Below are 56,252 nucleotides of genomic sequence, written 5' to 3' on the forward strand. Positions count from 1 at the left end.
GGCTACGGCAACCTCGACAGCTTCCCCGGTTATCCCTATCTCGCAGCAATGGCGCAGAAGCCAGAGTATCGCAAGATGGTCGGCACCATCGCCGAAGAGATGACACGCAAGTGGATCAAGCTCAAGACGGTGGGAGATGACGACAAATCAGAGCGCGTTAAACAACTGGTTGATGCGCTGGAGCGCTATCAGGTGCGCGAGAAGTTTCGCGAAGCAGCGGAGCACGATGGTTACTTCGGCGGCGGACAGATTTATATCGATGTCCTGTCGCCTAAAAATGTATCGGCCTGGACTGATGATGCTGAGCTGCAAAGCAAGCTGTTCATCAGCGACAAGAAGATAACCAAAGGCAGCCTGAAGGGTTTGCAGGTCATCGAGCCTGTCTGGACATACCCCGGCGTTTACAACGCTAGCAACCCGCTAAGCCCTGATTTCTACAAGCCGACAGAATGGTTTGTGATGGGTAAAACGGTTCACGCCAGCCGAATGATTGATTTCGTATCGCGTCAGGTTCCAGACCTGCTGAAGTCCTCGTATAACTTCCGTGGGCTGTCACTGGTGCAAATGGCAGAGCCTTACGTGAACAACTGGCTGCGCACGCGTGACAGCGTCAGCGACATGATTCACTCCTTCAGCATTCCTGTGCTCGGTACCGACATGAGTCAGGTGCTGATGGGAAATGGCGCGGATGAGCTGCTTAGCCGCATGGAGCTGTTTAACCGCTGCCGTGATAACCGTGGTGTGTTTGCCAAGAACAATATCGGCGAGAGCGAAGAAACGGTTGAGTTCGTGAACGCTCCGCTGTCCGGACTTGATGTGCTGCAGGCGCAGTCTCAGGAGCACATGGCGGCAGTTTCAAGTATCCCGCTGGTCAAGTTGCTGGGCATCACACCAAATGGCCTGAATGCTTCGTCAGACGGCGAGATTCGCGTTTTCTACGACTACATCCATTCACTACAGCAGGCAATGTTCAGTGCCCCGCTGAAGCGCGTGATGGACGTGATTCAGCTTTCAGAGTTTGGCGAAATCGACCCGGATATCTTCTTTGAATTCGAACCGCTGTTTGAGATGAGCGCGAAAGAGAAGGCTGACATCCGCAAGGTTGATGCTGACACTGACGCGGTTTATCAGGGCATTGGTGCGCTATCGAATAACGAGATACGCGAGAAGATTGCTGACGACCCCGAAAGCCCTTACCACTCACTGGACTTAAGCGATGACATCGAAATCGAAGAAGGTGACCTCGACGAAAACGAGGAAACCGAGTCCGAAGACGATCCGCCCGACAAGGCCTAACGCCGGTGTCGAAGCCTGGTATCGCAAGCAGCTGGATAAACTCATCACCGAAATGAACGACTCGGTGGTGTACTGGCTGAAAGCGAATTACCGGGCATCCGGCGCAATGGCAATGGACGCATCGCCAGCGGTTTTTATGCGTGACGCGATGAAGAAGCTGGCTAAGCGCTGGCAGAAGCGTTTCGATGATGTGGCCGCAAAGCTTGCTGACCGGTTCGCAGGTCAGGCGCAGAAGAACTCTGACGTGTCGCTGTATAACGCGCTGGAGACAGCCGGCATGACGGTTCAGTTCAAAATGACGCCAGCGATGAATAACGCATTGCAGGCGACCATCACAGAAAACGTGAACCTGATTACCAGCATTCCCGAGCAATATCTCACGCAAGTGGAAACGCTGGTTATGCAGTCGGTAAGTCGTGGGCGAGACCTTTCGACACTGACTGATGAGCTGCAGCATCGATACGGCGTCACGCGCAGGCGGGCAGCGCTCATTGCACGCGACCAGAACAACAAAGCCACCGCAGTTATGCAGACGGCAAGGCAGCAGTCACTCGGCATCACTGAGGGCATCTGGCGCCACTCTCACGCAGGAAAAGAGCCACGACAATCACACGTGAAGGCTGATGGTAAGAAGTTCGACCTGTCGAAAGGGCTGTATCTGGATGGTAAGTGGACTCTTCCCGGCGAAGAGATTAATTGCCGCTGCACATGGTCGCCGGTTATTCCTGGCTTACATTAAAACCAATTGTTATAATCGGATGAGTGAGAGTATCCGTGATGCCTTCAGGCGTGAAGGCTATGGATTAAGTGGCCAGCGATGCAACTGGTTGCGGGTGGGTTCGATTCCTGCCTCGGGTACTCTCACCCCTTCAATGAATTTCATCAAGGTCGCTTAGGCGGCCTTTTTTATTGCCTGCAATCCGAGAAAATACATGACTATCGAACGGTTAGCGTTTGACCGCGCATCCGTGCGCAAACTCGATCATGTCGGCAGGCTTCAGGTTTCAGTCAGCAACATCAGCAAAGCGAATGTCTGCCCCTATTACGGGCGAGAGATTCCCGGTCATGAAGAGTTGGGCCTTGACCCTGACAAAATCTACCGGCTGTACCGCGACCCTGAAGAACTTAAGAAAGCCGCGCCGACATTCAACAACATTCCGATCCTCTGCATTCATACCCCTGACTTCCCCGGCGACCCGCCGCGCGAATATCGGGTTGGCTCTACCCACTCAAGCGCTTCCTTCGATGGCACGTATTTAGCTAATGGCCTGTCCATCTGGGACAACTCGGCTATCGCAGGCATTGAGACTGAAGAGCAAAAAGAACTGTCGTCCTCGTACCAGTACAGGGCTGACATGACTCCCGGCGAAGCACCAGATGGCGAAGCATTTGACGGCGTCATGCGTGACATCGTCGGGAACCACGTTGCACTGGTCGAAACCGGCCGCGCAGGAGCTGACGTAGTAGTCGGCGATTCTCTCCCACAGGAGTTCAAACAAATGAAGTTAGACCGCAAAGGCGTTGCCATCCGTGCAGCGCTGGGAGCGTACCTTAAGCCGCGACTGGCTCAGGACGCCGCCCCGAAAGACCTGACGGCCATCCTGAATGCCCACAAAACACCGAAGGCAATTGCACAGGCCATCTCCAGCAAATACAAACCGACACTGGCCGCCGACATGGAGCTTGAGCCGGAAGAGTTGGTTGAAATCATCGAGGCTTCTGCTGAAGGCGTTGAGCCGGAAGAAGAAGTGAAGGTTGCAGGTGATGACGATAACGAATCGATTATTTCTCTGCTGCGCGAAGCTGGCGTATCGGAAGAGTTGATCGCCAAAATCTCCGCCGCTCTGTCACCTGCAGTTGCTCAGGATGCCGACAAAGACGACGACAAAGACGAAAAGGACGAGAAAGTGGATAAGCCCGCTATGGATGCTGCCATTCGCCACGCTACTGACAACGCCACTAAGAAAGCTGCTGAAAACTTCCGCTTAGTGCGCCAAGCCGAGCAGGACGTTAAGCCGCTTGTAGGTGATCTGGTTGCGATGGACTCAGCTGACGATGTTTACCGCACCGCACTGGAACAGCATGGCGTAGACGTATCCGGCGTTCACCCTTCAGCGTTCCGCGCGATGGTAGCTCAGGCTATCAGCCACAAAGAAAATTCACGCCCTGTAACTATTGCGCAGGACGCCGCTTCCATCAGCGACTTCGAGAAAGAGTTCCCGACCGCTGGCAAACTGAAACGAGGTTACTGAGATGGCAGGTTTTCAGAGTGTAATTAACCAATACCCGGCTCCGGGTGTTGAAGGTGGCTTCGCAAGCACCAACGAACATGCCACCTATCTGGCTGGTGAAGCAGCGCTGGTTGCAGGCACCGACGGCCTGACTATTGGCCGCTTTGCATGGGACGTTAACGGCGTGGCATCTAATGCCGGCACCGGCGTTCCTTCTGGCTTCGTGCATCGCGATGGTCAGGCCGTAATCACCACATGGCTGGGCGCATCATCAAACGTTATCCAGTCCGGTCGCGAAGTGACCCTGATGGTTGCTGGTGACTTCTGGGCGCGTACTTCTACTGCTGCTACGCGCGGACAGAAAATCTTTGCGTCGCTGACCACTGGTCAGGTTCAGACGGGTGCGGCTGGCGCCACGATCGCCGGTTATGTCGAAACCCCATTTAAAGCCGGTAGCGTCGCAGCAGCAAACGAACTGGTTAAAATCAGCACCTGGAGCAACTAATGAATAAGTTTCAACAGCACTACGCCGCAGCGAGCGGCAAGTACGGCATCGTGCTGCCGGGCGCGAAAGACTACCTGAAGCCGGAGTTTGCAGAAAACTTCTCTCTGGCGATGGATGCCCAGCCAACAATGGTTACCACTGGTAGCTCAGGTATTCCGGCATTCTTCACCAACTACGTTGATCCGGAACTCATCCGCGTACTTGTCACCCCGATGAAGGCTGCAGAAATCATCGGTGAAGTGAAAAAAGGCGACTGGACCACTCTTACCGCGCAGTTCCCGATCGTGGAATCAGCGGGTGAAACCAGCTCTTACGGTGACTACAACCACAACGGCATGACCGCAGCGAACGTTAACTGGGTGCCGCGTCAGTCCTACCATTACCAGACTCATACCCGCTGGGGTGAGCGCGAACTGGAAATGTACGGTGCTGCGCGTATCGGTTACGCCGCTGAACTGAACGTGGCTTCTGCTCTGGTGCTGAATAAGTTCCAGAACAAATCCTACTTCTACGGCATCGCTGGCCTGCAGAACTACGGCCTGCTGAACGACCCATCGCTGCCAGCGTCAATCACGCCAAACGCAACCGGCACCGGTAGCGGTGTTACATGGTCTACCAAAGATGGTCAGGCTGTGTATGACGATATCCTGAAGCTGTTCGGTCAACTGGTATCGCAGACCAAAGGCCTGCTGGACATGAGCACGCCGATGACGCTTGCTATGTCACCGGCTATGTCTGTGAACCTGGCTAAGACGAACATGTATAACGTGAACGTCTCCGACCTGCTGAAGAAGAACTTCCCGAACCTGAAGATTGAGACGGCTATCGAGTACTCAACTACAGCCGGTGAAATTGTTCAGCTGATCGCCGATCGCTTAGGTGAGCAGGACACCGCTTACGCCGCCTTCACCGAGAAGATGCGTGCGCATGCAGTGGTAACTGAAGAGTCATCATGGAAGCAGAAAAAATCTGGCGGCACCTGGGGTGCAATCATCCGTCAACCGCTGGCAATCGCCACCATGCTGGGAGTGTAAGAAATGGCTGAAGTCGTAACTGTAGGATGCAAACTGCCGAATGGTCTGGTGCTGGATGTTGAAGGCTCTCAGCCGATCGTACTGAATGGCGCAAATTCAGCCACCGTAATTGGTGGCTACGGCCTGACAGAGAACGTCGATAAGGCAGTTTTCGATAAGTGGCTGGAGCAGCATAAAGACCAGCCCTATGTGAAAAACGAGCTGGTATTTGCTCAGGCGAAAACCAACAGCGCCGAATCTAAGGCCAAAGAGAATGCTGACGTGAAGTCAGGCCTCGAAGGTCTGCCGCAGGATAACCCGGCGCCCGGCGTAACCAAATCAGACGGTAAGTAATTATGGCGATCGTTGTGTTTGATGTCGCGGCATTCCGCGAAAGTTACCCGGAATTCGAAACCGTAAGTGACACGCTGCTGAATGCTAACTTCGTTAAAGCAACGGTCTACCTGAATAACACCGACACAAGCCCGGTCACTGATGTGAATCAGCGAGCGGTGTTCCTGAATATGCTGGTAGCTCACATCACCTCCCTCACTAGTGGGGTAGGCGGGCAGGCGGCGTCAGGGTTGGTTGGGCGGGTAACGAGCGCATCTGAAGGTTCTGTGTCGGTGTCAGTGGATGCTGGCCCCTCCAGCTCCGCTTCATGGTGGTATCTCCAGACACCTTACGGCGCACAGTACTGGCAGGCCACGCTGCCATACAGGACGATTCGTTACCTGCCCGGTGGCTCACCATCGATGTATCCGTATCACTACAATCGCCGCGGCACCTTTCGGAGGTAATGATGACTAGCTTTTCAGGTGGTGAAGGCATCGAGAAAGCGCTGTCGGAGATTGCGGAGAAATTGGGTAACGGATCTACGTTGCGGGTTGGGTTTCTTGAGGGAGCAACTTACCCTGACGGCGAATCGGTGCCTATGGTTGCTGCAGCAAATGAGTTTGGCGATCCGGGCATGAACCGTCCGGCCCGCCCATTCTTTCGACGCATGATTGCGGTCAAATCACCCGAGTGGGGAAATGACATTTCGAGAATTGCGATCGCCACCAGTTACGACCCGCGTGCATTTCTTCCATTAATGGGCGAGCACATCAAGTCGCAGCTGCAGGAGTCAATTCGTGAATTCACAGACCCACCATTATCTCCCTACACCATTAAGCGGAAAGGGTTTGCTAAGCCGCTGATTGAAACCTCTCACATGCTGAGCTCGGTCGATTATGACGTTAAGGACGGCGTATGAACCTACATGGCATTGTGCGCCGCGCTATCACCACAGTTAATGCGGATGTGCCGGGCGTGATGATGGTTAGCCTTGGCACATACACAACTGACGCCGCCGGCCATCGCGTTCCTGCTTACAGTGAACAGGACGTGACCGTGCAGCTTCAGCCATTGACCTACACCGACCTGATGAAGCTCGACGGGTTAAACCTGCAGGGCATCAAAAAGAAAGCGTATGTGAACGGTAACTTTGAAGGCGTCAACCGACCGAAACAAAAGGGCGGAGACAAGCTCATCGTTAACGGCGAGACGTGGCTGATTACTCAACCTCTGGAAGAGTGGCCTGACTGGTGCGCCTTCGCTGTAACGCTGCAGGTGAGCACATGAGTGCAACGATAAGCATAAAACAGGATGACCTTACGACCGCCTTGCGCGGTTTTTTATTGTCTCTCGTCGACGTAGAGGTGTTTCTGGCGCAGGAAAACCTTGTGCCGATGCCGAATGAAGACTTCGTCACCATGACGCCGATGTTCATTACCGGCCTGTCAACCAACCGCGTTGCTTATAACGATCCTGGTGTGGGTGCTGGAAGTGAGATGACGCAGCGAAGCAATCAGTGGCGATGCCAGCTCGATTTCTACGGCAACACGGCCGCAGAAATGGCTGCGATCGTCGGCACGATGATTCGTTCTGAATACGCCGCGAACTGGTTCAAACAAAACAATATGCCGGTGACGCCGCTCTATGCCGGTGAACCGCATCAGACAACGATGATTAACGCTGAGCAGCAGTATGAAAGCCGCTGGACGCTTGATTTCATCGCGCAATTTAACGCCGTGATAGCCACAACTCTGGATTTCATGGACAGCATACAAGTCGGCGTAGTCGCCGCAGATTTGAAATTCCCACCGGAGAATTCATAAATGGCAATTCCGTTAACAAAAGATGTCCAGATTAACCCTGGCGTGCTCGCTGCTGGCGGTAACGCGGTTGATCTGAATGGTCTTATCCTCACCCAAAGCACGTATGCGCCGGTGGGTAATGTCGTTTCATTCTCCACTAAAGAGGATGTGGCAAAATATTTTGGTAGCTCATCGGATGAATATTCGATGGCGGCCATCTACTTCACCGGGTATGACAATTCAACCAAGAAGCCGGGCAACCTGCTCTTCGGTCAATACAATACCGCCCCGGTTTCTGCCTGGCTGCGTTCTGCTTCGATGGCATCGGTTACGCTCGATGAGCTGAAACTGATGAGTGGCGTCATGACCATCACTGTCGATGGAACACTGAAAACGTCGACCAATATTGACCTGAGTGGCGCAACAAGCTTTGCGGCGGCTGCAGACCTGATTGAGTCGGCGATCGGAAACTCCGTGGTGGTGGCTTATGACACTACACAGAAAGCCTTCACGATCGCATCCGACACTACCGGCTCGGGAAGCTCAATCTCATATGCCGGAGGCGAAATCGCGACAAAACTTAAGCTAACCGCTGCTGCAGGTGCTGTTATCTCACAAGGCGCTGATGCTCAGAACCCAACCGACTTTTTCATCGCTCTGCTGGATAAGAGTCAGGATTGGGCCATCTTCACCACGTCATTCGATGCAACCGAAGCTCAGCACCTGGCATTCTCTTCATGGGTAAGTGCGCAGAATTTCCGATTCGGTTATGTGGCCCACACGACCGCTGGTGACGCTCTTGTTGCAGGCAGCACAGAAACGCTGTCCTACAAAATCATCACTGTTAATGACTACGGAAGCGTGGTACCAGCATTTGCTACCAACGTGCAGGCTGCATCCCTGCTTGGATATGCCGCCGCCCTCGACTTTGATCGTCAGGAAGGCCGCGTTCCTGCCAAGTTCCGCTCTGTAACCGGGCTGCCTGCAAGCGTAACCTCTTCGAGTGACTACGACGCGCTGATCGCCAACGGTTACAACTTCTACGGCAGCTACGCAGCTAATAACTACTCAACCAATTATTGGGCTGATGGCACGATCACTGGAGACTTCAAGTGGTTTGATAGCTTCTGCTTCCAGATTTGGCTAAACGCCAACCTGATGCAGGATGCAATCATCACTCTTCAGTCGAACCGCTCTATCCCGTACAACGCGCGCGGCAAGGCAATTATCGAAGCCGGATTTGCTGACACCATCAATCAGGGTGTTCTGTTTGGCGGCATCCGCACAGGCGTATCACTGTCGAGCGCTCAGCAGTCAGAAATCATGAACGCAGTGGGAACAGACATCAGTGCCTCCCTGCTGGCGAAAGGCTGGTATCTCTATATCGCCGACCCAACAGCAGCGCAGCGAGCAGATCGCACCAGCCCTCGCATGACGCTTTGGTACTGTGACGGCGGCGCGGTACAGAAAATCACTCTCGCCTCAATTGAAGTTCAGTAAGGAGCCGAATAAATGGCCGGAAATAACACGATCACCAGTGCTGACGCTATTTTTTCGCTCACTGTGACAAACCTGTACCCATCTGCGCAGGTGCTTGAGGGTTACGCCGCTGACGCGATGTTTGCGATGGGCGACACCGAAATGGCGGTCGCTGTCCGTGGCGCCGACGGCAAGCTATCAGGTGGCTTCGTCTTCGGTGAATACCTGCAGACGATCACCATCATGCCTGATAGCCCAAGCTGGCCCATCTTCGAAACGTGGGTGCTCACCTCAGTAACGGCAAAAGCAATCTTCCGATGCAACGCGACGATCATCATCCCTGCAACCGGCAAAAAGTACACGCTGACCAACGGCATCCTGCAGCGCACCAAGGCGATGCCTGATGCACAACGCGTACTGGCGGCGGGTACTTTCCAGATTAACTGGGAAAACGTCACCCCTGAAGCTTACAACCCATAAGGCAACACATGGCACGTAAAGAGATTTTCTACACCGTAGACACCAAAGGGCGCGACCTCGGCAAGGTGTTCTTCATCCGCGAGATGTCAGCAACACAGGCTGAATGGTGGGCAATTCGCGCCGGGATGGCGATGGCACGTAGCGGCGTTGAGTTACCTGATAACTTCGCTGACATGGGAATTGCCGCGATGGCAAGTACCGGCCTGAAAATGGTTTCACAAATCCCTGCCGCAGAAGCCAAACCGCTGCTGGATGAGCTCATGGAGTGTGTGCAATGCGTTCCAGATGCCAGCAATCAGAGCATCAAGCGCAAGCTCATCGATGATGACATTGAGGAGATCGCCACGCGCCTCAAACTTCGCATGGAAGTGTTCAAGCTTCACGTAGATTTTTTCACCGCCGCCGCCAGTTAGACATCCCACCAATGATGAGCGAGACCATCATAGGCCTTGCTGATTATGTCAACGTGCCTAAAACCATAGCTACCGTGCTTTCGTCAGGGAAGTGCTCTCTGACGGAGCTCAGCACGACGCTGGGCGTTGAGGACTTATGGTGGTGGCTGGAGATTATTACCGTGGATAACTACAACCGGATGGTGGCTAATAAGCAGGGTGATTAACAATGCCAACAATTATCGACTCTCTGGTTGTAACGCTTGGTCTCGATCCGTCAGGGTTCAAGAAAGGCCAGAAGGATGTGAAGGGTGGTTTAGATGACACCCGCAAGCAGGCAGAGCAGACAGCGAAGGACATGGAGGCCGCAGGTAAAAGAGCGGCCTCTTTCTTTGGCTCAATCCGCACTGAGCTGCTGGCACTGGTAGGCGTTACCTTGTCAGTACAGGGCTTTAAATCGTTCGTGGCCGGCATGACAAACGACCTGATGCGCCTTGGCATTCAGTCGCAGTCTCTGGATATTTCTGCAAAAGCTCTGGATGGCTGGGAGCGTGCGGCAAGCGCTGCTGGCTCAAGCGCTGAGAAGATGACCGGCACACTGAGCAACTTTCAGGATGTGCTGACGCAAATCAGAACGGGCGGCGGGCAGGACAATCCACTGTTCGCGGCGCTTTCATCGTTCGCCGGCGCCACCGGTGCAAACTTCGATTATCAGAACGATAACTCCGAATCGATCATGCGCAAGATTGCTACGAACTGGACCAAGCTGAATAAAGACGCTCAGCGCCGTTTGGGCAGCATGTTCGGTTTCGACAATGCAACACAGCAAGGGCTATCTAACGGCTCTCTGGTGCGCGATGCAGACCGCTTTGCGCAGATATCCAAAGCAACGGACGGGGCAACCAAGAAGGCGCTGCAATTTAACCGCCGCCTGGAAGAGATGAAGCAGAACTTCTCCGCAGCTGCGCAGGTGCTTTATGAAGCGCTCATTCCCTACGTAGAAAAGCTCATCCCGATAATTGAGAAGATCGGCATCTGGATAGCCGAACATGGACCAGAGATCGAAAAGTTCTTCACTGATTCTGCCGCCGAAGTAAACAAGGTGGTTGATGCTGTCGGTGGATGGCAGAACGCACTGGAAATACTGGCTGCGTTTGTCGTTGGAAGTTGGGCGCTGAAGATGCTTTCAGGCATTGCAAGAGTTCGCGGCGGCTTTGCTCCGTTGCTTGCTGCAATCGCAGCTGTAAGTGCGTGGGATAAGCTCGGCTCGAGCGATGAAGAAGCCAAAAAGGAAGGTAAAACCACCGGTCAGTACCTGATTGACAAGATGAACAACAATACCGGCAGCACCGGCGGCATTATGGGCAAGGCTGATGAATGGCTCAAAAAGTCATATGCATGGTGGGATTCAATCAGCAAGACCGGCGATGCAGATAACAAATATGACGCATACGGCACTAAGCCACGCGGAATTCGCAACAACAACCCTGGCAATCTGAATTTTGCAGGTCAGGCTGGCGCCACGAAAGAGGGCGGAGAAAACGGTAGATTCGCCGTCTTTAGCAGTATGCAGGAGGGCATTGCAGCACTTCACAGACAGCTCAAGCTCTATTTCAGTCGCGGCGTAGATACTGTCGAGAAAATAGTTAATAAGTATGCGCCAGCCAGCGATGACAACAACGTATCCGCCTACATCAAGCAACTTGTCGGGGCCACCGGAAAGCAGGCGGATGAAAAGCTTGATAGTGGCGATCAGGAAACAGTGTTCAAGCTGATTCGCGGCATTGTTAACCATGAGAATGGCAAAGGCTACGTAAGCGATCGGGACATCCTTAGCGGCATTCAGCTCGGTTCGGCGGCATCGGTGACCCGTGACACAGCCATGCAGCCACAGTCTGGACCGAAGACGGACATTCACATCGGTGAAATGAAAGTGCAGAGCAATGCATCAAGCATCGATGCGCTGGCTCAGGACGCGCAACGCAGCATAAGCCGCAACAGCCTTCTTGTGCCATCTATGTCAGGTCAGGGTGGATAATGAACTTTTCTCTGAACGAAACAACACTACTGAATGCCGTGCAGGGTGGCGGCATTTTCTCAGTCATCAACAGCATTATCAGCCCAAGCTTCGGCATTTACTTCAATGATGGAACCGGTAAGGCCATAAACCCTACATCGTTTCTTGGCATAGAGTATGGCGCTGACGCATCAGTTGTGTCTGCGCCTATCGAAAGTGGCTCTTATAGCTCGTACAACAAAGTGAAGCGTCCGCCGGTTATTCGCGTGCTGTTTGTCCTTGAAGGCTGGTCTGCGTTATCTGGCTCCCTACCAAATCTGACCAATTTCTCGCTAACGAGCCGTTCCGACATGCTTGCTGCGTTGGACGAAATGGTCGGGGCGGCAAAAACGTATGATATCGAAACCCCCGATACCACCTACGAAAAGTACGACCTTGTGCGATACAACTACCGATGGTCTGATCGCGATGTGACGCTATTGACCGTCGAGGCAATTTTCCAGTCCGTTCTGGAAGAGGCGGAGGTGACGCTAACCAGCACCACCGCACAGAGCAAAACCACCTCGAACGCTACCAGCCAGGCATCCAGCGCGGTGACTGAGAAAGTGAATTCCTCTACCTCAGAAGCCACGCAAAGCAACGTTTCATCGGCGCTAACCGGCCTGAAAAACTCTGTTTCCAGTGCCTCCACTACGGTGGCAAACAAGGTATCTTCGGTAGCCAGCAACATCACGCAGACGACTACGGCATCCATCAACGGTGCCGCAACCTCAGCTATCAACAAGCTTTCATCATCCGTCACTGAACTGGTTAAGGTAATCACCTGATGCAGACAATCACATTGCAGGCCATTAAGGCGCAGGAGATGACCGTCAGACTTGGCGATCAGTCAGTAACCCTTCGCATCTACCAGCGGACTACCGGACTATATATCGACATCGGCATTGATGATTTGTGGATAGCGCAGGGTGTTATCTGCATCAACGGTAACAAGTTGGTCCGATATTCCCACCTTGGGTTCCGGGGTGAGTTGTTCTTCGCTGACACGAAGGGAAGTGATGACCCGACTTACGATGGCTTGGGTGATCGCTTCCAGCTCTTTTACGCCACTGCTGAAGAAATGAGCGCAGCCGCATGACTTACAAAAAACGCAGCCTGAAGTTTGAGTTCAAACTCAAGGAAGGGAAGTTTGATGATAAAGGAAACGACACCTTAACCATCGACAATGTTAAAGCTGAAATGGAAATTGGAGCTTATGGTGGCGTGTCTGGTTCAACATTAGATTGCCGGCTATTCGGATTGAGCCTGGAGTTAATGGCGAAGCTTAGTTACAAGGGGATTCAACTTGATGGCGCAAAGCAAAACATGCTCAAAATATGGGCTGATGGAAAAGTTGTTTTCTTTGGATCTATCACAAATTGCTTTGCAGACTTTAATCAAATGCCTGACGCTCCATTAATCATCAGCGGCAATGCTACAGGCTACGAGCAATCAATCCCAGCCTCGCCATTTAGCGCAAGTGGGAGTGTCGATGTTGCTGATGTAATTACGACCATTGCAAAAAGCATAGGGTATACCGTTGTAAACAGTGGTGTGAGTTACAAGATTTCAAATCCTTACTTCGATGGAAACCCAATAGAACAAATAAGGAAGGCATGTAAGGCTGCTGGAATTAATTATGATCCAAGATTGGGCGTCATTTTTATTTGGCCCCAAACGGGCGCTGTAGATGATGTGAAGCCTTTAATATCACCCTCTACCGGCCTTCTCGGTTACCCTGTTTTCAGTAATTACGGAGTTACTTTCCAATGTACTTATAGTGATTTGATTGTGATTGGACGCAGGTGCCAGCTTGAAACTTCCCTACCCAATGCGAGCGGTATTTATACGATACATGCTGCAACACATCACCTCACATCCTGGACGGAAGGCGGACCGTGGACGACTATATGCCGAGGTTCTATTGCTCAGCTAACCGATATAAGGCAATGACATGCAAAACGCATTCACAACGACCCCACAGGATACATCCACAGAGGCAAATGTTCAGGAATTCATCTTTCAAAGAATGTTGATGAGCAATGCATTTATAACTCTTGCAGTTGTTTCTGAAGTTTCTAATGAAGGCGAAGTTGTAACGGTCAGGCCTCTTGTTGAAGGCTTTACTGGTAATGGCGACAGAATACCCAAGACAGAGATTTATGGAGTTCCAGTGTGGAGGCTTCAGCGCGGAGCAAGTGCTGTGATTATGCCCCCTGTTGTTGGTGATATTGGAATTATCGCCATATGTGACCGTGACATAAGTGGGATAAAGGCAACCAAAGAATCATCACTACCCGGCTCCAATCGTACACACAATTACGCTGATGCAATTTATTTAGGCGGGGTGCTTAACTCTGAGCCGAGCCAATATGTGAAATTCTCGAATGATGGTATAGATATAGTTTCACCCCTAACTATAAATATTAACAGCAATGTGGTTTCCATCAATGCTGAGAGCAGGGCGGAGATTAACTCCCCCCAAATTCTGCTTAATGGGAATGTTGGTCAGGGGGAAGGGAGTTATGCGGGTGAGGCTCATTTCAAAAATAAAGTCACCTCTGACGTAGATTTTCAGGCTGGTGATATTTCTCTTATTGGCCATAGAACGGATGGGGTGCAGCCGGGTAGTGGCAAATCAGGATTGCCTACCGCATAGACCGTCCGTATCCCCAATACATAGCCCCTGCTACTGCTTTGTACTGGAATGGGTCAGTAAAATTATCCTGAATGCTATATAGGTGACGATCAATTATTGATTGTGGCTGGCCTGATAATCCTGCTTCATATCCTGAGACGCAAGCCTGAGCAGCCATTGCGGCCCACTGCTCCGGTGTCTCTGATACTGATGAAGGGTTAGTTCCATAGTATTTCATAGCCATCTGATAATAAGATTTAGAACTGGTCAAAGCGTAATCACTACATCCAGTATCTTTCGCGGTCTGATTGGCTTTTTCATTTGCTAACTTCTGCTGAGATGCCATTTTTTTTTCAATTGCTACTGTCCTTTCGCGATCGGATGCATATTGCTTTTTTTGAGTCGAATTGATTACGGTTGAATTGGATGAGCACGCAGAAATGGATGATAGGGCTAAGGCTATAATCAGATTTCGTTTCATAAGTCACCTATAAATTATGTTAACTAATATGCTAGCCGTTTGGCTGCGCAATTACATGCAATTTTATTGAAACCCGCTTCGGCGGGTTTTTTATTGCCGGAGAAAGCATGCTAACCAAATCACTTCAGCTAAACACCGAAGCATGGGACATCACTCTGGATGGCGCAGGCAACCTCGCATCGACTGCAAATCCCTACGCGGTGGCACAGGACGTTGCGTGCGCCTGCAAGACGTTCTTGGGTGAAGCCTGGTATGACACCACGCTCGGCATTCCTTACTACCAGCGCATCCTCGGACATTGGCCAGGCACGCAGCTAATCAACACCAAGATGCAGTCAGAGGCGTTGAAACTGGATTACGTCCAGACCGCAACCTGCACGACCGTCATTGGCAAGCAGAACCGCGTAGCTTCCGGCGTTATGACCATAACCGACACGAACTATAACCAGAGCACCATCAATTTCTGAGGCCAACATGGTAGATGAAGTAATTGTCACAACCTCAGTGCCGGCGGCAACGTTCTCTGACATTGGCCTCTCCGTTCCTGATGAGAAAGATATTCTCGACGGGCGACTGAGCGATCTGGATGACGCGCTTGGCGGCGGGATGAGCAAAAGCCTGACGACGCCGCAGGGTCAGATTGCCATGAGTGACACGGCAATTATTGCGGAAAACAATGACCAGAAGCTGGCGATCGTAAATGGCATCAACCCCGATTATGCATCCGGACGATTTCAGGATGCTATCGGCCGCATTTACTTCATTGACCGCATAGCGGCGCAGGGGACCACTGTAACTGCCACGGCAACCGGATTGGTTGGCACATTAATTCCTGCTGGTAGCGCTGCGCAGGATGACGCGGGTTACATCTACTTCTCGCTTGTTGACGCCACTATCCCTGCATCGGGCGCAGTCGATATCGTGTTCCAGAATCAGACAACTGGCGCTATTGCCTGCCCGATTGGCTCACTGAACACGATTTATCGAGCGGTTAACGGCTGGTCAGGCATCACAAATGCCGCCGCCGGTGTGCCTGGTAATGCGGTAGAGACTCGCTCCAACTTCGAATACCGACGTAAGCAGTCGGTAGCGTTAAACGCAAAGGGTACTCCCGAGTCAATTTATGCTGCAGTGCTCGATGTGGATGGTGTTGTGGATGCATATGTCTGGTCGAATCACTCTGGCGAGACGGTAAATATCGGCTCCACAAATTACCCGGTACCAGCGCACAGCGTTTATATCGCCGTTTATGGCGGTGAAGCCGATGATATTGCGCAGGCCATCTACGTGAAGAATCAGGCTGGTTGCGGCATGGTTGGCAACACATCAGCGGTGGTTACTGATACATCACGTGGCACCAATATTTCGCCGAAATATACGATGACATGGAACACGCCATCGCAGACGCGAACCTACTTCAAGGTGCAGCTGGAGAACACTTCATCACTTCCTTCTGACATCGTCAGTCAGGCGCAGGAGGCGATTATCAGTGCGTTCAATGGCAACAGCGAGTTAGTTCCAAAGGCACGTATCGCATCGAAGGTTTTCGCCGGAGGTTATTACTCAGTGCTGAACAACATCGACACTGCATCCGTAAACGTCCTGTCAGTGACCATCAGCATCGACGGCACGAATTACAGTCCATCCGTTGAATACGGCGTTGACCAGATACCTTCCCTCGATGCCAATGACATAAGCGTAACCCTCGTATGAAGAATGTGAGAGACACAATCCTCACACAATACGCCGCAAGCCCTAACCTCCGAAGCCTGATTGAATCATTCAATACCACGATGGATATGACGGAATTCACCGAAGAATTCCTCTCAACCATCTGGGATATCTCTACGGCTGAAGATTACGGGCTGGACGTGTGGGGCAAGATAGTCGGCGTGTCCAGGCTGCTTAACGTGCCGCAGCAAACAACCAATTTCGGGTTCGACGAAGCGTTCATAAGTGCGAACGACGACTCTCCAAAGCCGTTCGATGAAGCTCCTTTTTATGAGGGGCTTCAGCTAACCACAACGGTCAGGTTGGCTAATGATGGCTACAGAAAACTCATTCTTGCCAAAGCAATGGCGAACATAACTGATTGCTCAATTCCTTCGCTAAATAACGCACTTAACTACCTATTCGAAGGTGAGGGTGATGCTTTCGTAGCAATCACCGGCGTTATGTCGATGAGCTATGTATTCAGCTTCAACCTTTCCCCGGTTGAATGGGCTATTTTGCTCAACTCCAATGCGATCGCCAAACCTGCAGGTGTGAGCGTCAGCATTATGTCACTCGATTTTAATAACACATTTGGCTTCGCCGAGGCTGACCTTCAGCCATTCGAAAGCGGAACATTCTTCCCTGATTCAGGAATTCAAAATGCAAACCAGCTCACAGCCTAAATTACTTCCCATCCCGTTCGCTGATGCGGGTTCAAAGCAGGACATTCCCAACGACTCTCAAATTGGCATTGTTGCTGGTCGAGCGTCTTATAATGATGGGTTCCCTCCGCTTACGAGGACACCTCTTGCTGGCGGAGGCGTGCCGCCGTTTGGCACCGACTTTAACGGCGTGTTCAACGACATCACCGCTGCAATTCGCTGGTCACAGGCGGGCGCCGGTTACCCATTCAATGCGGCATTTAATACTGCCGTAGCTGGCTATCCTAAAGGCGCCAGAATTCCAAACTCAACACTGGATGGCTTCTGGCTAAACACCACAGATGGAAACAGTACGAATCCTGAAAATACCACGGCCGCATTAACTGGATGGGTTCCATCTGACAATTATGGAACCACTGCTATCACTGGTCTTTCTGGATCTAGCGTCACCCTTACAACGCTTCAGGCGTCAAAGAGCAGAATTACCCTTACAGGAACATTGACTGCCAACATCAACATTATTGTGCCTGCATGGAGAAAAAACTGGACTGTTGTTAATGGCGCTACGGGAGCATTCTCTGTCACTTTTAAAACCCCTTCTGGCACGGGCGTGTCCATTCCTTCAGGTTCTACTTCATATCTTGTGGGTGATGGAACGAATATTACAACAGATCTAGGCACGGCCGCTTTTAGAAGTGTGGGTGTAGGAATTAACCAAATACCCGATATGAGTTATTTTGTATCTTCTCTGGTTGCAGGCGGGGGTTACCAGAAACTTCCTGGCGGTTTGATTATTCAGTGGGGTAATGGATTATTCACCAATCAAACAACAACCACCGTGACATTACCCATAGCATTTCCGAATGCTGGTTTTACTGCGGTTGCTTGTAAAGGTGCTTCAATTACTCTTTCTGGAGAATATGGGGTGGGCGCGCAAATAAAAAGCAACTCAACCATGGATATAAGCAATAGCGGCGGCACTACAGGTGCTAATAAAGGTATTTGGTGGATAGCTTTAGGATATTAAAATGAAGAAATTTTCTGCTTTAGAAAACGCTTTTTATGACACAGATATTAACACTGAAATTCCGAATGATGCCATTGATATCAGTGAGGATTTATGGAGATCAATGTTAAACGGCCAAGCTGAAGGGAAGGTTATAACTAGCACCAAAAAAGGGGAACCCTTACTCATCGAACGAATATTGAGCGACGATGATAAAGAAGCAATTCAAATGAAAGCAGTTGAATCTAACATTGCTCTTAAGAAATCGCTATTGGACGAAGCAACTCAGTATCGTGATATTTTACAGGACGCAGTAGATGAAGGTATTGCAACTGATGAAGAGAAGGCCGCCCTGTCAGTCTGGAAGAAATATAGAGTTACTTTAAGCCGCATTGATGCAAACACTGCAGATGTGATTGATTGGCCGGAAATCCCGGCCAATACAAACTGATGTTAAGCCTCTTTAGTACAGGTTGCCTCGAATTTTGATGCAACCTTTTTACCATATAAAATAAATGGCTTTTCAAAGTGCTTATAACTCATTAGGGATATAAAGCATATTGCGTACCACACGAAAGTCTGAATTGCATAATATGCAACATCATTATTCTGTATCCCATAGTGAAATGATGCTTTATTCATAATAAACCATGCAATTCCATGCAGCAGATAGATGCTATAACTGGCATCACCCAACACCACAAACCCTCGCGTCGAAAGCATGCCAAAGAGGTTCCCACCTTTAGCAACCAGTAAGAAAAACACCCCAATCAGAACAAATGAAGTCAAGTTATAGGCTGAGTGAATATTTGATACAAACAGGCAGTAAATGAGTATCAATGAAGCAAGTGTGCTTTTTATTATAGAATTTGATGAAGAAATTATTTTCAGGTTCTTGATGAGCACTCCAGCCGCAAAGAACAAAAGTAATGAAGCGTGATGTATAGGTATATTAAAAAATTCAGCCGTGTGGGCAAGAATAGATATTGCAGCAATGCAAATACCTACTGTGTAGGTCTTATTAAATGCAAAAGAAAGTAATGGTAGTGAGAAGTAAAAAATCCACTCCCAGTAGAGTGTCCACATTACGGCAGCGCCAATGAATTGCGCATCCTTATAGCCATAAATAGGTGGTTTAACGCCTGACAGGCCACCATCGAACCAATATATAACATTGCTAAAATCGGCATTGTTGCCAAGCTTGATGCCAACATACGTTGCTATTGATATACAGATTATCGCAGAAATGTAAGTCAGAGGTACAACTCTAAAAAATCTTTTTATAAAAAAAGATATCCAGTTAGTATCTTTCTTTATGTCGCCGAAAAGATAACCAGTTATCATGAAAAATACAGCAACACCAAATTGTCCCATGTAACCTAAAATAGGGTCATTAAGCGCCCATTTGCCAGTTTCAAAGTACGCTTTAGATATATCATTGTGGTGAAAAACAACGAATGCAGCTAAGAGATATCTCAACCCGTCTATGTTTAATTCTCTGTTTGGTTCGATTTTATATTTTTTTGAACCAAATATAAAAGAAGCAGAAATTATACAAAAAAATACCCATACCAAATGAAAGTTCATTTCTTATAACTCATCCTATGTGAATAAGTAAAAATATTAGACTAATCAAATATTTCTCTAGCTTACCGACACTCATTATATAAGGCAATGAGTACCTGATCACAAAAAAGCCCCGGCGACGGGGCAGGTTAAGACCGCGTCCATCTTCATGCAGGCTGCGGGGTGTGTGGTTAAAGCTTAGTCACCCACTCCGCATCCGCCCATCTAAATTCCCTTCCTCGCCAATCCCTTTGCAAAAACCCCCATCAATCGACTTGATCGATCCTGCCGATCGATATTACTGTATTTATATACAGTACCTATCAGGGAGGGAGATGACCATGCCCCGCGACTACGAAATCAAAGACGCCTTCAGGTTCGCTATCAAACGCGATGCTGCTGGCCGCTACACCGTAAGCACACTCGACTTTGTCAGTGAACTTGAGCGCCTTAACTGGCATTACACGCCACGGCAGGCGAATAACTGGATCGAGGCTCACAAGTCTGTCTTCCGGGATATTTCGACATCGGAAGGTGAGGAGCGCGTGTTTCAGGTGTTCAATCCAAACGGCGGCATGTGATGTTTGCGCTCGTTGACGTGAACTCGTTTTACGCCAGCTGCGAGACGGTGTTCAGGCCTGATTTGCGCGGTAAGCCGGTTCTGGTGCTCAGCAACAACGACGGTTGCGTAATCGCCCGCAGCGCGGAAGTTAAAGAGCTGAAAATCCCTATGGGTGCGCCTTACTTCAAGCTGAAGGACGAAATCCGCCGGCACAAGATTCACGTATTCAGCAGCAACTATGCGCTGTACGCCGACATGAGCAACCGGGTGATGACGACGCTGGAGCAGATGGCGCCATCGGTTGAGGTGTACTCCATCGACGAAGCATTTCTCGACCTGACGGGCGTTCGAAATTGTCGTGTACTGGAAGACTTCGGCCGCGAGGTGCGGGAGCGAATCAAGCGAGATACGCATCTGACCGTCGGTGTTGGCATTGCCCAGACCAAGACGCTGGCCAAGCTTGCCAATCACGCAGCCAAGAAGTGGAAGCAGACCGGCGGCGTCGTTGACCTGTCGAATGTTGATCGGCAGAAAAAGCTGATGGCGCTGGTACCGGTAGAGGATGTTTGGGGCGTCGGCCGGCGAATCAGCAAGAAGCTGAACGCGATGGGCATCATCACCGCCAAAGACCTGTCGGAGCAGAGCACATACATCATCCGAAAGCACTTCAATGTTGTGCTGGAGAGAACGGTGCGTGAGTTGCGCGGCGAGCCATGTCTTGAGCTGGAAGAGTTCGCGCCGACGAAGCAGCAGATTGTCTGCTCCCGTTCATTTGGCTCACGCATCACCGAGTACATGGATATGCGCCAGGCGGTTTGCTCATACGCAGAACGCGCGGCGGAGAAGCTGAGGCGTGAGCGCCAGTATTGCCGACAGATAGCGGTGTTCGTCCGTACCAGCCCGCACGCAGAAGGCGAAGTGTTCTACGGCAATCAGGCAATGGGCAGGCTGCTAACGCCGTCCAACGACACACGCGACATCATCCGTGTTGCTATGCAGGGTCTCGACCACATTTGGCGAGACGGGTGCCGGTATATGAAAGCAGGCGTGATGCTGGGTGACTTTTACAGCCAAGGCGTCTCGCAGCTCAATCTCTTTGATGAATTCAAGCCACAGGCCAACAGCGAATCGCTGATGCGTGTCGTTGACGGTCTCAACCAGAGCGGGAAGGGGAAATTATGGTTTGCAGGACAGGGTATCCAGAAATCCTGGGAGATGAAGCGAGAAATGTTGTCGCCGGCATACACCACCAGACTGTCGGACCTGCCAGTGGCGAAGTGACGTTTCTGCTTCAGCCGCTGCAGCACATCCTGTCTACGCGTGAGACTTCCAGCATAGTGGAGCTGAATGGCCGCAGGTGCATAATCGATAAGCAGCGTTACCCGGTAAACGGTGACACTGTGCTGATTGATATGTCAGGTATGTATGAGTGGGCGATGATCATGATTCATCCTCGACGACTCATTACCGATGATGGCGCATTCCTGATGGACGACCTGCTGGAAGATATTGCGGTGGTGGGAGTGGTGACGCATGAAATCACTACCATGCATGAGGATGACAGGCCGACAATTTAGAGTTAGGGCATATACAGGGCAAAAAATTACCGCAAAGCAACTCAAAGCCACGCGCGGCAAAGAATCAGTTTGCGGTAATGCATTGCTAAACCTTAGGGCACCGTATAGCAACTTACTGTATTAACTACACCAACTGGTTTCATGAGCATGCAGGTTTAGTTTCTTTCGGGTATTTCTTTCGGGTATAGTCCAGCGCGGTAATGGTGTTATATCAGGCGGGAAGGTTGCTGCATCACAGTGAGTACACCGCCAAACGCGCTGCCTTATTTTGAGAAGAGGATTCTCACGTGAAGAAAACCCTGCTGTTTTTAATCGCTATTGTCCTGCTCACGGGATGTGACAAGGATGACGCGACTTACTACCCGCAAATGAAAAATTTTGCCTATCTGTATCAATTCGAAGCGCTGCCCGGCAAAGTCAAAACGACCCATCAAACGCTGTTTACCGCCGACGGCCAGCAGATCTTCGAAGTGAATGTCGATTTCGACCGCAACGGCTGTCCGACGCACGTGAAATCGGTGCGCAAACAGGGCGAAGTGATTGATGTCACGCGCGATGGCGACCAATTAAAAGGCAGTGAAAACGGTCAGGACGTGGTGGTGACGCTGGATAAGAACTGCGCCATGGTGAAGAAAGTCACGCCGACCATGACCGTGGATATTGCCTATAACAAACAGGGTTTGGTTGAGCAGATCTCATCGCCCGCCTCCGATGCCGCGTTTCACCTCGCTTATAACAGCGCCGGTGAAATGGCGGTATTGAGTATTACCCAGGCCGGAACGGAAGTGTCGCGTGCTACAGCGGTGCGAGCAGAAGATAAGAGAAAGATCTCTGACGTGGTCACCACGGTGAAGCGAAATGACCAAATTAAAACCGTCAGCAATGTCTGCAAATACAAACACGACGTTCCCTATTATTGCGACATTATTAGCGTTGACGCGGCAGGCAACGTGATTGATAAGCAGTATGGCAATATTGAAGTAACGTATTACTGATTGGTGGGGTCGCCATGCATGGCGACCAACACTATTTAATCTCAGGCCACGCCACAGCCGGGAATCCATTCAGCAGCGGATAAGCAAACAGGAAACCCTGGAACTGGCTAATGCCTGCGGCTTCCAGCCACATCCACTCTTCAGCTTGCTCGACACCTTCGGCAATCACCGTAATCTCCAGCGATGCGCAGCACTTAATGATGGCGTGCATGATCGCCTGCTTCGGTCCGCTTTTGTGCACATCGCGGATCAGCTCGCGATCGATTTTGATTTTGTCCGGCTGAAATTTTGATAACAGCGACAAGCCAGCAAAACCGGCACCAAAATCGTCCAGCGCCAGGCTGATACCTGCCGCTTTCAACTTTCTCACTTCGGCAGCAAACTCATCCGAGCGCGAAATGATCTCATTTTCGGTCACTTCGACGATCACCTGTTGCGGCACCAGCCCGCTGGCGTTGATCTCGGTAAGCAGGAATTCCACCGCGTTTGGCACCGTCACCAGTGACATCGGCAGCAGATTGATCGACAGACGATGCTCGCCAATCCCCAGTTTGCTCGCCACGCGAAAGGCCAGACGTTTCGATTTGATATCCGCGTGATAAATCGCTTCGCCGCCAAACGCGGAGAAATACTCATCGGGTGAGCCACCGTTTGGCGTGCGGATCAGCGCTTCAAACGAAGTGACGCGGCGCGCGAAGGGATCGATGATGGGTTGAAAAGCAAAGCGGCAATCCTGCAGGCTCTGATCGATACCCTCCAGATCGTTCTGCCATTCAATATCCGGAACAAATTCCCATGTATTAGCTGGCGGGATCTCGAAGTAGTTCTCTTTGTCGCGCGCCACCACGAAGGTACGCAAAAACTGCAGCGCGCGATCTTTGTAGGTAAGCTGATAACGCGAGGTGCCTTTATCCAGCACGGCTTGCAGCACTGTGTCTTTGTCATGCTCGCGCAGATCGAACAGCTCCATGCCGACTTTGCCAAAACGGCGTTCAGGCGCGAAGTCGTGCATTAACTCCACCAGATTATGGTGGCGTGCGTCCTGACAAATACGCTTGTATATGCCCTGAACGGACTCGCGCGGTCCTTCCAGCAGCTGGAAGAAGTGCAGGCCGTCGAACAGCAGGATGCCAGTAACGTCGAAGTTTTTGTTTTTGCTATTGGCTTTAGCAACCATATCTTCGAGCGTTTTGATTGGCACGTGATCGTGCAGATGGCTGCGGTAAATAATTGTGGTGAGCATCGAGATTGTCCGGATAATTTATTATTTTGCGGCTAGATTAGCAGCCTTACCGCGGGGTCTGTCCATAGCTTCCCGCGATCAGGCTAAACTTTTTTTATTATAACAGCTTAAGCGAAGCGGCTAGCCGCTTCGGTAACGTCGCAATTCCATCAGCGTGCCGATAATTTCTAGCGCCGAATCCGCCGAATGCAGCTGCGGAAAATCATCATTCAGCGCGCGCAATGTGAAGATCTGCTCATCCTGCTGTTGCGTTTGCAGGCGATAAATCCGCACTCGTGCCACGCCATCCACCAGCGCCAGCACCACATCGCCCGGCTGCGGCTGAACGTCAGGATCAAAGATCACTTTGTCACCGGGCCGGTAATCGGGCTGCATCGCCTGATCGTCTATCGTGACCGCCAGCGCGCCATCGCTCAACTGACTCTCGCTGTAGAGAAAGTGCGCAGCCTGCTGTTTGAGCAACAACCGTTCTTCGCTCAACCACGCTGACGCTTGCGCCAGGCTAATCAATGGCACCGCCGCAACCGGTGCGGCTTTGGCGTGGGTGGCAAATACTTCGCCATCCCCGTCGATAATCCATGCCGCCGTGCATTGCAGCCACTGCGCGAGCCGCAGCAAATTCTCGCCACGCGGTACGGTTTCCTCTTTTTCCCACTGCGATACAGCCACATGCGACACCCCAATGATTTTGGCCAGCGCCTGCTGCGTCAACTGTAGTGCTTTACGTCGTGCCCGGATGCGCTCACCGGAAGATTCTTTTTTCATCATCTTGACATCTCCTGAAGGAACGACTTAAGTATACTTAAATTCATAAGTTAAAGTAAACTTAAATTCAGGCGTTGACCGCGAAGCTGGCAAGGGTGGTCAGCGTGCTTATGGGGCACATCCCTTGCCAGGGGTGAGAGGTGAAGCATGGAAAGTAGTTTAGTCACCAGCGTAGGTGCGTTGCTTCTCGGCGGCGGCGCAGCAGCTGTGTTCTGGAAACCGTTAATGGCGGGTATCGCCGCGATCGTCACCAGCAATCGTGCCGGTGGGGAGATCATCACCAGTTACAAAGAACAGGTGATGCTGCTCAAAGAAGGTCACGCCTTGATGCGCCAGGAAAACGATGAATTGCGCATCCGACATGACAAAAACCTGCGGCGTATCTCTTCGCTGGAAACCGATCTGCGGCTGATAAAAAACGCCCTGAGCATTTTGCTGGCCACCACGGAAGCCGAGCACAGCGATAAGTTTCGCAGCCAGGTTAACCAACTGATTACCACTCTGGAGGAGAGTCGTGATGATGCAGATAAACAGTGAGTACGTAGTGAAAAACCATCGGCGCCAACTGTTCTTCGGCGGCTTTTTGCTGATGTTGTCGTTGATGTGCGTGGCGATGACGGTGCTATTCCTGTTCGTCAGTAACAGCGCCAATCAGCGTGTTGAAGAGATTCGACAGCAATATCGAACCATATCGGAACGACGTGAAGCGCGCGTGGCGGAGCTTACCAGCCAGCTGGTGGCGCTGCAGAACAAGCTCGATGGCACCATGAAGCACCCGGTCAGCAATCCGGCTGACAAAGGGAAACCGGCAGAAGGAGAGAAGTCGTCACCTCAACCCAAGCGTTAAGGAGGGCATCATGCGAATTACCCCATGGATTGCAGCCCGTCTTGCCCGACTGCGATCTTTATTCAGTAAGAAGGAGAGCATTATGAGCGATCAAACTGTCATCAATCCAACCAGCACCATCGCATCGTCACCAGCGGAAGATTTTGCCAACGAAGTCGCCACGCCCGTTGCTGCACCGACGGCGACCGCAGCACCTGAAGCGACGCCTGCTGTAATAGCAGAAGCACCACCTGAAGTTGCGCCGGCAGCGGCACCGGCACCGGCTACGGCACCCGAGGCGATAACCGCTGCACCCGCGGAGGTGGCGGCCACTGCCGCGCCTGAGGCGGTAACGCCTGCGCCAGCCGAGGTTGCGCCGCCCAGCGAACCGGAAGTCGCTGCTCCCGCTGCAGCCGATGCGCCGCCAGCCGCCGCAACGGCGCAGAGCCACGACGGGACTCAGGCGTTCTCAGAAGGCGTGAAGGATTTTGTCAGAGCGTTTAGCTTTGTCGAGCAGGGCGTAATCAAGCTGGGCGATGCCGCGAAGGATGAGCTGATTGATCTGGCGAGGAAGTATCTGTAATGCCTGACGACTCAGCATCGGGGACCGGGATGTCCCCTGTTTACTAACAGGTTTTAGTCACTTCCGATTATTCCTAAGGCAGCTTCGATATTTTGCACTACCTTTAATCATTCAAGCGTTATTTAAATCGTCTTATTAAGCGAAAAGGAAGATAGCATGAGTGATACAGAAACTGTAAAAACCAAAACTGAATACTTGCGTGATGTCACCTCCCAGCTTAAAGAGATGCGCCACTACGCGCAGACCAACACTGAGACGCTGTCTGCCCACTGGCTGGCGTTTGATGCGGGTGAGTACAAAGACACCGAATACGCGGGACGCTTCGACACCTTGCTGAACAAACAGGGTAAGCTGCTGGATGACATTGATGAGGCGATTCAGGATCTCGAAATCGCCATCAACCATGCCGAGCAGGAAAGCTAAGCGCCTAGCGTACTGGTGGCCTAATCGGCCACCAGCCACATTTCTGCCTCATCGAACATCTCTTCAACAATCCGCGCAACTGTCGCTTTATCGTTCTTACTCATATCAGTATCTATCGCGTTACGCTCCATCGGTTTGACGCGCACCTCAATATCGGGAAAGACGCGCTGTACACGCTTTTCCAACTCCTGCAAAATCATCTCGCGTGCACCCGGTAATCCGGCCACGTTACGCTTATCGTAAATCAACTCCACAAACATCAGGGTCGTTCCATTTATTGGATCGGGTGCGATATAGTACTGTAAATAAAAACAGGGGTAAATATGCGCCAACTGGTTATCGATATCTTATTGAAAATGGCAAAAATGGATGTGGAAGCAAAAGAGCTGGTGGCGCAGGTTGAGGCGCAGTCGTTATTGATTGCCGCGCTGCTGATTCAGGCGAAAGAGAATAACTCGTTGACTATTTCCGATACGGTGCAGGAGGCGATTGTTACCGCTTCGCGCGCATCGCAGGAATTTTTACAGTCCGATGTTGATCTGCTGCTGACCCACGTCAATCGTCTGCTGGCGGTGGCAAGTTATATCGAAGTAAAAGGGATTGAGCGGGAAGGGTAAGAAAAAATATTACCTCTGGAAGTGGAAATCCAGCAACACTTCCAGAGGCGGTGCAACAGCACCATTCGTTCAAGGACAATCTACGACTGACGTCGTGATGAGTAAGTTATACAAGTTTTCTCAACTTGTACAACTTTTTCCTGAACATTTTGTGTGGTTGGCGATGTATCTTTGATGCCGTTACAGTACGTGGCCGATTACAACTCGTTTTTGATGCAGAACTCTTCCCACGTCATGCCTAAGGCTTCTGCGTGAGATTTCAGATACTTTTCAATGGCATCCGCGGCAACGGCTTTATCGGGCTCCGCCAGCTGAATGGAAAACAACATGCCATCCAGCTTCTTCTGACGCAAAAATGCGGCATAAATACGTTCTGCATGCCAGTCGCGTAACTGCGCTAATGACAGGTTTGCCTGGCGGGCATCGCTTTCGGTGAGTTCATCCAGTGCAGACTGGAAATCGGGGTGAGCGGCGAAAAACATCGTGCGCGCCTGAGCGTAATACTCTTCTGGGGTTTTCATTCGGTGTTCCTGCGTATCAACTTGCGCGCTAGTGTAACGCGCGCATGTGGCCTTGTCAGTTTCCGATCTTACACAACATGGGCGTCGTAGCGGCGCAATTTATTGCGCGATAAAGCGCGCTGCTACGGTATGTGCAACTTGTGATCACAGCCTATCAATGCATCTGCTGATAAATCCGCGTCACATCTTGTTGGTTCTTCGCCAGCGTTTCATCCAGCGTCAGTTTACCGCTCAGCATATCCGCCAGATTCTGCCCGACGGCGTTACCCATCTGATCAAATCCGGGAATACTCACGTACTGCACACCCTGATAAGGCACCGGATTGAGCGTCGGCTGCTCGACGGTGGCCGAATCAATCGCCGCACGCACCTGCGCGGCATACGGCGCCAGGCGCTGATAGCTCGCCTGCTGATACGTCGAGTTGCGGCTACCCGGCGGCACCGCGCCCCAGCCGACGGTATCGGCCACTTGCTGGATATACTGTTTTGACGTCGCCCAGCTAATAAAGGCAATCGCCGCCTCGCGATTCGGCGTATTCGCCGGTACCGCCAGCGCCCACGACCATAACCAATTGGAGCCGTTACGCGTAATACCGCCCGGCGCAGGCGCAAAGGCCAGCTTATCGGCGACTAAAGAGATCTGCGGATTTACCAGCAAACCGGCTGCCACCGTACTGTCGATCCACATGGCACATTTGCCTTGCGCAGTCAGGCGCAGAATCTGGCCGAAACTGTTTTTCACCGTATCCGCGGGTCCATTCTGCTTCACCACCTGCAAATAATCACCCAGCGCCTCGCGCCACTCCGGCGAGTTGAGCGTCGGCTGCCAGTTTTCATCGAACCACTGCGCGCCATAGGCATTCGCCATGGTGGTCATGAACGCCACGTTATCGCCCCAGCCAGGCTGGCCGCGCAGGCACAAACCGTAAATGCCTTTCTGCGGGTCAGTGAGTTTGGCGGCGAAGTTTTTGATATCGGTCCAGTCGGGATTATCGGGCATGGTTAACCCTTTCTGCGCAAACAGGTCTTTGCGGTAGTAGGTCATGCTGCTTTCACCGTAGAACGGCAGGGCGTAGAGCGTTTGCTGGAACGACAGCGCTTTGCGCACTGGCGCGATGAGATCATCGCTGTCGTAATCGGCGGGCAGCTTATTGAGCGGCGCCAGCCAGCCTTTTTCACCCCACAGCGGCGCTTCATAGGTGCCAACGGTGATGACATCGAACTGTGCCTGGCCGCTGTTCATCGCCGACAACACCGCCTGACGCAGCGCGCCATCGTCCATCACATGCCATTGCAGTTTGACGTCAGGATGCTCCTGTTCGTAGCGCGTGGCGAGCTGCTGCATGATGGTCATATCGCCGTTGGCGATGGTGGCGATATTCAGCGTGGTCGCGGCGTGGCTCAGCAGCGGCGTGGCCAGCAACATAGCGAGAAGTTTACGCATCATCCCGCTCCTTAGCGCTGCTGCAGGCGGAAGAAGGCCATCTTCTCCACCAGCAATCCGGCATGTTCGCTAACGGTCTGGCTGGCGGCGCTGGCTTCCTGCACCAGCGAGGCGTTCTGCTGCGTCGCGCCATCCATCTGAATTACTGCGGTGTTGACCTGCTCAATACCGCTGGATTGCTGGCGGCTGGCCACGGCAATTTCACCGACAATGTCCACCACGCGCGCCACGCCCTGATTGATGTCATTGAGCATTGCGCCGGAACGCTGCACCAGCGCACTGCCGGCTTCCACTTTACCCACGCTGGCATCGATTAACGCTTTGATCTCGTGGGCGGCCCCGGCGGACCGCTGCGCCAGCTGACGCACTTCGGACGCCACCACGGCAAAGCCGCGTCCCTGTTCACCGGCGCGTGCTGCTTCAACCGCTGCGTTGAGCGCCAGCAGGTTGGTCTGGAAGGCGATCTCATCGATCACCCGGTTGATATCCGCGATGCGCTTGCTGGAAGATTCGATCTCCTCCATCGCGCTGACCGCATCACGCAGCACGCTGCTGCCACGTTCGGCCTGATGACGTACGTCGGTGGCCAGTTCGTTGGCCTGCGCAGCGTTATCGGCGTTGTGTTTCACCGTGGCGGTCATTTGCTCCATGCTGGCGGCGGTCTGTTCCAGCGAGCTAGCCTGCGAATGGGTGCGCTCAGAGAGATCGTCATTGCCATCGGCCATCTGACGCGCCGCATCACTCAGCGCAGTGGCGCTTTCGCCCACGTCGCGCACGATCTCCGCCAGACGCACATCCATGCGCAGCAGCGACTGCATCAGTTCGCCCATCTCATCGCGTGAAACGCTGCCAATATCGTGGTTCAGTTCACCGGCCGCAATTGATTCGGCCAGCTCGCGCGCCTGAGCAATCGAGCGGTTGATCGAGCGGATCAGCAGCCAGCCGAACACCAGCGCCACGCTCAGCCCGACCAGCAATATGATAATCAGGCTGTTACGCGCCAGCTGGTAATCGCTGTTGCTCTGCTGATAGGTGAGTTCCGCATGCTGGCGCATTAACGCATCAAGCTGATCGATGTCCTGTTGCAGCAGCTGACTGCCGCTGCGCAGGCGGGTTTCAATCACCACCAGCGCGCCGGACGGGTTGCCGCCCTTTAGCAGTTCACCGGCATCTTTCAGCGCGGTTTGCCAGCCATCGAGATGGGTGATGAATTGCTGGCTAAGCGGTTTGGTTTGCGCATCAAACGCCAGCTGCTGCCAGGTTTGGCGATCTTTGGCGATCTGCTCGCCGTACTGCGCGATGCGCGCCAGACGTTTCTCCACTTCGCTGCTGTCGGTCCAGTAGCGCAGGGCATCGAACAGGGTCGCGGATTGTTCCTGCACCATGCGATACAGGCGGGATGAATATTGCAGCGGTAACAGCTCATTCTGGTAGGCGTTTTGCGCCCGTTGATCGGCGGCGCGCAGGCCGATGATTCCCCAGATGGCGGCAACAATCAGTAAAATGCACAGCAGGCCAACAATCGATGTCAGACGCGCGCGAAGGGTCAATCGCATAACGGGATTCTCCGTAACGAAGGTGAGTGTGTAATCGGTCATTATTGTTTTTACAGGCACTTTTAACTCCAGAAGAGTTATCGGCGCAGAAGTGAGCAGCTTGAGGAAAATCATGTGGCGCGCAGCAGATACCTTGCGCAACCCGCGGGAAAAATTATAACGTAGCCGCCATTGATGCGAGTGTAGGGACCGAGAATGAAAAAGTGGATGATAGTGGCCGCGCTGGCGCTGAGTGGCTGTGCGCAGATCAGCAATTATGACCAGGCGGTGAAAACCCCGGCGCCGCTGGAGCTGCAGGGCAACTGGCAAACCGTGGGGCCGCAAAGCAAGCTGATCAGTAAGCAAGCGATGGGCAGCCTGATTATTGGTGCCGAAGGCGACACGCTGGATTGCCGTCAATGGCAGCGCGTGATTGCCAAACCGGGCAAATTAACGCGTCTGGGCGATGACTGGGTTAACGTGACGCGTCAGGTGCGCGTGATGCCGCTGGTGCTGGAGAACGGTGAGCTGCGTTACGATGGATTGAGACTGCGTAAAGTGGATCGCCCAACCGTTGAGTGCCAGCAGGCGCTGGAAGAAGTGGCGAAACGTCCGAATGAGGCGGTGATTCAGGATATCGAGCCAGAGATTATGCGCCCGGTTGTAATGCAAAAGTAAGCGCTTATCAACTTTGCTAGCGCGCAAATAAAAAAGGGTAAGAAGTGCACTCTTACCTTTTTTATTGATTAAAACCAAATTTCCCAGGAAAACATTCCATAATTAAAATCACACATACTTATTGTGTTGCAGCAGACGGCTGCGAACGTATTTCATCCATGCGAGAGCTAAGTAAACACTTAAGTTCGTTTTCATTGGCTAAAAGTTTATTCAACAGCGGGTGAATCTTTTTTTGGGTTATGGAAGCATAACCGTCGTTCAATTGTTCCATTAAGATGACTTCAACACTTTGCAGATAGATCATTTCGCTTTCAATTAAATCTTCCCAATGACCATTTTTAGCTTGCAGGATCATGGTGTTACTTTGTGATAACAGTTGCTCATACCATCCTAACAATTGATTAGATTTCATCGATAGGGTTCCTGCTGATAAAGATTTCCAATGGTATAACGTAGCTTAGCAGTCAAAATCCCTTTTATTGGCGATATTAAGAGGCATGATCGACCTCTTATTTTCACGTAAAGTCCATTAAAACGCTTTTCGAGACGTTATGACACATCTCGCGGCAACAACACTTTACCCGATAACTGGCTGTAGGCGTTCATTACCGTTTTTTGCTGAATATTGTTGCTGTTCAGCTGTTGCAACTGGCCCTGACGCTGAATAACTAATTGCTTCAACGCTTCTTCATTATCCAGCAACTGCTTCAAAAGAGGACGTAATTGGCTCAATGCATTCGGGCTTGGCGGGTTCTCCAGCGAAATGCGTTGAATTTCATTGACTGCGACAAAATAGCTGGGGTGCAACGTCAACAATTCATCCCAATTTTCGCTGCGCGCTAAACGCAGCAAAGATTGGCTCAACTCCAGCAGGCGTTGATAGTGCATTTGCAGCATAGGTGAAGTATTCATCATCCGGTTTCTCTTTCTGCTGTGGCGATTTCCAATGACTGTTTCCAGGCATCGGCAATGTTGCGCAGCAAAGTTTCAACTTCTTCTATTGCTTCAACATCATTGTGACGATTAGCGTGCACGATTCTGCGTTGCATATAGGCGTAAAGCGCGATCAAATTATCACTCAACTCATCGCTGCCTTCTTTCGGTAGACTCAGTCGAAGACCGTTTTCAATGATATTACCGGCTTTAGCTAGCGCGTTACCTTTACCTTCGATGTTGCCGTCCTGCATAAACAGACGGGCTCGAATTAATGCGCTGAGCGCCCCTTCAAACAGCATGGTCATCAGCTGTTCTTGGCTGGCGCTCATCACAGAGCTTTCCAGCCCGACGCGGGCATAGGCGTTAGCACCAGACTGGTTGTACATAACCTTTCCTTAGCTGCTGGATGAAGAAGACGTTGAGCTGAATTGTTGTGTCAGATAGCTCGACGTACTGTTCATTTGGGTGATCAAAGTGTTGAGCGCTGTGAACTGAGATTTGTAGCGCGCCATCGTTGCATCAATCGTTGTTTGCATTTTTTCGTAGCGATCGCCCAACTCATCCAATTGATTGTTAAAACCATCAATGGCGTTTTTCATCAGGCCTTCTTTACCGACCGATGTGCTGAGCATATCGGTCAATTTGGTATTGATCTGCGTGCCCAATCCGGTGGTTTTGCCGTCGCCAACGAAGAACTGCGTCACCGCCTGCGGGTTGTCAGTTAAGGCTGCGGTCAGTTTGGTGCTGTCTACTTTCAGGTTGCCGAGTGAACCATCAGTGCCTTTACTAGGATCGATGGTGACGCCCATTTGCGCCAAAATCACGAAGCTGCCGCCGCTTTGTACCTGAGTGATCATGTTGCTGAGCTGTGATTGCACTGAACGCACCGTGCTGTCACCCACTAACGCACCGTTGGACGTATCCTGATCGTCACCGGTGGCTACGCTGGTGTATTTGGTCACGCTGGCAATCACCGAGTTCACTTTGTTGTAGGCCGTGACGAAGTCAGTAATCGCAGTTTGTACTGCCGTAGTGGATTTGCCCACGACCAAGCTTTCATCAGACGTGGTCGCCGCTTTTAGCGTCAGGGTTACGCCATCAGGCGCGCCAGTGATGACGTTGCTGGCACTTTCCACATCAATGCCGTTCACTTTCAACATCGCGTTCTGCGATGCAGTTTGCACGGACATCGCGCCTGTGCCGCTGCCGCTGTCGAAACCGATAACGCCTTGCAACGTAGAGTCGTTATTCACGCTCAACGTGATGTCATTCGCGGTGCCGGTCTCTTTTGAGGTAATCAACAGACGGAAGTTGCCATCGCTTCCTTTAATGGTGGTGGCAGACACATTGGCACCGCTGGCGTTTATCGCTTTAACGACGCCGCTCAATGACAGTTGACCATCGTCAAGCTTAATGGTGACGGGATCGCCGCTCCCTTGGGTCAGCGTGATGGTACGACCTGTCGCACTGCTGTCACCAACATTAGTGGCATCGGCGATCGGCTGAGAAATCAGGCTCTGCGCCGTGGCGATCTGGGAAACGGACACGCTATAGGTGCCGGCTACCGCGCTGCTGCTGGTAGTGGCGCTGAATGCGGTGTTGGTACTGGTGACGGCGGTGGCGTTGAAAGTATCTGCGCTTTTCAATTTGGCAGCGGCCGTTTGCAGCGAAGCCAGCGCACTCTGCAGTTGGCCCAACGCGGTGACTTTACTCTGCGCTTTCGTTTGCTGGGTGGTGATTGCGGTCAGTTTGGTATTTTCAGCGGTTTCCAGCTGTGTGTACAGGGTGCCGAGTTCAAGACCCCCACCCACGTTCAGGTTACTAATTCCAGCCATGACACATCCCTCGGGCAGTTTAATGTTCTGCTGTTATCGGCAAGTCAGCCAGGAAGTTTACGCCGCTTTTTATTTTCTAATCGCCAAAGGTACGACCTGATAACGGTTTGTTTCTGCCGTTAAGCCGTGAGGGATAAACGCGTATGATCATATAAGGAAGAGAAGTCATAAAAGATTCACAGTGCGCCTGAGGTAAAATGCGTATCGCGTAATCGCCTTAATTAAGCAGGTGAGCAGAGTATAGAGGAAATGGCGTGGTGATTATCCATTTGATTTAGAATGAAAAGATGATTTTTTTACTTTTTTTCTAAAGCTACCAAAAACCGTGCCGATACCCTTTTTGACTGCGAGATGTGCCACGGCGCTTCTCACGAAACCTAAACTTTATTAAGGACTGAAATCATGGGCGTTATTAATTCAAATATTCTGTCACTGACCACTCAGAACAACCTGAACAAATCAGCGTCCTCTTTGGGCACTGCTATTGAGCGTCTGTCTTCTGGTCTGCGTATCAACAGCGCTAAAGACGATGCTGCTGGTCAGGCGATTGCCAACCGTATGACTTCAAACATCCGTGGTATGAACCAGGCTGCACGTAACGCTAACGACGGTATTTCAATGGCGCAGACTGCTGAAGGCGCATTGAACGAAATCAACAACAACTTACAGCGTATTCGTGAGCTGGCTGTTCAAGCGAACAACGGCACCAATAACACCTCTGACCTGTCTTCTCTGCAGGATGAAGTGAAAGCACGTTTGGAAGAGATCGACCGCGTTGCAACCCAGACCTCTTTCAACGGCACCAAATTGCTGGATGGTTCCGCTGGAACTGCTGGCGTCGTTAAGATTCAGGTTGGCGCAAATGACGCAGAAACCATCGACTTGGATTTGAACGCTGCAAAGGCGGGCACAACTGATTTAGGTGTTGATGCAGTCGACCTGACAACGGCAAGCACTACTGTACTGAAAACCATTGATGATGCTATTGCACTAGTTGACAAAGCACGTAGCGGCCTGGGTGCGGTTCAGAACCGTTTCGAATCAGCTATCACTAACCTGAACAACACCTCTACCAACCTGTCTGCTGCTCAGTCTCGTATCCAAGATGCTGACTACGCGACTGAAGTTTCAAACATGTCTCGTGCACAGATCCTGCAGCAGGCTGGTACTAACGTACTGGCTAAAGCGAACCAGGTTCCACAGTCTGCACTGACTCTGCTGCAGGGCTAATTAGCCGCAGCACTGTGACAAAAAGGCGACGCTATGTCGCCTTTTTCTTTTTGTTTTTCTCAGGAGCCGAGCAATGAAAGAGATTGCGATCACTGAACCTGTATTTGTCACCACCTTTCAGTGTGTCGGCAGCGACTGTCGTGAACACTGTTGCGGCGGCTGGGATATTTATCTGGATAAATCTTCGGTTAGCAAATACTTAAACAGTCAGAAAATTGAAATTAAACAGATCGCTACTGAGCATATTAATGTCCATAAAAAAGGGCATGCGAATTGGGGCGTAATGAAACTCAACGATGAAGGCAACTGTGCTTTTATTGATGAGCAGAAGCTGTGCAAAGTACACAAAGAGTTAGGTGCCAAAGCACTAAGTCCAACTTGCGCAACCTATCCCCGCGCGCAGAACACCAGCAAACGCGAAGTGAGCAAAACCCTGACGCTCTCCTGCCCGGAAGCGGCGCGTTTGGTATTAACCGATCTTGACAGCATGGCATTACAACAACGCACTGAATTACAAAAGCAGTTCAATTCTGAGCAGGAAATAAAAGATGAGAAGAAACTGCTCAATCTGATGTGCGCCACATTGATGAGACAGAGTGACATTCGTATTGAGCAGGGACTTTATAGTGTGGCAATGCTGTTTTTAATGCTGGATAAATTACCGGCAGGCGCCCCAGATAACTTTGCCCGTTTGGAACATGTTTTTGTTTCGCTGTTGCAGGGCTTAGAAAGCCATGCCACCGAAAATAATATGCAGTCATTGCAACCCAATGTGGAATTGCAGTGGGCGCTCATGCTGCATTTACAAAGTTTCATTCGTCAGCGCAGCGCAGCACGCGGACGCAATACCTTGGGTCGCTATATTGATCCGCTGCACCATTTCCAGGCTGATATCACCAGTAAAGAGATGAAAGCCGTCAAACTCGCCGAGCTTGACCAGCTTTGGCAGCAGCGCGTCGAGCCTTGGCTGGCGCAACGTCCGTGGGTCATCAATAACTATCTGCAATACCGTATTTATAATGATGCATTTCCCGGTTACGCATCACGCACGCCGCTGGCCTGCCTCTATTTATTAACTGCCGAGTGGCGACTGCTACGTGCGATGATCGCCCTCAGCGTGCTGGACCGGAGTGAACCGGATGAGCAGGATATTATCAATATCATCTATAGCTTCCACGCGGTCACGAAACACAATAAAGCCATCATGGATATATTTTTCCAGCGCATTGATGAATTCAAAATGAATGATGATTTGTCACTATTGTGTTTGCTGAATTAACGGCGAGCAACGAATCGATTATTTCAGCGAAAGTCCAAACCGCGCGATAAATCGTGCCGCTACTACACTATGTAGTTTATGAATACGGAACATTTCATATGCACATTCGGTAGCGGCGCAATTTATTGCGCAAGGTCAAAATGTGCGTGAAAGCCATTTAATCCATCCGCTATTTTCTCCCTTCTTAAACCAAATCAATCAAGCTCAGCAAACCGCGATTATCCTTCGACCTTACTTCCTCAAAAAAGTAACCAACCTGTTACAGTCCGCACCAAATCTGCCGATAACTCCCCTCAGAATCATTCCAATTTTTGAACCACATTTTTCCGTTTCTGGGGTGTCTATGCGCTTCAATTATGACTTGTTACCGGGTGAGCTACTGACCTTCGAAGAGATTGCCCTGCGCTACACGCAGCAGCATCCCGACGAGAAAGAGCTTACCGCACGCGGGTTGCTGAGCCCGTCGACCAGCTTTCGCAATTTGGTGATCCGCGCGCTGTTCGCGCAGGAGGAGATCAACAGCCCGATCGAGGATCTGCTGTTTGTCTCGGACGACAACGAGCGCAAAAATTATCTGCGTCGCTTTGAGCATTACCTGAAAAACCAGCAGGCGTTTCTCTACTTCCGGCGCAACGACGAAGCGCGCAAAGAAGGGCGCTGGAAAGTGGTCGGCGAAACCCAGGTGTTTGCCATGCTCGATCCCAATTCGGCAGCGGCACAGAATCTGCTCAACAGCCGGGGCTTTAAGCTGGTGCTGATGCGGCAGACCGAAGAGGATGAGTATTGGCAGCTGTTCGATGCGCAGGCGCATCCGTGCTTCCCGCTGTCGCGCAAAATCCAGTTTCTGGTGGTGTTGAGCACGCCGCAATACAAAGTGCCGAGCGGCGTGATGCCCGGCACCGAAGTCGGACGCCGCGTGAAAGCTAAAGTGCTGCAGCGCTCCAGCCAGGCGGAGTTCACCTCGGCGGTAAAAGCGCGCTACGGCGCCTGCATTATCACCGGCACGCAGCTGACCGAACGTCACAGCTGGCCGTGGGTGGAAGCCTGCTACATCGACACGCAAGAGAACGAAGAGGGCTTTCTGGCGGATAACAGCGCCGATAACGGCTTATTCCTGCGTAGCGACCTGCAGCGGTTGTTTATCAACAAAATGATAAGCATCAACGCGGAAACCGGTCAGGTGCTGTTTAATCCTGCGCTGGAAACTGAAGCGTTGATTACCCCTTTTTATCAGGCACTTGAGGGCAAAGTTTGCGCATTATGGGACGCGGTGCCGCCTGGCACGCGGGAAAGACTGCGTAATTTGCGCTAACGCCCGCGCGGATGGCGGTGCGATCCACCGCCATCCATAACAAATTTGAAATAACCTCGCTTTTGCCCGCCTATTCTGCCAATCAAAACCCCTACAGAATTGGATAATCATGCCGATAACTTTACTAACGCAGGGTAGTCAACGTGAACGATCTCTATACCGCCGATGGCGTGATGGATAAACATTCGCTCTGGCAGCGCTACGTTCCTCTGGTGCGGCATGAAGCGCTGCGCCTGCAGGTTCGTTTGCCAGCCAGCGTTGAGCTTGACGATCTGCTGCAGGCCGGTGGCATTGGCTTATTAAATGCCGTGGAGCGCTACGATGCGCTACAGGGCACCGCCTTTACTACCTACGCCGTGCAGCGTATCCGGGGAGCAATGCTGGATGAGCTGCGCAGTCGCGACTGGGCACCACGCAGCGTACGCAGAAATGCGCGCGAAGTGGCAGGTGCCATGCATCAGGTAGAACAAGCGTTGGGGCGCTCGGCTACTGAGCAGGAAGTGGCTGAGCGACTGAATGTTTCGCTGGAGGAGTATCGGCAGATTCTGCTCGATACCAACAACAGCCAACTCTTCTCCTACGACGAGTATCGGGAAGAACACGGCGACAGTGCGGAGCTGGTGACGGAGGGGCATGAGGAAGCCAACCCGCTTCATCAGTTGTTGGAAGGAAACCTACGTGACCGCGTGATTGAAGCGATTGAGGCCTTGCCTGAACGTGAAAAACTCGTGCTCACACTGTACTACCAGGAAGAACTGAACCTGAAGGAGATTGGCGCGGTGCTGGAAGTGGGGGAATCCCGCGTCAGTCAACTGCACAGTCAGGCGATCAAACGCCTGCGTGCCCGATTATCGGGGGCGCGCTAACAGTCTCAGTTCCTGGCGATCGAAAAAAACAATAAAACCGGGGACTCAGCAATGGGAGCCAAAGTTAAAGCCAGACCGTTAAGTCGCTATCTTAAAGACTATAAGCACAGCCAAAGCAATTGTTCACACTGTGGCAAAGTTTTAGATCGTATGGCGTTAGTCTTTCGCGGCCAGATCATCAATAAAGAGGCCATCGCACGCATGGACCAAATGATTGACGATCAGGTGTGGATGAAACTCCAGCCAGAATTGACCGCCTTGTGTCGTTTCTGCAGCGATATATTTTGTAATACCCATCCGAATTACTTCGACATTATGGCGTTTAAGCAATACCTGTTTGAGCAGACCGAGATGAGCCACAGTACCATACGTGAGTATGTGGTACGTTTGCGTCGGCTTGATGACATGCTGAAGGCGAAAAATTTCCCGGCCGATCGTTTACGGGGCAATAGCTGGCATGAATGTCTGGAGAACGATCTGCCTGATGCGGGCAATAACAATTACCGCATCGCACTGCGCAAATATGACCAGTTTTTAGGCTGGCAGCAGGGCTGAGGGTGATCCCACCCTTGTTGTTGTCGAGCATGACAGCAACAAGGGCAGCACGCGGTGAATTCCGGGTGCGACTTTTCTCATCTTCTGCAACACTGTATGGATAACTGCACATTGCCCGAATGGAGGCTGCATTGTCCTTACATCTTCTGCACCAGTTTCCCCGTCTTGAATTACTCGGTGCACCTACGCCGCTTGAGCATTTGCCCCGGCTTTCTGACTATCTTGGTCGCGATATCTTTATTAAGCGCGATGACTTCACGCCGGTTGCCCTCGGCGGTAACAAACTGCGTAAACTCGAATTCCTGGCTGCGGATGCGCTGCGCGAGGGCGCGGATGTGCTGCTGACGGCGGGCGCCATTCAATCTAACCATGTGCGTCAAACCGCCGCCGTGGCGGCGAAGCTCGGCCTGAAGTGCGTGGCGCTGCTGGAAAACCCGATTGGCACCACGTCAGAAAACTACCTCAGCAACGGCAATCGCCTGATGCTTGATTTGATGGATGTGGAAATCGTCATGGTTGATGCGCTGCACAATCCCACTGAACAGCTGGCCGCTGGGGCCGAACACCTCGAAGCGCAGGGATTCCGCCCGTATATTGTACCGGTCGGAGGTTCCAATGCGCTCGGTGCGCTCGGCTACGTTGAGTGCGCGCAGGAGATTGCGCATCAAAGCGAAGGCGTGGTGGATTTTGCCGCGGTGGTGGTCGCTTCCGGCAGCGCCGGCACGCACGCGGGCCTGGCGGTGGGTCTGGAACAGCTGCTGCCCGAAACCGAATTGGTCGGCGTTACCGTGTCGCGCAAAGTTGAGGCGCAGTTGCCGGTGGTGGAGCGCATTCGCAGCGCGCTGGCTGAGCAGCTGGAAGTGCAGGCCAAAGCGCCGATCACCTTGTGGGATGATTACTTCGCGCCGCGTTACGGCGAGCCAAACGATGAGGGCATGGCGGCGGTGAAACTGCTGGCGCGACTGGAAGGCATCATGCTCGATCCGGTCTACACCGGCAAAGCGATGGCGGGATTAATCGATGGCATTGCGCAAAATCGCTTCCGTCGTGAAGGTCCGCTGCTGTTCGTTCATACCGGGGGATCGCCGGCGTTATTTGCTTATCACCCTTCGGTCTGAGACAGAACGTAAAAACGGTTTATAATCCAGCGGTTATTCAAACGGTCGCCGTCGAGGGCGGCCTGACAAAGCACACAACAACACATCACAATAAATGGGGTAAACATGACTTTCTCTCCAATTCGTCGCCAAATGGTGATGGGCATGATGGCGGTCGCGCTGGTTGCGGGCGTTAACGTTAAATCCTTTGCCGCTGAAGATTTGCTGGCAAAAGTAAAGAGTAAAGGCGAGCTACGCGTCGGTCTGGAAGGCACTTATCCGCCGTTCAGTTTCCAGGATGAAAAAGGCCAGTTGACCGGCTTCGAAGTGGAGTTCGCGCAGGCGCTGGCTCAACACCTTGGCGTGAAAGCCGATCTGCGTCCGACCAAATGGGACGGCATGCTGGCGTCGCTGGATTCCAAACGCATCGACGTGGTGATCAATCAGGTCACCATCTCGCCAGAGCGTAAGAAAAAGTATGACTTCTCTACGCCGTACACCATTTCTGGCGTGCAGGCGCTGACGCTGAAGAAAAACGCAGCGACCGTCACCAAGCCAGACGATCTGGCCGGCAAGAAAGTCGGCGTCGGTCTCGGTTCCAACTACGAACAGTGGCTGAAGGATAATGTGCCGAAAGCCGATGTGCGTACCTATGATGATGACCCAACCAAGTATCAGGATCTGCGTTCAGGCCGTTTAGACGCCATTCTGGTTGACCGCCTGGCGGCGCTGGATCTGGTGAAGAAAACCGGCGACACCATGGCGGTAGCGGGCCCGGCCTTCTCCCGCCTGGAATCGGGCGTGGCGCTGCGTAAAGGCAATGACGATCTGCTGAAAGCGATCGACTCCGCCATCGCGGACATGCAGAAAGATGGCTCGCTGAGCAAACTGTCTGAAAAATGGTTCGGCGCGGACGTCACTAAATAATGCAGGAAAGCTTACAACTGGTGCTGGATTCAGCACCATTTTTACTGAAAGGCGCGCTGTTCACGCTGCAGCTGAGTATCGGCGGGATGTTCTTCGGCCTGATACTCGGCTTCGTGCTGGCGTTGATGCGCCTGTCACACTTCTGGCCGATCAACTGGCTGGCACGCATCTACGTGTCGATTTTCCGTGGCACGCCGCTCATCGCCCAACTGTTTATGATCTATTACGGACTGCCGCAGTTTGGTATCGAGCTGGATCCGATTCCGTCGGCGATGATAGGTCTGTCGCTGAATACCGCCGCTTACGCCTCTGAATCGCTGCGTGGTGCGATTGCCGCGATTGAGCGCGGGCAGTGGGAAGCCGCTGCCAGCATCGGCATGACGCCTTGGCAAACGCTGCGTCGCGTGATCCTGCCGCAGGCCGCGCGCACTGCGCTGCCGCCGCTGGGCAACAGCTTTATCAGCCTGGTGAAAGATACCTCGCTGGCCGCCACCATTCAGGTGCCGGAGCTGTTCCGTCAGGCGCAGCTGATCACCTCACGTACGCTGGAAGTGTTCACCATGTATCTGGCGGCCTCGCTGATTTACTGGGTGATGGCGACCGTGCTGTCGGCGTTGCAAAATCGCCTGGAAGCGCATGTGAATCGACAGGATCGGGAGGGCAAATGAGTGCAATTGAAGTCCGTCAGCTGGTGAAGCAGTTTCACGGCCAGACGGTGCTGCACGGCATCGATCTCGACGTGGCACCAGGCGAAGTGGTGGCCATTATCGGGCCAAGCGGCTCCGGTAAAACCACGCTGCTGCGCAGTATCAATTTGCTGGAAGTGCCGGAAAGCGGACGTATCAAAGTTGGCGATATTGCCATTGATGCGGCGCTCGGACTCAACAAGCAGAAGCAGCTGGTGCGCCAGTTGCGTCAGCAGGTTGGCTTTGTGTTCCAGAACTTCAATCTGTTCCCGCACCGCTCGGTGCTGGAGAACATCATTGAAGGGCCGGTGATCGTCAAGGGCGAGCCGAAGGCGGAAGCCATCGCACGTGCGCGCAGTTTGCTGGAGAAAGTGGGATTGCACGGCAAGGAAGAGAGTTTTCCACGTCGTCTCTCCGGCGGACAGCAGCAGCGTGTGGCGATTGCTCGCGCGCTGGCGATGCGTCCGGAAGTGATTCTGTTTGATGAGCCGACCTCGGCGCTTGATCCTGAGCTGGTGGGCGAGGTGCTCAACACCATTCGCGCGCTGGCGCAGGAGAAACGCACCATGGTGATCGTCACCCATGAGATGAGCTTTGCGCGCGACGTCGCGGATCGCGCCATCTTTATGGATCAGGGACGCATCGTGGAGCAGGGCGCAGCAAAAGCGCTGTTCAGCAATCCTCAACAGGCACGTACCCGGCAATTTCTCGACAAGTTTCTTAACCAATAATCTTCAGCGTCGCCTGATAAGGGCGACGCTTTTCTTCTCTCTCCCGGTATTTTTCTTCTCAGTATTTTCCTAAAGTTAATTTATCTGACTTTAATAACTTTATGAATTTTAACGTTTAAATTTCAGCAGCATCCTGCGCGACTTAGGGTGATTTCTTATTAGGAAAGTCCCGATTGAGACATCTTTGTAAATATAAATAATTCTTTACAAATTCATGGCGCAATTAGGACATAGCAATGACAACTGCCAGGAAAGAGGTCCTGTGGATCAACACGCTCAAAGGGGGCTGCATTTTGATGGTGGTATTACACCACTCCATCATCACCACGTTCGCGCCTTCGCTGCATCATCTCACGGCTGGGCTGATGCCAGCGCACTGGTGGGTGGCGTTTAACACCTATCTGTCGCCGCTGCGCATGCCGGCCTTCTTTTTTGTCTCCGGTTTGCTGGCTGCCAGTTCAATCACCAAAAAGAGCTGGAAAGAGGTGTTCACCAAGAAGTTCAGCAACATCGTCTATCTCTACCTGCTGTGGGGCGTCATTCAGTGGCTGAGCATTCACTACATCTCCACCCATCTCGGGGAGCGGCTCTCCAGCACTAAAAACGCCGCCTATGCGGACACGCCGTTTGAGTTCGTTAAGCTGCTGATGACCTCAATGACCAGCCTCTGGTATCTCTACGCGCTGGCCGGATTCTTCCTGTTCACCAAGCTGTTCCACAAACAGAAGATGGCCTTGATGGCGCTGGCGATTGTCGCGACTTACGCCGCGCAGTTTAGCCTGATTCCCGGCTGGGGACCCGCCAGCGTGGCGCAGAACTATCTCTATTTCCTGCTCGGCGTGTTCTTCAGCCAGGCGTTGATCGAGTTGAGCGAACTGAAGCGTCAGCACTGGTTGATGCTGGGCGGCATTGCGCTGATTGGCCTGCTGCACCATGTCGGCGGCATCTATAAGAATCCGTTCTATAGCTTGCTGACCATCGTGTTTGGCATTGTGCTGTGCCGCTTGCTCAATGAACATTTCAATATGGCGTGGCTCAACTGGATTGGCCGTAACACGCTGCAAATCTACGTGCTGCACCGCATCTTTATTGAGCTGCTGGGGCTGAGTGCGATTGTGCTGGCGGTGCATTATGGTTGGTTTGACCATACCCTCTTTAGCTGGGCATGGGCGCTACTGATGCCAATTATCGGCGTTGCGTTGTGTACCAGTATTTCGTTGTTGGTGTGGACGCTGCTCAACCGTGGTCCGGGCCGCATGCTGTTTCTCTATCCGCGCCTGCTGCGCAAACCTGCGCTCGAAAGCAAAAGCGCACCGCTGCAATAACTTTGTTGATCACGCGCCGCACATTCCGTAGCGGCGCAATTCATTGCGCGATAAATCACGCCGCTACGGAATGCGCGGTAATAAATCGCTTAGCACAACGCTAATATCGCTGCTTATCCATTTGCCACATTAAATAAATCCACATTTAGAATTTGAATTTAATCTGGCATAAGAAAGGGTGGATTGTTCTTAATTTACTTGCGCGACAACGATCACACTTATTTTACTTAATCATCTTTTAGTGACTCAAATTAAGACAAATTTCCTTAGCCTGCTCAGGGTTCTATTTTTGTCTGGATGTGTAAAGTATTGTTATAACAGGACCACAAAAAAACATTTAGGACTTTCGCTACATCATGCCCGCCCTGCCTGTTGAATAATCGTTTAATAATCATAAATGCTACAACGCTTATTTCCTCATCCTTCTTCTTTAAGACCTACACAGCAACAGCAGCGGGAGTCATCATATGAATAACGCCAGGAAAGAAGATATCGCATGGATAAATACCCTCAAGGGAGCCTGCATATTACTGGTGGTGTTGTATCACACCGTATTACCTGGATTCGAAGGCACGGTGAAATTATTGACGGCAGGTTGGATCCCGGCAGAAATATGGGTGCAGTTTAATACCGTATTATCGCCGCTGCGTATGCCGGCGTTTTTCTTTGTTTCGGGCTTATTAGCCACTAACGGTATTTTAAATCGGCCGTGGAAACAGGTGTTTACCAGTCGCATCACCAACCTGTTTTATCTCTATATTTTGTGGGGCTTTATTCAGTGGTGGTCGATTGTTGGCATCTCCACCGAGATCACCGGGCAGCGTATTTCACAGAACCTCAACGCGGCGTATGCCGGTTCGCTGCTGGAGTTCTTAAAGCTGACATTCCTCGCCATGAGCACCTCGTGGTATCTCTACGGCCTGGCGCTCTATTTCCTGTGCGCCAAGATCTTTAAACAGCAGAAAGTGGCGTTGCTGGTGGTGGCGATTGCGCTCAACTATCTGGCGGTGGAGAAGATCATTCCGTATTGGGGGCCACAAAGCGTGGCGCAGTATTTCCTGTTCTTCCTGCTGGGGGCATTCTGGAGCCCGATGATGCTGCGCCTCAGTGAATGGCGTCGTGACAACATTGTGCCGTGGGCGATATTGGCGGCGGTCTCGGGCCTGCATATCATCTTTGGTCTGGATAAGAGCCTGTTCCTGTGCATCCTTGCGGTGCTGGGTAGCGTGGCGGCGTGTCGCTGGTTGAACGCGCGTTTCAAGATGAGTTACTTGAATTGGGTTGGGCGCAACACGCTGCAAATTTACGTGATTCACCGCATCTTCATTGAGTTCTTCGGTATGTCGGCGATTCTGTTCGCCCAGCGCCATCACCTGTTTGAGCAAGCATGGTTCTCCATTCTGTGGGCCTGTTTCTATCCGCTGGCGATTGTTGGCATCTGTTCGCTGTGTTCGGTGGCGGTGTGGCAGGTGACGAATCGTGGATTGGGGCAGTCGCTGTTTGTGTTTCCAACGCTGATCGGGTTGAAGCGGAATAAGTCTGCGGCCTGAAAATTCACGCGATGAATCGCGCCGCTACGAAGTCATGCACTGACTGTAGCGGCGCACTTTATTGCGCGTCTTAACCGATGGTCATCAAACTCGCATTACCGCCCGCAGCGGCGGTATTGACGCTGAGTGAACGCTCAATGAGCAAACGCTCCAGCAGCAGATTGGTTTCGCCGCGCGCGAAGCCCTGCACCGAGACAATCGCGCCATCGCGTGCCGCGACCTGCTCACACAGGCTGCGCAGCTGATCGGCATCACCGTGATAAATCACCGCATCAAACTCCGCCGCCAGCGCATCCTTCACCAGCTTGACGTGCGCTTGCACTGCAGCAGGCAAAGACGTACGCAGCGCACGATGCAGCTCATCATCCTGCCAGATGGCCTGACTGCCGACGCTGGTTACCGCCGCCAGTTGCGTCAGCGCGTCTTCTGCGTTATCGGCGATGCACAGCACATGTTCGCGCGGCAGCAGGGTGAAGGTATTGCGCTCGCCGGTTGGGCCCGGAAGCAGACGCACCGTACCGGCCTGCGCCAGCTCGTCGTAACGCTGACACAGCGCCAGCAGCTCAGGCTTATCCTGCGCCCACTGCTGCAATGCCTGATGCGCACGCATCAGCTCGGCACGCACCGTGCTATCCACCGGGCGCTCGGCATCCTGACGATCAAAGGTGATACGCAGCGCGCCATCTGGACGGTTGGCCAGCAGGCGATAGAGATAGAGCGGACCACCGGCTTTTGGACCGGTGCCCGACAAGCCTTCGCCGCCGAACGGCTGCACGCCGACGACCGCACCCACCATATTGCGGTTTACATACAGGTTGCCGACTTTAGCGCTCGCCGTAACCTGCGCGATGGTTTCATCGATGCGCGTATGCACGCCGAGCGTCAGGCCGTAACCCGACGCGTTAATCTGCTCCACCAGCTGCGGCAAGTTATTGCGCGAGAAACGCACCACGTGCAGCACCGGTCCAAACACCTCTTTATCCAGATCGCTTACCTGATCCAGCTCGATCAGCGTCGGCTTGATAAAGGTGCCGCTGTTCCACTCTTTGCTGTCCTGTGGATTCTCCTGCGCCGCCTGATAGACGGTGAAGCCCTTGTTGCGCAGCGCCTGAATGTGACGTTCGATGTTGGCTTTCGCTTCGGCATCGATTACCGGACCAATGTCGGTCGAGAGACGTTCCGGGTTGCCCATGCGGCACTCGGCCATTGCACCACGCAGCATTTTCAGCGTGTGATCGGCCACATCGTCCTGCACGCACAGCAGACGCAGCGCCGAGCAGCGTTGCCCGGCACTATCAAAGGCCGAAGCCACGATATCCACCACCACCTGTTCGGTTAGCGCTGAGGAATCCACGATCATCGAGTTCATGCCGCCGGTTTCGGCAATCAGCGGCGTCGGACGACCCTGAGGATCGAGACGACCGGCCAGATTACGCTGCAGCAATGTCGCCACCGCAGTTGAACCGGTAAACATCACACCGCGCACGCGCTCGTCGCCGGTCAGTTGCGCACCCACGGTTTCGCCCTGACCCGGCAGCAGTTGCAACACGCCAGCCGGTACGCCGGCATCCAGCAGGATGTGCACCGCCTGCGCGGCAATCAGCGGCGTTTGCTCCGCCGGTTTGGCCAGCACGCTGTTACCCGCCGCCAGCGCTGCGGCAACTTGTCCGGTAAAGATCGCCAGCGGGAAGTTCCACGGGCTAATGCACACCACCGGACCAAGCGGACGATGGGTTTCGTTATCGAAATCGTCGCGCACCATGCCCGCGTAGTAGTAGAGGAAATCAACCGCTTCACGCACTTCGGCGATGGCGTTGTTGTAGGTTTTACCGGCTTCACGCACCAGCAGGCCAATCAGCTGCTGCATCTGGCCTTCCATTGCTTCGGCGGCACGCTCCAGAATCGCGGCACGCTCCTGCGGTGGCGTCGCGAACCAGATTGGACCGGCATTGACTGCCGCATCCAGTGCAGCCGAGACTTCGGCTTCGGTAGCTTCACGCACGCTGCCCACCACATCTGTTGGTGCAGAAGGGTTAAGCACCGGGCGGCTGACGCCTTCGCCCAATTCACCTTCTACCAGCGGCTGGGCGATCCACGGCTGGCTGGCGCTGTTGAGCAGGGCACTGGAGAGCGACGCCAGACGATGTTCGTTGGCCATATCCAGACCGGCGGAGTTAGCGCGTTTGGCGCCATACAGATCGCGCGGCAGCGGGATTTTCGGATGCGGTAAACCAATCGCGCCTTCCGCAATGCCCATTTTCTCCACGGCGGCAACCGGATCGGCGACCAGCTCATCCAGCGGCAAGGTGTTATCAGCGATGCGGTTAACGAAGGAGGTATTGGCACCGTTCTCCAGCAGACGACGCACCAGATACGCCAGCAGCGTTTCGTGGGTACCGACCGGCGCATAAATGCGACACGGTCGGTTCAGTTTGCCATCGGCCACTTTACCGACAACCTGCTCATACAGCGGTTCACCCATGCCGTGCAGGCACTGGAATTCGTACTGGCCTGGATAATAGTTATTGCCCGCCAGCTGGTAGATCGCCGCCAGCGTGTGCGCGTTGTGGGTAGCAAACTGCGGATAGATCAGGTTCGGCACCGCCAGCAGTTTGCGCGCGCACGCCAGATAAGAGATATCGGTGTACACCTTGCGGGTATAGACCGGATAGCCTTCCAGACCTTCGATCTGCGCGCGTTTGATTTCGCTGTCCCAATACGCGCCTTTCACCAGGCGAATCATCAGACGGCGACGGCTGCGCTGCGCCAAATCAATCAGCGAATCAATCACGAACGGACAGCGCTTCTGATACGCCTGAATCACAAAACCGATGCCGTTCCAGCCTTCCAGCTCCGGTTCAAAACAGAGTTTTTCCAGCAAATCGAGCGACAGCTCAAGGCGATCGGCTTCTTCCGCATCGATGTTAATACCGATGTCATACGTGCGCGCCAGCAGCGTCAGGGATTTGAGGATCGGGTAGAGTTCGTCCATCACGCGCTCATACTGCGCGCGGCTGTAGCGCGGATGCAGCGCTGACAGTTTGATGGAGATGCCCGGACCTTCATAAATACCGCGACCGTTCGACGCCTTGCCGATGGCGTGAATCGCCTGCTGATAAGAAACCAAATAGGCTTTGGCATCGCTGGCGGTCAGCGCCGCTTCGCCCAGCATGTCGTATGAGTAACGGAACCCTTTCTCTTCCAGTTTGCGCGCATTGGCCAGCGCTTCGGCGATGGTTTCACCCGTAACAAACTGCTCGCCCATTAGGCGCATCGCCATGTCCACGCCTTTACGGATCAGCGGTTCGCCGCTTTTACCGATGATGCGATTGAGCGAGCGCGACAGATTAGCCTCGTTATGGGTAGAGACCAGACGGCCGGTAAACAGCAAGCCCCAGGTGGCGGCGTTAACAAACATCGACGGGCTGCGGCCAAGATGCGATTGCCAGTTGCCATTGCTGATTTTGTCGCGGATTAACGCATCACGCGTCGGCTTATCCGGAATACGCAGTAGCGCTTCCGCCAGACACATCAGCGCCACGCCTTCCTGCGAGGAGAGTGAGAACTCCTGCAGCAAGCTTTGCACCATGCCGGCGCGGCCGGTTGCACCTTTCTGGTGCCGCAATTTATCGGCAAGGCTGTAAGCCAGCTGATGGGTTTTCTCGGCCAGCGGGGCAGGGAGACGAGCTTGTTCCAGCAGCATTGGCACCGCATCCGTTTCCGGACGACGCCATGCAGCGGTGATCGCTGAGCGGCTGACTGACTGCGGTAAAATATGTTCGGCGAAGTCGAGGAAAGGCTGCAGCGCCTCGTCGGGCACGCTTTCATCACCGGCGGCATCAATCAGCAACTGCGGGATTTCAGGCACGGATTCACCGGCTTCCAGCTGCTCCAGATAGTTAAAAATGGCCTGCTTGATCAGCCAGTGTGATGTGCGGTCAAGCTTCTGCGCCGCCAGTTTAATGCGATCGCGGGTGGCTTCATCCAGCTTCACCCCCATGGTAGTCGTTCCCATGATGTCCTCGTCCTCGAAAAGTAGTGATTCAACGCTTGCGTGGCAGCAATATCACCTATGTTGCAACTTTGTGCAACCAGGTTAAATGTGACCTCGGTTGCACGCTTTGAACCGCCTAAAGTGTTAAATCGATAAATGCGGCATGAAAATTGCTGCAAGAAACTCGCCAATGTTGCAACCGCCAGCAACAAGACGGTTCCTGAACCCGATGAGGTGCAACTCAAACTGTGAGCAGGCGCAACCTGCTGGCATTAAAAAAGCGAAGGAAGGTGAAACCGGTGTAACAGCTGTGTTAAATGCATTGTGCGCGCCGACCCTTTGCGGCAGGATACCGCGCCTTAAGAGAAATCGCTTTCTCTGGATGCGGTGAAACCAGGCTGCTGTCCCGTTCCGACAGCGCTGATCAAAAAGATTTCTCTTGATGGATCAAATAATAAGTGGAGAGACTCATGAGTGTAAGTACACCGATGTTGGTGACCTTTGTAGTGTATATCCTTGGGATGGTGCTAATTGGTTTCATCGCCTGGCGATCAACCAAAAGCTTCGACGACTATATTCTCGGCGGGCGCAGTTTAGGGAGCGTCGTGACCGCGCTCTCTGCGGGTGCTTCCGATATGAGCGGCTGGTTATTAATGGGCCTGCCGGGCGCCATCTTCCTGTCCGGGATCTCCGAAAGTTGGATCGCCATCGGCCTGATTATCGGCGCCTGGCTGAACTGGCGCATTGTGGCGGGCCGTCTGCGTGTGCAGACCGAGCATCACGATAATGCGTTAACCCTGCCAGACTTCTTCTCCAGCCGCTTCGAAGATAACAGCAAACTGCTGCGCGTTATCTCGGCGGTGGTGATTCTGATCTTCTTCACTATCTATTGTGCGTCTGGCGTGGTTGCCGGTGCGCGTCTGTTTGAAAGTACCTTTGGTATGGATTACCAGACCGCGCTGTGGGCCGGTGCGGCCGCCACCATCCTCTACACGCTGGTGGGCGGTTTCCTCGCGGTGAGCTGGACCGATACCGTGCAGGCCAGCCTGATGATTTTTGCGCTGATTCTGACGCCAATTATCGTGATTGTCGCCGTCGGCGGCCTGGATGATTCACTGGCGGTGATCAGGGCGAAGAGCCTCGAAAACCTCGATATGCTGAAAGGGCTGAACTTTGTCGCGGTGATTTCGCTGCTCGGTTGGGGACTTGGCTACTTTGGGCAGCCGCATATTCTGGCGCGCTTTATGGCGGCCGATTCGCATCACACCATCCGCAGCGCGCGTCGTATCGGTATGATCTGGATGATCCTGTGCCTGGGTGGCGCGGTGGCGGTGGGCTTCTTTGGTATCGCCTACTTCGAGAACCATCCCGATCAGGCGGCGGGCGTAAGCCAGAACGGCGAGCGTATCTTTATCGAACTGGCGCGTATTCTGTTCAATCCGTGGATTGCCGGTATCTTGCTCTCAGCGATTCTCGCCGCGGTGATGTCGACCTTAAGCTGCCAGCTGCTGGTGTGCTCCAGCGCCCTGACCGAGGATCTCTATAAAGGCTTCCTGCGTAAAAACGCCAGCCAGAAAGAGCTGGTGTGGGTAGGGCGCTTGATGGTGCTGGTGATTGCCTTGATTGCTATCGCGTTGGCTGCCAACCCGGAAAACCGCGTGTTAGGTCTGGTGAGCTATGCGTGGGCAGGTTTCGGTGCCGCCTTTGGTCCGGTGGTGCTGTTCGGCGTGTGCTGGAAACGCATGACGCGCAACGGCGCGTTGGCCGGTATGGTGATCGGCGCGCTAACCGTACTGCTGTGGAAAGATTATGGCTACGCCGAGCTGTATGAAATCATCCCAGGCTTCGCGTTCGCCAGTATCGCGATTGTGGTATTTAGCTTGCTGGGTCGCGGCCCATCAGAAGCGGCACAGCAGCGCTTTGCTGCCGCCGAAGCCCAATACCACAGCAAGTAACCTCTATCGCCATTGATGGCGACGTGTTTGATGAACCCCCGGGTGCGCAGGAGTGCGCACCCTCTAAAACCCGCTCCCCCATCCGCAAAACAAAATTAATTTCCTGCAGTGACTTGTATTTCTCTCTTCAGTAATGATAATCACTATCGTTCGCACTTTACGTTTTTTTACCTAAGGTTTACCCTTCTTAAAATTCAAGAGGTTGGTGATGTTCGTTCCCTTTCTCATTATGCTGCGTGAAGGTCTGGAAGCAGCGCTCATCGTCAGCCTGATTGCCAGCTATCTCAAACGCACTCAGCGTACGCAATGGTTTCCCGCCATGTGGGCCGGCGTATTTATCGCTGCCGCGCTCTGCTTAGCGTTGGGCATCTTTATTAATGAAACTACCGGTGAGTTTCCTCAGAAACAGCAGGAGCTGTTCGAAGGCATTGTCGCGGTGATTGCCGTGGTGATCCTGACGTCGATGGTGTTCTGGATGCGCAAAGTTTCGCGCAATATCAAAGCCACGCTGGAAAAATCGGTCGATCAGGCGTTGCAGAAGCAGGGCAGCAGCGGCTTCCCGCTGGTGCTGATGGTGTTTCTGGCGGTAGCGCGTGAAGGGCTGGAGTCGGTGTTCTTCCTGCTGGCCGCGTTCACGCAAGATGTGGGTTATGCGCCGCCGCTCGGCGCGGTGCTCGGCCTCGCAACCGCCGTGGCGCTGGGCTTTTTGCTCTATTACGGCGGCATCCGCCTGAACCTGGCGCACTTTTTCCGCTGGACCAGTTTGTTCATTCTGTTTGTCGCAGCGGGTTTGTCCGCCGGCGCCATTCGCGCCTTCCATGAGGCCGGTTTGTGGAATCACTTCCAGGATGTGGCGTTTGATATGAGCAACACGCTCTCAACGCACTCGGTGTTCGGCACGCTTTTGGAAGGGATTTTAGGTTACCAGGAAACGCCAAGCGTCAGCGAAGTGGCGGTGTGGCTTGCCTATCTCATCCCGGCGCTGCTGCTGTTTTTCTTCCCGGCCCGGCCTGCAGTCAACGCGGCACGTACCACACGCTGAAATTTAATCAGGCGCGATTGCGCGCCTGTTCTTCCATGTAACAGGGATATCACTATGACGATTCGCTTCCGCCGCAAGGCGCTGTTGGTTGCTATGCTGGCGCTTTCCGGTGCGGCTACTGCTGCCGTCCCGCAAGTCACGGTCACCGTGACGGACAAACAATGTGAGCCGATGTCGCTCAACGTGCAGGCCGGTAAAACCCAGTTCATCATCAAAAACAACAGCCAGAAAGCGCTGGAGTGGGAGATCCTGAAAGGGGTGATGGTGGTGGAAGAGCGTGAAAACATCGCGCCTGGCTTCAGCCAGAAACTCACCGCCAATCTGGAGGCGGGCGAATATGACATGACCTGCGGCCTGCTCAGCAACCCGAAAGGCAAGCTGGTGGTGAGCGGCGATGCGAAGAAAGCGGCAAACGGTAAACCGGATGTGCTGGAGCTGGTTGGCCCGATCGCCGACTACAAAGTCTACGTGATGAATGAAGTGGAAGAGCTGGTAGCGGGCACCAAAGCGTTTACCGATGCGGTGAAAGCCGGCGACATCGAGAAAGCCAAAGCGCTGTTCGCACCCACGCGCGTGCATTATGAGCGTATTGAACCTATTGCGGAGCTGTTCTCCGATCTGGATGGCAGCATTGATGCGCGTGAAGATGACTTCGAGAAGAAAAATGAAGATCCGAAATTCACCGGTTTCCACCGCCTGGAAAAAATCCTGTTCGCCGATAACACCACCAAAGGTGCCGAAGAGTTCGCCAGCAAGCTAAATCAGGATGTGCTCGATCTGCAAACCCGCATCAGCGAACTGGCGTTCCCACCGGCGAAGGTGGTTGGCGGCGCAGCCGGTCTGATTGAAGAAGTGGCCTCCAGCAAGATCTCTGGTGAAGAGGATCGTTACAGCCGTACCGATCTCTCCGACTTCCAGGCCAACATCGATGGCGCGCAGAAAATCGTTGAACTGCTGCGTCCGCTGCTGCAGAAAAACAACCCGCAGCTGCTGGCGAAAGTGGATGCTAACTTCAGGAAAGTCGACGGCATTCTCAGCAAATATCGCACCAAAGATGGCTTTGAATCGTACGAAAAACTGACCACCGCTGACCGTAACGCGCTGAAAGGCCCGATTACCACGCTGGCGGAAGATCTCTCACTGCTGCGTGGAACCTTGGGTCTCGACTGATCATGAGTGATAAAAATGACGCGGCGCAGCCGTCGCGTCGTCGATTATTGCAGGGATTAGGCATGTTGGGTGGCGCAGCCGCCCTCGGCGGCGGTTGTCCGTTTCATACCGCAGCCGCCGATAGCTTCTCTCCCGGCACGGTTGCACCCAACTTGCGCCAACAGGCGCAACCTTTTTACGGCGCCCATCAGGCCGGTATCGTCACGCCGCAGCAGGCATCCATGATGCTGGTGGCGTTTGATGTGCTGGCGAGCGACAAAGCCGAGCTTGAACGTCTGTTCCGCTTGCTAACCGATCGCTTCGCTTTTCTCACGCAAGGTGGACCGGCGCCGGCGGTCACCAATCCGCAGCTGCCGCCGATGGATTCGGGGATTCTCGGTGCCGATATCGCGCCCGACAATCTCACCATGACGTTATCGGTCGGCACCTCGCTGTTTGATGAGCGCTTCGGCTTAAGCAAACACAAGCCTACACAGCTGCAAACCATGACGCGTTTTCCCAACGATTCGCTGGATGCGGAACAGTGCCATGGCGACCTGCTGCTCCAGATTTGCGCTAACACCCAAGATACGGTGATCCACGCGCTGCGCGACATCATTAAACGCACGCCCGATCTGCTGGCGGTGCGCTGGCGTCGCGACGGTTTTATTGCCGACCACGCGGCGCGCAGCAACGGCAAAGAAACGCCGATCAACCTGCTGGGCTTCAAAGATGGTACCGCCAATCCCGATACGCATAATCCGGCATTGATGGATCAACTCTTGTGGGTCACGCACGAACAGCAGGAACCGGCGTGGACGCACGGCGGCAGCTATCAGGCGGTGCGTATCATCCGTTTTCACGTAGAAATGTGGGACCGTACGCCGCTCGGCGAGCAGCAAACCATCTTCGGTCGTGAGAAGTTATCAGGCGCGCCGCTGGGTATGAAAAACGAGCATGACGTACCGGATTACAGCAAAGATCCCGATGGCGATTTTATCGCGCTGGATGCGCATATTCGTCTCGCCAATCCACGCACGCCGGAAACCGACAGCAGCTTGATGCTGCGGCGCGGTTACAGCTATTCCAGCGGTATTACCGGATCGGGCCAGCTGGATATGGGGTTATTGTTTGTTTGCTACCAGCATGATTTAACCAAGGGCTTTATTACCGTACAGCAGCGTCTCAATGGCGAAGCGCTGGAAGAATATATTCGCCCGATTGGCGGCGGATACTTTTTCGCGCTGCCGGGCGTGGCGGATAAAAACCTTTATCTCGGGCAACCTTTATTGCAGGCCTGATTAATAAATGTGCAGCGCCTGCGATGGTTATCGCTTCGCAGGCGCATTTGTTAAGTATTCCTTAAACTTTACGCTGGAAGTAATCACTTCCGAATGTTCTTAAAAAGTTTTGTTACCCGTTAATTAATCATCTATATGATAAATATGACAAATTTAATTTAAGGTAAAAGACCTTAGGCTTCGCTTATCTTTTTTTCTTTACCGGGACGTAAAAATAATGTTGCAAACCACCGTAAATATGATGCACTTTATTCATAAGCGTTGTCAGTTGTGTGGCTAAGCCACTGGAGTTCGCGCATGATTCGTCTCTCTTTGGGACAGTTAAATAGTTTCACCACACGCAGTCCACTGCGGGGGATTTCTTCCCTCCAACGTAACCTCGCTACTTTTCAAACATCGCTCTTGTTCAATCTCATTTTCTTTACCGGTGCGCACCTGCGTCTCGGCGCTGATGCACACCATTCTCACTGGCTCGACACGGCTTACAAGGAAGCCAACTAAACCTCTAAAGCGTTCAAGTCATCGCCGCGGGTGATCCGCCGCGATAAATGAAACCAACTGTAAGGTGCCACTATGGGAAGACAGAAAGCAGTGATCAAAGCACGTCGTGAAGCAAGACGCGTTATTCGTAGCGACTCTCGCAGTCACCGTCAGCGTGAAGAAGAATCGGTCACTTCGCTGGTGCAAATGGGTGGGTTGGATTCGATTGGTATGGCACGTGATGCACGTGACCGCGGGCCGATTGAAGCCAGAAATGAAGCTCAGGCACACTATCTCCATGCCATAGAAACGAAACAGCTTATTTTCGCCACCGGTGAAGCCGGCTGCGGAAAAACCTGGATTAGCGCAGCCAAAGCGGCTGAGGCCCTGATCAATAAGGATATCGAAAGGATTATCGTAACGCGCCCGGTTCTGCAGGCGGATGAAGATCTCGGTTTCCTCCCCGGAGATATTTCCGAGAAATTCGCGCCTTATTTCCGACCGGTCTATGACGTTCTGGTTAAACGTCTCGGCGCTTCCTTTATGCAATACTGCCTGCGGCCCGAAATTGCCAAGG

63 protein-coding genes (2 of these 63 running past the window's edge) are annotated in these 56,252 nt (G+C 52.8%); 50 read left to right on the top strand and 13 right to left on the bottom strand.

The window, feature by feature from the left end:
- From PZBJ_RS20365 to PZBJ_RS20455, 18 genes are all read left to right on the top strand, one after another.
- Positions 1-1,296: the 3' portion of a DUF1073 domain-containing protein gene (locus PZBJ_RS20365; protein ID WP_101764006.1), read on the top strand. Its footprint begins 234 nt before the window's first position; the window shows 1,296 of its 1,530 coding nt (coding positions 235-1,530); its start codon lies off the left edge, out of view; its stop codon occupies positions 1,294-1,296.
- 52 nt (positions 1,297-1,348) lie between these two features.
- Positions 1,349-2,035, top strand: a complete 687-nt coding sequence (locus PZBJ_RS20370; RefSeq protein WP_101764007.1) for a phage head morphogenesis protein — start codon at positions 1,349-1,351, stop codon at positions 2,033-2,035.
- A 193-nt stretch (positions 2,036-2,228) separates the two neighbouring features.
- Positions 2,229-3,548, top strand: coding sequence for a DUF2213 domain-containing protein (locus tag PZBJ_RS20375; RefSeq protein WP_101764008.1), 1,320 nt, complete (start codon positions 2,229-2,231; stop codon positions 3,546-3,548).
- Position 3,549: 1 nt separating this feature from the next.
- Positions 3,550-4,032 (top strand): structural cement protein Gp24, encoded by a 483-nt coding sequence (locus PZBJ_RS20380; protein ID WP_101764009.1) that lies wholly within the window; start codon positions 3,550-3,552, stop codon positions 4,030-4,032.
- Entirely contained in the window at positions 4,032-5,066 is a 1,035-nt protein-coding gene (locus PZBJ_RS20385; protein WP_101764010.1) for a major capsid family protein, read from the top strand. The genes PZBJ_RS20380 and PZBJ_RS20385 overlap by 1 nt, the downstream gene beginning before the upstream one ends.
- A 3-nt stretch (positions 5,067-5,069) precedes the next feature.
- A complete protein-coding gene (locus PZBJ_RS20390) occupies positions 5,070-5,399 on the top strand; it encodes a hypothetical protein (protein ID WP_101764011.1) in 330 nt (109 codons plus the stop codon).
- Between the two features lie 2 nt (positions 5,400-5,401).
- Positions 5,402-5,845 carry a DUF4054 domain-containing protein gene (locus PZBJ_RS20395; RefSeq protein WP_101764012.1) on the top strand — a complete coding sequence of 148 codons (444 nt, stop codon included), beginning with the start codon at positions 5,402-5,404 and terminating at the stop codon, positions 5,843-5,845.
- A complete protein-coding gene (locus tag PZBJ_RS20400; protein ID WP_167391205.1) occupies positions 5,845-6,300 on the top strand; it encodes a hypothetical protein in 456 nt (151 codons plus the stop codon). The genes PZBJ_RS20395 and PZBJ_RS20400 overlap by 1 nt, the downstream gene beginning before the upstream one ends.
- Positions 6,297-6,668 (top strand): hypothetical protein, encoded by a 372-nt coding sequence (locus PZBJ_RS20405; protein ID WP_101764013.1) that lies wholly within the window; start codon positions 6,297-6,299, stop codon positions 6,666-6,668. The genes PZBJ_RS20400 and PZBJ_RS20405 overlap by 4 nt, the downstream gene beginning before the upstream one ends.
- Complete coding sequence (locus PZBJ_RS20410; protein WP_206098227.1) at positions 6,665-7,204, top strand: phage neck terminator protein; 540 nt, start codon at positions 6,665-6,667, stop codon at positions 7,202-7,204. Before PZBJ_RS20405 ends, PZBJ_RS20410 begins: the two co-directional genes overlap by 4 nt.
- On the top strand, positions 7,205-8,683 hold the full coding sequence (locus tag PZBJ_RS20415) for a DUF3383 domain-containing protein (protein WP_101764014.1): 1,479 nt from the start codon (positions 7,205-7,207) through the stop codon (positions 8,681-8,683).
- A gap of 12 nt (positions 8,684-8,695) precedes the next feature.
- Positions 8,696-9,142 (top strand): phage tail fiber protein, encoded by a 447-nt coding sequence (locus PZBJ_RS20420; protein ID WP_240632926.1) that lies wholly within the window; start codon positions 8,696-8,698, stop codon positions 9,140-9,142.
- An 8-nt stretch (positions 9,143-9,150) separates the two neighbouring features.
- Positions 9,151-9,555, top strand: coding sequence for a hypothetical protein (locus PZBJ_RS20425; protein ID WP_101764015.1), 405 nt, complete (start codon positions 9,151-9,153; stop codon positions 9,553-9,555).
- A 208-nt stretch (positions 9,556-9,763) separates the two neighbouring features.
- Positions 9,764-11,572 (top strand): hypothetical protein, encoded by a 1,809-nt coding sequence (locus PZBJ_RS20435; RefSeq protein WP_101764016.1) that lies wholly within the window; start codon positions 9,764-9,766, stop codon positions 11,570-11,572.
- Positions 11,572-12,378 carry a hypothetical protein gene (locus PZBJ_RS20440; protein WP_101764017.1) on the top strand — a complete coding sequence of 269 codons (807 nt, stop codon included), beginning with the start codon at positions 11,572-11,574 and terminating at the stop codon, positions 12,376-12,378. Before PZBJ_RS20435 ends, PZBJ_RS20440 begins: the two co-directional genes overlap by 1 nt.
- A complete protein-coding gene (locus PZBJ_RS20445) occupies positions 12,378-12,689 on the top strand; it encodes a phage baseplate plug family protein (RefSeq protein WP_101764018.1) in 312 nt (103 codons plus the stop codon). Before PZBJ_RS20440 ends, PZBJ_RS20445 begins: the two co-directional genes overlap by 1 nt.
- The gene (locus PZBJ_RS20450; RefSeq protein WP_101764019.1) at positions 12,686-13,543 is read left to right on the top strand and encodes a baseplate hub protein; all 858 of its coding nucleotides are present in this window, start codon (positions 12,686-12,688) and stop codon (positions 13,541-13,543) included. Before PZBJ_RS20445 ends, PZBJ_RS20450 begins: the two co-directional genes overlap by 4 nt.
- 1 nt (position 13,544) lies before the next feature.
- The gene (locus PZBJ_RS20455; RefSeq protein ID WP_101764020.1) at positions 13,545-14,249 is read left to right on the top strand and encodes a Gp138 family membrane-puncturing spike protein; all 705 of its coding nucleotides are present in this window, start codon (positions 13,545-13,547) and stop codon (positions 14,247-14,249) included.
- Here the strand turns inward: PZBJ_RS20455 and PZBJ_RS24075 are convergent.
- A complete protein-coding gene (locus tag PZBJ_RS24075) occupies positions 14,239-14,709 on the bottom strand; it encodes a hypothetical protein (RefSeq protein ID WP_146001311.1) in 471 nt (156 codons plus the stop codon). The two genes, PZBJ_RS20455 and PZBJ_RS24075, sit on opposite strands and share 11 nt — an antisense overlap.
- A 107-nt stretch (positions 14,710-14,816) precedes the next feature.
- Here PZBJ_RS24075 and PZBJ_RS20460 point away from each other — a divergent pair, with 107 nt between their 5' ends.
- The 5 genes from PZBJ_RS20460 to PZBJ_RS20480 are packed head-to-tail and all read left to right on the top strand — an operon-like array spanning position 14,817 to position 18,541.
- Complete coding sequence (locus tag PZBJ_RS20460; protein ID WP_101764021.1) at positions 14,817-15,176, top strand: contractile injection system sheath initiator; 360 nt, start codon at positions 14,817-14,819, stop codon at positions 15,174-15,176.
- Between the two features lie 7 nt (positions 15,177-15,183).
- Positions 15,184-16,422 carry a baseplate J/gp47 family protein gene (locus PZBJ_RS20465; RefSeq protein WP_101764022.1) on the top strand — a complete coding sequence of 413 codons (1,239 nt, stop codon included), beginning with the start codon at positions 15,184-15,186 and terminating at the stop codon, positions 16,420-16,422.
- On the top strand, positions 16,419-17,105 hold the full coding sequence (locus PZBJ_RS20470; protein ID WP_101764023.1) for a DUF2612 domain-containing protein: 687 nt from the start codon (positions 16,419-16,421) through the stop codon (positions 17,103-17,105). The genes PZBJ_RS20465 and PZBJ_RS20470 overlap by 4 nt, the downstream gene beginning before the upstream one ends.
- Positions 17,083-18,111 carry a gp53-like domain-containing protein gene (locus tag PZBJ_RS20475; protein ID WP_101764024.1) on the top strand — a complete coding sequence of 343 codons (1,029 nt, stop codon included), beginning with the start codon at positions 17,083-17,085 and terminating at the stop codon, positions 18,109-18,111. The genes PZBJ_RS20470 and PZBJ_RS20475 overlap by 23 nt, the downstream gene beginning before the upstream one ends.
- A gap of 1 nt (position 18,112) precedes the next feature.
- Positions 18,113-18,541 carry a tail fiber assembly protein gene (locus PZBJ_RS20480; protein WP_101764025.1) on the top strand — a complete coding sequence of 143 codons (429 nt, stop codon included), beginning with the start codon at positions 18,113-18,115 and terminating at the stop codon, positions 18,539-18,541.
- Between the two features lie 2 nt (positions 18,542-18,543).
- Here PZBJ_RS20480 and PZBJ_RS20485 read toward each other — a convergent pair whose 3' ends face one another.
- Positions 18,544-19,677 (bottom strand): acyltransferase family protein, encoded by a 1,134-nt coding sequence (locus tag PZBJ_RS20485; RefSeq protein ID WP_101764026.1) that lies wholly within the window; start codon positions 19,675-19,677, stop codon positions 18,544-18,546.
- 320 nt (positions 19,678-19,997) lie between these two features.
- Between PZBJ_RS20485 and PZBJ_RS20490 the strand changes: the two genes are divergently transcribed.
- The 4 genes from PZBJ_RS20490 to PZBJ_RS20505 all read left to right on the top strand — a co-directional run bounded on the left by PZBJ_RS20490 (position 19,998) and on the right by PZBJ_RS20505 (position 22,790).
- A complete protein-coding gene (locus tag PZBJ_RS20490) occupies positions 19,998-20,237 on the top strand; it encodes a DNA polymerase V (protein WP_101764027.1) in 240 nt (79 codons plus the stop codon).
- Positions 20,237-21,499 (top strand): translesion error-prone DNA polymerase V subunit UmuC, encoded by a 1,263-nt coding sequence (umuC, locus tag PZBJ_RS20495; RefSeq protein ID WP_101764028.1) that lies wholly within the window; start codon positions 20,237-20,239, stop codon positions 21,497-21,499. The genes PZBJ_RS20490 and umuC overlap by 1 nt, the downstream gene beginning before the upstream one ends.
- On the top strand, positions 21,496-21,795 hold the full coding sequence (locus PZBJ_RS20500; RefSeq protein ID WP_101764029.1) for a hypothetical protein: 300 nt from the start codon (positions 21,496-21,498) through the stop codon (positions 21,793-21,795). Before umuC ends, PZBJ_RS20500 begins: the two co-directional genes overlap by 4 nt.
- Positions 21,796-22,082: 287 nt before the next feature.
- Positions 22,083-22,790 (top strand): YnfC family lipoprotein, encoded by a 708-nt coding sequence (locus PZBJ_RS20505; protein ID WP_101764030.1) that lies wholly within the window; start codon positions 22,083-22,085, stop codon positions 22,788-22,790.
- A gap of 31 nt (positions 22,791-22,821) precedes the next feature.
- On the opposite strand, the gene PZBJ_RS20510 is transcribed toward PZBJ_RS20505, so the two are convergent.
- Entirely contained in the window at positions 22,822-24,033 is a 1,212-nt protein-coding gene (locus PZBJ_RS20510; RefSeq protein ID WP_101764031.1) for a diguanylate phosphodiesterase, read from the bottom strand.
- 120 nt (positions 24,034-24,153) lie between these two features.
- Entirely contained in the window at positions 24,154-24,801 is a 648-nt protein-coding gene (locus tag PZBJ_RS20515) for a helix-turn-helix domain-containing protein (protein WP_101764032.1), read from the bottom strand.
- A gap of 144 nt (positions 24,802-24,945) precedes the next feature.
- On the opposite strand from PZBJ_RS20515, the gene PZBJ_RS20520 reads away from it, so the two are divergent.
- The 4 genes from PZBJ_RS20520 (at position 24,946) to PZBJ_RS20535 (ending at position 26,630) form a co-directional block, all read left to right on the top strand.
- Positions 24,946-25,335 carry a hypothetical protein gene (locus PZBJ_RS20520; protein ID WP_007891426.1) on the top strand — a complete coding sequence of 130 codons (390 nt, stop codon included), beginning with the start codon at positions 24,946-24,948 and terminating at the stop codon, positions 25,333-25,335.
- Entirely contained in the window at positions 25,316-25,645 is a 330-nt protein-coding gene (locus tag PZBJ_RS20525; protein WP_167391206.1) for a hypothetical protein, read from the top strand. The genes PZBJ_RS20520 and PZBJ_RS20525 overlap by 20 nt, the downstream gene beginning before the upstream one ends.
- A gap of 82 nt (positions 25,646-25,727) precedes the next feature.
- Entirely contained in the window at positions 25,728-26,207 is a 480-nt protein-coding gene (locus PZBJ_RS20530; RefSeq protein WP_101764033.1) for a hypothetical protein, read from the top strand.
- 156 nt (positions 26,208-26,363) lie between these two features.
- A complete protein-coding gene (locus PZBJ_RS20535) occupies positions 26,364-26,630 on the top strand; it encodes a hypothetical protein (RefSeq protein WP_101764034.1) in 267 nt (88 codons plus the stop codon).
- 20 nt (positions 26,631-26,650) lie between these two features.
- Here PZBJ_RS20535 and PZBJ_RS20540 read toward each other — a convergent pair whose 3' ends face one another.
- Positions 26,651-26,890 carry a DinI-like family protein gene (locus tag PZBJ_RS20540; RefSeq protein ID WP_101764035.1) on the bottom strand — a complete coding sequence of 80 codons (240 nt, stop codon included), beginning with the start codon at positions 26,888-26,890 and terminating at the stop codon, positions 26,651-26,653.
- 63 nt (positions 26,891-26,953) lie between these two features.
- On the opposite strand from PZBJ_RS20540, the gene iraP reads away from it, so the two are divergent.
- The gene (iraP, locus tag PZBJ_RS20545) at positions 26,954-27,247 is read left to right on the top strand and encodes an anti-adapter protein IraP (protein WP_061717593.1); all 294 of its coding nucleotides are present in this window, start codon (positions 26,954-26,956) and stop codon (positions 27,245-27,247) included.
- Positions 27,248-27,444: 197 nt separating this feature from the next.
- Here iraP and PZBJ_RS20550 read toward each other — a convergent pair whose 3' ends face one another.
- The 3 genes from PZBJ_RS20550 to PZBJ_RS20560 all read right to left on the bottom strand — a co-directional run bounded on the left by PZBJ_RS20550 (position 27,445) and on the right by PZBJ_RS20560 (position 30,768).
- On the bottom strand, positions 27,445-27,768 hold the full coding sequence (locus tag PZBJ_RS20550; RefSeq protein ID WP_101764036.1) for a DUF6388 family protein: 324 nt from the start codon (positions 27,766-27,768) through the stop codon (positions 27,445-27,447).
- Between the two features lie 154 nt (positions 27,769-27,922).
- Positions 27,923-29,215, bottom strand: a complete 1,293-nt coding sequence (locus PZBJ_RS20555) for an ABC transporter substrate-binding protein (protein WP_240632927.1) — start codon at positions 29,213-29,215, stop codon at positions 27,923-27,925.
- 8 nt (positions 29,216-29,223) lie between these two features.
- Entirely contained in the window at positions 29,224-30,768 is a 1,545-nt protein-coding gene (locus PZBJ_RS20560; protein ID WP_101764071.1) for a methyl-accepting chemotaxis protein, read from the bottom strand.
- Positions 30,769-30,963: 195 nt separating this feature from the next.
- Between PZBJ_RS20560 and yedD the strand changes: the two genes are divergently transcribed.
- Entirely contained in the window at positions 30,964-31,425 is a 462-nt protein-coding gene (yedD, locus tag PZBJ_RS20565) for a lipoprotein YedD (protein WP_101764038.1), read from the top strand.
- A gap of 118 nt (positions 31,426-31,543) precedes the next feature.
- Here yedD and fliT (PZBJ_RS20570) read toward each other — a convergent pair whose 3' ends face one another.
- The 4 genes from fliT (PZBJ_RS20570) to fliD all read right to left on the bottom strand — a co-directional run bounded on the left by fliT (PZBJ_RS20570) (position 31,544) and on the right by fliD (position 34,196).
- Positions 31,544-31,837, bottom strand: a complete 294-nt coding sequence (gene fliT, locus PZBJ_RS20570; RefSeq protein ID WP_101764039.1) for a flagellar protein FliT — start codon at positions 31,835-31,837, stop codon at positions 31,544-31,546.
- Positions 31,838-31,974: 137 nt separating this feature from the next.
- Complete coding sequence (gene fliT / locus PZBJ_RS20575) at positions 31,975-32,340, bottom strand: flagellar protein FliT (protein WP_101764040.1); 366 nt, start codon at positions 32,338-32,340, stop codon at positions 31,975-31,977.
- On the bottom strand, positions 32,337-32,747 hold the full coding sequence (gene fliS / locus PZBJ_RS20580) for a flagellar export chaperone FliS (protein ID WP_101764041.1): 411 nt from the start codon (positions 32,745-32,747) through the stop codon (positions 32,337-32,339). The genes fliT (PZBJ_RS20575) and fliS overlap by 4 nt, the downstream gene beginning before the upstream one ends.
- Before the next feature lie 9 nt (positions 32,748-32,756).
- Positions 32,757-34,196 (bottom strand): flagellar filament capping protein FliD, encoded by a 1,440-nt coding sequence (fliD, locus tag PZBJ_RS20585; RefSeq protein WP_101764042.1) that lies wholly within the window; start codon positions 34,194-34,196, stop codon positions 32,757-32,759.
- Positions 34,197-34,598: 402 nt separating this feature from the next.
- On the opposite strand from fliD, the gene PZBJ_RS20590 reads away from it, so the two are divergent.
- From PZBJ_RS20590 to PZBJ_RS20640, 11 genes are all read left to right on the top strand, one after another.
- Entirely contained in the window at positions 34,599-35,426 is an 828-nt protein-coding gene (locus PZBJ_RS20590; protein ID WP_101764043.1) for a flagellin N-terminal helical domain-containing protein, read from the top strand.
- 73 nt (positions 35,427-35,499) lie between these two features.
- The gene (gene fliB, locus PZBJ_RS20595) at positions 35,500-36,705 is read left to right on the top strand and encodes a flagellin lysine-N-methylase (protein ID WP_101764044.1); all 1,206 of its coding nucleotides are present in this window, start codon (positions 35,500-35,502) and stop codon (positions 36,703-36,705) included.
- A gap of 343 nt (positions 36,706-37,048) precedes the next feature.
- The gene (locus tag PZBJ_RS20600) at positions 37,049-38,017 is read left to right on the top strand and encodes an HNH endonuclease signature motif containing protein (protein WP_101764045.1); all 969 of its coding nucleotides are present in this window, start codon (positions 37,049-37,051) and stop codon (positions 38,015-38,017) included.
- A gap of 143 nt (positions 38,018-38,160) precedes the next feature.
- Positions 38,161-38,883: an RNA polymerase sigma factor FliA gene (locus PZBJ_RS20605; RefSeq protein WP_007891379.1), complete on the top strand. Its 723-nt coding sequence runs from the start codon at positions 38,161-38,163 to the stop codon at positions 38,881-38,883.
- Between the two features lie 51 nt (positions 38,884-38,934).
- The gene (gene fliZ, locus PZBJ_RS20610) at positions 38,935-39,438 is read left to right on the top strand and encodes a flagella biosynthesis regulatory protein FliZ (protein WP_007891377.1); all 504 of its coding nucleotides are present in this window, start codon (positions 38,935-38,937) and stop codon (positions 39,436-39,438) included.
- Positions 39,439-39,569: 131 nt separating this feature from the next.
- Positions 39,570-40,556 carry a D-cysteine desulfhydrase gene (locus PZBJ_RS20615; protein ID WP_101764046.1) on the top strand — a complete coding sequence of 329 codons (987 nt, stop codon included), beginning with the start codon at positions 39,570-39,572 and terminating at the stop codon, positions 40,554-40,556.
- Between the two features lie 105 nt (positions 40,557-40,661).
- Positions 40,662-41,462: a cystine ABC transporter substrate-binding protein gene (gene tcyJ / locus PZBJ_RS20620; protein ID WP_101764047.1), complete on the top strand. Its 801-nt coding sequence runs from the start codon at positions 40,662-40,664 to the stop codon at positions 41,460-41,462.
- The gene (gene tcyL, locus PZBJ_RS20625) at positions 41,462-42,130 is read left to right on the top strand and encodes a cystine ABC transporter permease (protein ID WP_064739084.1); all 669 of its coding nucleotides are present in this window, start codon (positions 41,462-41,464) and stop codon (positions 42,128-42,130) included. Before tcyJ ends, tcyL begins: the two co-directional genes overlap by 1 nt.
- Positions 42,127-42,879 (top strand): L-cystine ABC transporter ATP-binding protein TcyN, encoded by a 753-nt coding sequence (tcyN, locus tag PZBJ_RS20630; protein WP_064739083.1) that lies wholly within the window; start codon positions 42,127-42,129, stop codon positions 42,877-42,879. The genes tcyL and tcyN overlap by 4 nt, the downstream gene beginning before the upstream one ends.
- 236 nt (positions 42,880-43,115) lie before the next feature.
- Complete coding sequence (locus tag PZBJ_RS20635; protein WP_101764048.1) at positions 43,116-44,204, top strand: acyltransferase family protein; 1,089 nt, start codon at positions 43,116-43,118, stop codon at positions 44,202-44,204.
- 467 nt (positions 44,205-44,671) lie between these two features.
- Positions 44,672-45,754 (top strand): acyltransferase family protein, encoded by a 1,083-nt coding sequence (locus PZBJ_RS20640; protein ID WP_101764049.1) that lies wholly within the window; start codon positions 44,672-44,674, stop codon positions 45,752-45,754.
- 70 nt (positions 45,755-45,824) lie between these two features.
- Here PZBJ_RS20640 and putA read toward each other — a convergent pair whose 3' ends face one another.
- Complete coding sequence (gene putA / locus PZBJ_RS20645; RefSeq protein WP_101764050.1) at positions 45,825-49,769, bottom strand: trifunctional transcriptional regulator/proline dehydrogenase/L-glutamate gamma-semialdehyde dehydrogenase; 3,945 nt, start codon at positions 49,767-49,769, stop codon at positions 45,825-45,827.
- 449 nt (positions 49,770-50,218) lie between these two features.
- Between putA and putP the strand changes: the two genes are divergently transcribed.
- The 6 genes from putP to phoH all read left to right on the top strand — a co-directional run.
- The gene (gene putP / locus PZBJ_RS20650) at positions 50,219-51,703 is read left to right on the top strand and encodes a sodium/proline symporter PutP (RefSeq protein WP_101764051.1); all 1,485 of its coding nucleotides are present in this window, start codon (positions 50,219-50,221) and stop codon (positions 51,701-51,703) included.
- 208 nt (positions 51,704-51,911) lie between these two features.
- Positions 51,912-52,745 (top strand): iron uptake transporter permease EfeU, encoded by an 834-nt coding sequence (efeU, locus tag PZBJ_RS20655; protein ID WP_101764052.1) that lies wholly within the window; start codon positions 51,912-51,914, stop codon positions 52,743-52,745.
- 54 nt (positions 52,746-52,799) lie between these two features.
- On the top strand, positions 52,800-53,915 hold the full coding sequence (gene efeO, locus PZBJ_RS20660; protein ID WP_101764053.1) for an iron uptake system protein EfeO: 1,116 nt from the start codon (positions 52,800-52,802) through the stop codon (positions 53,913-53,915).
- 2 nt (positions 53,916-53,917) lie between these two features.
- On the top strand, positions 53,918-55,195 hold the full coding sequence (gene efeB, locus PZBJ_RS20665; protein ID WP_101764054.1) for an iron uptake transporter deferrochelatase/peroxidase subunit: 1,278 nt from the start codon (positions 53,918-53,920) through the stop codon (positions 55,193-55,195).
- Between the two features lie 297 nt (positions 55,196-55,492).
- Positions 55,493-55,696, top strand: a complete 204-nt coding sequence (locus tag PZBJ_RS20670; protein ID WP_101764055.1) for a hypothetical protein — start codon at positions 55,493-55,495, stop codon at positions 55,694-55,696.
- Between the two features lie 72 nt (positions 55,697-55,768).
- Positions 55,769-56,252: the 5' portion of a phosphate starvation-inducible protein PhoH gene (phoH, locus tag PZBJ_RS20675; protein WP_101764056.1), read on the top strand. Its footprint extends 305 nt past the window's final position; 484 of the gene's 789 nt are visible here — the first part of the coding sequence; its start codon is at positions 55,769-55,771; the stop codon falls past the right edge of the window.

Origin of the sequence: Pantoea endophytica (assembly GCF_002858935.1) — a bacterium.
In the GTDB taxonomy this organism is placed as follows: Bacteria; Pseudomonadota; Gammaproteobacteria; order Enterobacterales; family Enterobacteriaceae; genus Pantoea; species Pantoea leporis.

Coding starts and splice junctions, on each gene's coding strand:
- PZBJ_RS20670 (WP_101764055.1), top strand. CDS start 55,493: ATGATTCGTCTCTCTTTGGGACAGTTAAATAGTTTCACCACACGCAGT.
- PZBJ_RS20510 (WP_101764031.1), bottom strand. CDS start 24,033: ATGCTCACCACAATTATTTACCGCAGCCATCTGCACGATCACGTGCCA.
- PZBJ_RS20380 (WP_101764009.1), top strand. CDS start 3,550: ATGGCAGGTTTTCAGAGTGTAATTAACCAATACCCGGCTCCGGGTGTT.
- PZBJ_RS20560 (WP_101764071.1), bottom strand. CDS start 30,768: ATGCGATTGACCCTTCGCGCGCGTCTGACATCGATTGTTGGCCTGCTG.
- putA (WP_101764050.1), bottom strand. CDS start 49,769: ATGGGAACGACTACCATGGGGGTGAAGCTGGATGAAGCCACCCGCGAT.
- PZBJ_RS20455 (WP_101764020.1), top strand. CDS start 13,545: ATGCAAAACGCATTCACAACGACCCCACAGGATACATCCACAGAGGCA.
- tcyN (WP_064739083.1), top strand. CDS start 42,127: ATGAGTGCAATTGAAGTCCGTCAGCTGGTGAAGCAGTTTCACGGCCAG.
- PZBJ_RS20475 (WP_101764024.1), top strand. CDS start 17,083: ATGCAAACCAGCTCACAGCCTAAATTACTTCCCATCCCGTTCGCTGAT.
- PZBJ_RS20445 (WP_101764018.1), top strand. CDS start 12,378: ATGCAGACAATCACATTGCAGGCCATTAAGGCGCAGGAGATGACCGTC.
- fliZ (WP_007891377.1), top strand. CDS start 38,935: ATGGGAGCCAAAGTTAAAGCCAGACCGTTAAGTCGCTATCTTAAAGAC.
- PZBJ_RS20480 (WP_101764025.1), top strand. CDS start 18,113: ATGAAGAAATTTTCTGCTTTAGAAAACGCTTTTTATGACACAGATATT.
- PZBJ_RS20470 (WP_101764023.1), top strand. CDS start 16,419: ATGAAGAATGTGAGAGACACAATCCTCACACAATACGCCGCAAGCCCT.
- PZBJ_RS20640 (WP_101764049.1), top strand. CDS start 44,672: ATGAATAACGCCAGGAAAGAAGATATCGCATGGATAAATACCCTCAAG.
- PZBJ_RS20420 (WP_240632926.1), top strand. CDS start 8,696: ATGGCCGGAAATAACACGATCACCAGTGCTGACGCTATTTTTTCGCTC.
- efeB (WP_101764054.1), top strand. CDS start 53,918: ATGAGTGATAAAAATGACGCGGCGCAGCCGTCGCGTCGTCGATTATTG.
- PZBJ_RS20540 (WP_101764035.1), bottom strand. CDS start 26,890: ATGTTTGTGGAGTTGATTTACGATAAGCGTAACGTGGCCGGATTACCG.
- PZBJ_RS20405 (WP_101764013.1), top strand. CDS start 6,297: ATGAACCTACATGGCATTGTGCGCCGCGCTATCACCACAGTTAATGCG.
- PZBJ_RS20490 (WP_101764027.1), top strand. CDS start 19,998: ATGCCCCGCGACTACGAAATCAAAGACGCCTTCAGGTTCGCTATCAAA.
- iraP (WP_061717593.1), top strand. CDS start 26,954: ATGCGCCAACTGGTTATCGATATCTTATTGAAAATGGCAAAAATGGAT.
- umuC (WP_101764028.1), top strand. CDS start 20,237: ATGTTTGCGCTCGTTGACGTGAACTCGTTTTACGCCAGCTGCGAGACG.
- PZBJ_RS20440 (WP_101764017.1), top strand. CDS start 11,572: ATGAACTTTTCTCTGAACGAAACAACACTACTGAATGCCGTGCAGGGT.
- fliS (WP_101764041.1), bottom strand. CDS start 32,747: ATGTACAACCAGTCTGGTGCTAACGCCTATGCCCGCGTCGGGCTGGAA.
- PZBJ_RS20385 (WP_101764010.1), top strand. CDS start 4,032: ATGAATAAGTTTCAACAGCACTACGCCGCAGCGAGCGGCAAGTACGGC.
- PZBJ_RS20390 (WP_101764011.1), top strand. CDS start 5,070: ATGGCTGAAGTCGTAACTGTAGGATGCAAACTGCCGAATGGTCTGGTG.
- PZBJ_RS20530 (WP_101764033.1), top strand. CDS start 25,728: ATGAGCGATCAAACTGTCATCAATCCAACCAGCACCATCGCATCGTCA.
- PZBJ_RS20590 (WP_101764043.1), top strand. CDS start 34,599: ATGGGCGTTATTAATTCAAATATTCTGTCACTGACCACTCAGAACAAC.
- PZBJ_RS20520 (WP_007891426.1), top strand. CDS start 24,946: ATGGAAAGTAGTTTAGTCACCAGCGTAGGTGCGTTGCTTCTCGGCGGC.
- PZBJ_RS20435 (WP_101764016.1), top strand. CDS start 9,764: ATGCCAACAATTATCGACTCTCTGGTTGTAACGCTTGGTCTCGATCCG.
- PZBJ_RS20600 (WP_101764045.1), top strand. CDS start 37,049: ATGCGCTTCAATTATGACTTGTTACCGGGTGAGCTACTGACCTTCGAA.
- PZBJ_RS20400 (WP_167391205.1), top strand. CDS start 5,845: ATGATGACTAGCTTTTCAGGTGGTGAAGGCATCGAGAAAGCGCTGTCG.
- fliD (WP_101764042.1), bottom strand. CDS start 34,196: ATGGCTGGAATTAGTAACCTGAACGTGGGTGGGGGTCTTGAACTCGGC.
- PZBJ_RS20550 (WP_101764036.1), bottom strand. CDS start 27,768: ATGAAAACCCCAGAAGAGTATTACGCTCAGGCGCGCACGATGTTTTTC.
- PZBJ_RS20425 (WP_101764015.1), top strand. CDS start 9,151: ATGGCACGTAAAGAGATTTTCTACACCGTAGACACCAAAGGGCGCGAC.
- fliT (WP_101764040.1), bottom strand. CDS start 32,340: ATGATGAATACTTCACCTATGCTGCAAATGCACTATCAACGCCTGCTG.
- PZBJ_RS20535 (WP_101764034.1), top strand. CDS start 26,364: ATGAGTGATACAGAAACTGTAAAAACCAAAACTGAATACTTGCGTGAT.
- PZBJ_RS20450 (WP_101764019.1), top strand. CDS start 12,686: ATGACTTACAAAAAACGCAGCCTGAAGTTTGAGTTCAAACTCAAGGAA.
- fliB (WP_101764044.1), top strand. CDS start 35,500: ATGAAAGAGATTGCGATCACTGAACCTGTATTTGTCACCACCTTTCAG.
- PZBJ_RS20525 (WP_167391206.1), top strand. CDS start 25,316: ATGATGCAGATAAACAGTGAGTACGTAGTGAAAAACCATCGGCGCCAA.
- PZBJ_RS20395 (WP_101764012.1), top strand. CDS start 5,402: ATGGCGATCGTTGTGTTTGATGTCGCGGCATTCCGCGAAAGTTACCCG.
- PZBJ_RS20635 (WP_101764048.1), top strand. CDS start 43,116: ATGACAACTGCCAGGAAAGAGGTCCTGTGGATCAACACGCTCAAAGGG.
- PZBJ_RS20415 (WP_101764014.1), top strand. CDS start 7,205: ATGGCAATTCCGTTAACAAAAGATGTCCAGATTAACCCTGGCGTGCTC.
- tcyJ (WP_101764047.1), top strand. CDS start 40,662: ATGACTTTCTCTCCAATTCGTCGCCAAATGGTGATGGGCATGATGGCG.
- PZBJ_RS20485 (WP_101764026.1), bottom strand. CDS start 19,677: ATGAACTTTCATTTGGTATGGGTATTTTTTTGTATAATTTCTGCTTCT.
- PZBJ_RS20410 (WP_206098227.1), top strand. CDS start 6,665: ATGAGTGCAACGATAAGCATAAAACAGGATGACCTTACGACCGCCTTG.
- efeO (WP_101764053.1), top strand. CDS start 52,800: ATGACGATTCGCTTCCGCCGCAAGGCGCTGTTGGTTGCTATGCTGGCG.
- PZBJ_RS20370 (WP_101764007.1), top strand. CDS start 1,349: ATGAACGACTCGGTGGTGTACTGGCTGAAAGCGAATTACCGGGCATCC.
- fliT (WP_101764039.1), bottom strand. CDS start 31,837: ATGAAATCTAATCAATTGTTAGGATGGTATGAGCAACTGTTATCACAA.
- PZBJ_RS20465 (WP_101764022.1), top strand. CDS start 15,184: ATGGTAGATGAAGTAATTGTCACAACCTCAGTGCCGGCGGCAACGTTC.
- PZBJ_RS20555 (WP_240632927.1), bottom strand. CDS start 29,215: ATGATGCGTAAACTTCTCGCTATGTTGCTGGCCACGCCGCTGCTGAGC.
- PZBJ_RS24075 (WP_146001311.1), bottom strand. CDS start 14,709: ATGAAACGAAATCTGATTATAGCCTTAGCCCTATCATCCATTTCTGCG.
- efeU (WP_101764052.1), top strand. CDS start 51,912: ATGTTCGTTCCCTTTCTCATTATGCTGCGTGAAGGTCTGGAAGCAGCG.
- PZBJ_RS20375 (WP_101764008.1), top strand. CDS start 2,229: ATGACTATCGAACGGTTAGCGTTTGACCGCGCATCCGTGCGCAAACTC.
- tcyL (WP_064739084.1), top strand. CDS start 41,462: ATGCAGGAAAGCTTACAACTGGTGCTGGATTCAGCACCATTTTTACTG.
- PZBJ_RS20460 (WP_101764021.1), top strand. CDS start 14,817: ATGCTAACCAAATCACTTCAGCTAAACACCGAAGCATGGGACATCACT.
- putP (WP_101764051.1), top strand. CDS start 50,219: ATGAGTGTAAGTACACCGATGTTGGTGACCTTTGTAGTGTATATCCTT.
- PZBJ_RS20515 (WP_101764032.1), bottom strand. CDS start 24,801: ATGATGAAAAAAGAATCTTCCGGTGAGCGCATCCGGGCACGACGTAAA.
- yedD (WP_101764038.1), top strand. CDS start 30,964: ATGAAAAAGTGGATGATAGTGGCCGCGCTGGCGCTGAGTGGCTGTGCG.